General features: G+C 59.2%; 50 protein-coding genes and 2 pseudogenes. 50 read left to right on the forward strand and 2 right to left on the reverse strand.

All coding sequences use genetic code 11. The annotated features are described in order from the left end of the window. The 7 genes from JZ00_RS27685 to JZ00_RS27715 form a co-directional block, all read left to right on the forward strand. Positions 1 to 1,044 (forward strand): baseplate J/gp47 family protein (locus JZ00_RS27685; protein ID WP_152668482.1); only part of this gene is annotated, 1,044 nt, incomplete at its 5' end. 9 nt (positions 1,045 to 1,053) lie between these two features. Continuing rightward, positions 1,054 to 1,644, forward strand: a complete 591-nt coding sequence (locus tag JZ00_RS27690) for a YmfQ family protein (RefSeq protein WP_039594414.1) — start codon at positions 1,054 to 1,056, stop codon at positions 1,642 to 1,644. Positions 1,645 to 1,647: 3 nt separating this feature from the next. Further along, positions 1,648 to 2,280 carry a gp53-like domain-containing protein gene (locus JZ00_RS29795; protein ID WP_052742391.1) on the forward strand — a complete coding sequence of 211 codons (633 nt, stop codon included), beginning with the start codon at positions 1,648 to 1,650 and terminating at the stop codon, positions 2,278 to 2,280. A gap of 13 nt (positions 2,281 to 2,293) precedes the next feature. Continuing rightward, complete coding sequence (locus JZ00_RS27700) at positions 2,294 to 2,665, forward strand: hypothetical protein (protein WP_039594415.1); 372 nt, start codon at positions 2,294 to 2,296, stop codon at positions 2,663 to 2,665. A gap of 87 nt (positions 2,666 to 2,752) precedes the next feature. After that, entirely contained in the window at positions 2,753 to 3,781 is a 1,029-nt protein-coding gene (locus tag JZ00_RS27705; protein WP_039594416.1) for an acyltransferase, read from the forward strand. A 63-nt stretch (positions 3,782 to 3,844) separates the two neighbouring features. After that, positions 3,845 to 4,267: a cell wall hydrolase gene (locus tag JZ00_RS27710; protein ID WP_039594417.1), complete on the forward strand. Its 423-nt coding sequence runs from the start codon at positions 3,845 to 3,847 to the stop codon at positions 4,265 to 4,267. A 29-nt stretch (positions 4,268 to 4,296) separates the two neighbouring features. After that, the gene (locus JZ00_RS27715; protein WP_039594455.1) at positions 4,297 to 4,770 is read left to right on the forward strand and encodes a lysis system i-spanin subunit Rz; all 474 of its coding nucleotides are present in this window, start codon (positions 4,297 to 4,299) and stop codon (positions 4,768 to 4,770) included. On the opposite strand, the gene JZ00_RS27720 is transcribed toward JZ00_RS27715, so the two are convergent. Further along, positions 4,764 to 4,982 carry a hypothetical protein gene (locus JZ00_RS27720; RefSeq protein ID WP_039594418.1) on the reverse strand — a complete coding sequence of 73 codons (219 nt, stop codon included), beginning with the start codon at positions 4,980 to 4,982 and terminating at the stop codon, positions 4,764 to 4,766. The genes JZ00_RS27715 and JZ00_RS27720 overlap by 7 nt on opposite strands. Before the next feature lie 1,138 nt (positions 4,983 to 6,120). Here JZ00_RS27720 and JZ00_RS27725 point away from each other — a divergent pair. The 43 genes and pseudogenes from JZ00_RS27725 to JZ00_RS31310 all read left to right on the forward strand — a co-directional run bounded on the left by JZ00_RS27725 (position 6,121) and on the right by JZ00_RS31310 (position 39,865). Continuing rightward, positions 6,121 to 6,855, forward strand: a complete 735-nt coding sequence (locus JZ00_RS27725; protein WP_039594456.1) for a LexA family transcriptional regulator — start codon at positions 6,121 to 6,123, stop codon at positions 6,853 to 6,855. A gap of 459 nt (positions 6,856 to 7,314) precedes the next feature. Beyond that, positions 7,315 to 7,473 (forward strand): Com family DNA-binding transcriptional regulator, encoded by a 159-nt coding sequence (locus JZ00_RS30590; RefSeq protein WP_080942481.1) that lies wholly within the window; start codon positions 7,315 to 7,317, stop codon positions 7,471 to 7,473. Between the two features lie 38 nt (positions 7,474 to 7,511). Further along, positions 7,512 to 8,093: a DUF642 domain-containing protein gene (locus JZ00_RS27730; protein ID WP_039594419.1), complete on the forward strand. Its 582-nt coding sequence runs from the start codon at positions 7,512 to 7,514 to the stop codon at positions 8,091 to 8,093. 63 nt (positions 8,094 to 8,156) lie between these two features. Continuing rightward, positions 8,157 to 8,507, forward strand: coding sequence for a phage holin family protein (locus tag JZ00_RS27735; protein ID WP_039594420.1), 351 nt, complete (start codon positions 8,157 to 8,159; stop codon positions 8,505 to 8,507). A gap of 45 nt (positions 8,508 to 8,552) precedes the next feature. Further along, positions 8,553 to 9,065, forward strand: a complete 513-nt coding sequence (locus JZ00_RS27740; protein WP_039594421.1) for a hypothetical protein — start codon at positions 8,553 to 8,555, stop codon at positions 9,063 to 9,065. Between the two features lie 3 nt (positions 9,066 to 9,068). Next, positions 9,069 to 9,680, forward strand: a complete 612-nt coding sequence (locus JZ00_RS27745; RefSeq protein ID WP_039594422.1) for a phage baseplate assembly protein V — start codon at positions 9,069 to 9,071, stop codon at positions 9,678 to 9,680. 11 nt (positions 9,681 to 9,691) lie between these two features. Further along, positions 9,692 to 10,024, forward strand: a complete 333-nt coding sequence (locus tag JZ00_RS27750) for a phage baseplate protein (RefSeq protein WP_039594423.1) — start codon at positions 9,692 to 9,694, stop codon at positions 10,022 to 10,024. Then, positions 10,021 to 11,016: pseudogene (locus JZ00_RS27755) on the forward strand (baseplate J/gp47 family protein). The gene JZ00_RS27750 and the pseudogene JZ00_RS27755 overlap by 4 nt, the downstream one beginning before the upstream one ends. Then, complete coding sequence (locus tag JZ00_RS27760; RefSeq protein ID WP_039594424.1) at positions 11,013 to 11,648, forward strand: phage tail protein I; 636 nt, start codon at positions 11,013 to 11,015, stop codon at positions 11,646 to 11,648. Before JZ00_RS27755 ends, JZ00_RS27760 begins: the two are co-directional and overlap by 4 nt. Then, positions 11,649 to 13,169 (forward strand): phage tail protein, encoded by a 1,521-nt coding sequence (locus JZ00_RS30595; RefSeq protein WP_082112141.1) that lies wholly within the window; start codon positions 11,649 to 11,651, stop codon positions 13,167 to 13,169. 11 nt (positions 13,170 to 13,180) lie between these two features. Continuing rightward, entirely contained in the window at positions 13,181 to 13,606 is a 426-nt protein-coding gene (locus JZ00_RS27770) for a phage tail assembly chaperone (protein WP_039594425.1), read from the forward strand. An 88-nt stretch (positions 13,607 to 13,694) separates the two neighbouring features. Beyond that, entirely contained in the window at positions 13,695 to 13,904 is a 210-nt protein-coding gene (locus tag JZ00_RS27775; RefSeq protein WP_039594426.1) for a hypothetical protein, read from the forward strand. A 2-nt stretch (positions 13,905 to 13,906) separates the two neighbouring features. Beyond that, complete coding sequence (locus JZ00_RS27780) at positions 13,907 to 15,073, forward strand: phage tail sheath protein (RefSeq protein ID WP_039594427.1); 1,167 nt, start codon at positions 13,907 to 13,909, stop codon at positions 15,071 to 15,073. Beyond that, complete coding sequence (locus JZ00_RS27785) at positions 15,073 to 15,579, forward strand: phage major tail tube protein (protein WP_039594428.1); 507 nt, start codon at positions 15,073 to 15,075, stop codon at positions 15,577 to 15,579. The genes JZ00_RS27780 and JZ00_RS27785 overlap by 1 nt, the downstream gene beginning before the upstream one ends. Positions 15,580 to 15,666: 87 nt before the next feature. After that, positions 15,667 to 16,233, forward strand: a complete 567-nt coding sequence (locus JZ00_RS27790) for a phage tail assembly protein (RefSeq protein WP_039594429.1) — start codon at positions 15,667 to 15,669, stop codon at positions 16,231 to 16,233. A gap of 128 nt (positions 16,234 to 16,361) precedes the next feature. Further along, on the forward strand, positions 16,362 to 18,425 hold the full coding sequence (locus JZ00_RS27800) for a phage tail tape measure protein (protein ID WP_039594430.1): 2,064 nt from the start codon (positions 16,362 to 16,364) through the stop codon (positions 18,423 to 18,425). After that, positions 18,425 to 18,808, forward strand: a complete 384-nt coding sequence (locus tag JZ00_RS27805; protein WP_039594431.1) for a phage tail protein — start codon at positions 18,425 to 18,427, stop codon at positions 18,806 to 18,808. Before JZ00_RS27800 ends, JZ00_RS27805 begins: the two co-directional genes overlap by 1 nt. After that, on the forward strand, positions 18,801 to 19,013 hold the full coding sequence (locus tag JZ00_RS27810; protein ID WP_039594432.1) for a tail protein X: 213 nt from the start codon (positions 18,801 to 18,803) through the stop codon (positions 19,011 to 19,013). Before JZ00_RS27805 ends, JZ00_RS27810 begins: the two co-directional genes overlap by 8 nt. A gap of 9 nt (positions 19,014 to 19,022) precedes the next feature. Beyond that, the gene (locus JZ00_RS27815; RefSeq protein ID WP_039594433.1) at positions 19,023 to 20,039 is read left to right on the forward strand and encodes a contractile injection system protein, VgrG/Pvc8 family; all 1,017 of its coding nucleotides are present in this window, start codon (positions 19,023 to 19,025) and stop codon (positions 20,037 to 20,039) included. Between the two features lie 128 nt (positions 20,040 to 20,167). Next, positions 20,168 to 20,752: a phage tail terminator protein gene (locus JZ00_RS27820; protein ID WP_039594434.1), complete on the forward strand. Its 585-nt coding sequence runs from the start codon at positions 20,168 to 20,170 to the stop codon at positions 20,750 to 20,752. Next, positions 20,749 to 20,931 (forward strand): DUF2635 domain-containing protein, encoded by a 183-nt coding sequence (locus JZ00_RS27825; protein ID WP_039594435.1) that lies wholly within the window; start codon positions 20,749 to 20,751, stop codon positions 20,929 to 20,931. Before JZ00_RS27820 ends, JZ00_RS27825 begins: the two co-directional genes overlap by 4 nt. After that, a complete protein-coding gene (locus JZ00_RS27830; RefSeq protein ID WP_039594436.1) occupies positions 20,931 to 22,427 on the forward strand; it encodes a phage tail sheath subtilisin-like domain-containing protein in 1,497 nt (498 codons plus the stop codon). The genes JZ00_RS27825 and JZ00_RS27830 overlap by 1 nt, the downstream gene beginning before the upstream one ends. Positions 22,428 to 22,494: 67 nt before the next feature. Continuing rightward, complete coding sequence (locus JZ00_RS27835) at positions 22,495 to 22,842, forward strand: phage tail tube protein (protein WP_003198314.1); 348 nt, start codon at positions 22,495 to 22,497, stop codon at positions 22,840 to 22,842. After that, positions 22,839 to 23,135 carry a phage tail assembly protein gene (locus tag JZ00_RS27840; protein WP_039594437.1) on the forward strand — a complete coding sequence of 99 codons (297 nt, stop codon included), beginning with the start codon at positions 22,839 to 22,841 and terminating at the stop codon, positions 23,133 to 23,135. Before JZ00_RS27835 ends, JZ00_RS27840 begins: the two co-directional genes overlap by 4 nt. A gap of 130 nt (positions 23,136 to 23,265) precedes the next feature. Then, positions 23,266 to 24,810 (forward strand): phage tail tape measure protein, encoded by a 1,545-nt coding sequence (locus tag JZ00_RS27845; protein WP_039594438.1) that lies wholly within the window; start codon positions 23,266 to 23,268, stop codon positions 24,808 to 24,810. Beyond that, a complete protein-coding gene (locus JZ00_RS27850; RefSeq protein ID WP_039594439.1) occupies positions 24,797 to 26,035 on the forward strand; it encodes a DNA circularization protein in 1,239 nt (412 codons plus the stop codon). The genes JZ00_RS27845 and JZ00_RS27850 overlap by 14 nt, the downstream gene beginning before the upstream one ends. A gap of 3 nt (positions 26,036 to 26,038) precedes the next feature. Continuing rightward, on the forward strand, positions 26,039 to 27,079 hold the full coding sequence (locus tag JZ00_RS27855) for a phage baseplate assembly protein (RefSeq protein ID WP_039594440.1): 1,041 nt from the start codon (positions 26,039 to 26,041) through the stop codon (positions 27,077 to 27,079). Between the two features lie 52 nt (positions 27,080 to 27,131). Then, entirely contained in the window at positions 27,132 to 27,641 is a 510-nt protein-coding gene (locus JZ00_RS27860; protein ID WP_039594441.1) for a phage baseplate assembly protein V, read from the forward strand. Further along, positions 27,641 to 28,039 (forward strand): phage GP46 family protein, encoded by a 399-nt coding sequence (locus tag JZ00_RS27865; protein WP_039594442.1) that lies wholly within the window; start codon positions 27,641 to 27,643, stop codon positions 28,037 to 28,039. Before JZ00_RS27860 ends, JZ00_RS27865 begins: the two co-directional genes overlap by 1 nt. Beyond that, the gene (locus JZ00_RS27870) at positions 28,029 to 29,069 is read left to right on the forward strand and encodes a baseplate J/gp47 family protein (protein ID WP_039594443.1); all 1,041 of its coding nucleotides are present in this window, start codon (positions 28,029 to 28,031) and stop codon (positions 29,067 to 29,069) included. The genes JZ00_RS27865 and JZ00_RS27870 overlap by 11 nt, the downstream gene beginning before the upstream one ends. Then, entirely contained in the window at positions 29,057 to 29,656 is a 600-nt protein-coding gene (locus JZ00_RS27875) for a YmfQ family protein (RefSeq protein WP_024617650.1), read from the forward strand. Before JZ00_RS27870 ends, JZ00_RS27875 begins: the two co-directional genes overlap by 13 nt. Before the next feature lie 11 nt (positions 29,657 to 29,667). After that, on the forward strand, positions 29,668 to 30,837 hold the full coding sequence (locus JZ00_RS27880) for a hypothetical protein (RefSeq protein ID WP_039594444.1): 1,170 nt from the start codon (positions 29,668 to 29,670) through the stop codon (positions 30,835 to 30,837). Then, the gene (locus JZ00_RS27885; RefSeq protein WP_039594445.1) at positions 30,834 to 31,343 is read left to right on the forward strand and encodes a hypothetical protein; all 510 of its coding nucleotides are present in this window, start codon (positions 30,834 to 30,836) and stop codon (positions 31,341 to 31,343) included. Before JZ00_RS27880 ends, JZ00_RS27885 begins: the two co-directional genes overlap by 4 nt. Before the next feature lie 27 nt (positions 31,344 to 31,370). After that, complete coding sequence (locus JZ00_RS27890; protein WP_039594446.1) at positions 31,371 to 32,471, forward strand: phage tail protein; 1,101 nt, start codon at positions 31,371 to 31,373, stop codon at positions 32,469 to 32,471. A 7-nt stretch (positions 32,472 to 32,478) separates the two neighbouring features. Next, positions 32,479 to 33,039 carry a tail fiber assembly protein gene (locus JZ00_RS27895; protein ID WP_039594458.1) on the forward strand — a complete coding sequence of 187 codons (561 nt, stop codon included), beginning with the start codon at positions 32,479 to 32,481 and terminating at the stop codon, positions 33,037 to 33,039. Between the two features lie 111 nt (positions 33,040 to 33,150). Beyond that, on the forward strand, positions 33,151 to 34,047 hold the full coding sequence (locus tag JZ00_RS27900) for a gp53-like domain-containing protein (RefSeq protein ID WP_039594447.1): 897 nt from the start codon (positions 33,151 to 33,153) through the stop codon (positions 34,045 to 34,047). Then, complete coding sequence (locus JZ00_RS27905) at positions 34,048 to 34,494, forward strand: phage tail assembly chaperone (RefSeq protein WP_039594448.1); 447 nt, start codon at positions 34,048 to 34,050, stop codon at positions 34,492 to 34,494. It begins immediately after the preceding gene. A 24-nt stretch (positions 34,495 to 34,518) separates the two neighbouring features. Further along, positions 34,519 to 35,082: a glycoside hydrolase family 19 protein gene (locus tag JZ00_RS27910; RefSeq protein ID WP_039594449.1), complete on the forward strand. Its 564-nt coding sequence runs from the start codon at positions 34,519 to 34,521 to the stop codon at positions 35,080 to 35,082. Further along, positions 35,064 to 35,600: a lysis system i-spanin subunit Rz gene (locus JZ00_RS32185; RefSeq protein WP_039594450.1), complete on the forward strand. Its 537-nt coding sequence runs from the start codon at positions 35,064 to 35,066 to the stop codon at positions 35,598 to 35,600. The genes JZ00_RS27910 and JZ00_RS32185 overlap by 19 nt, the downstream gene beginning before the upstream one ends. A 71-nt stretch (positions 35,601 to 35,671) precedes the next feature. Then, positions 35,672 to 36,172, forward strand: a complete 501-nt coding sequence (locus JZ00_RS27920) for a CinA family protein (RefSeq protein WP_039594451.1) — start codon at positions 35,672 to 35,674, stop codon at positions 36,170 to 36,172. A gap of 83 nt (positions 36,173 to 36,255) precedes the next feature. Further along, positions 36,256 to 36,753 (forward strand): annotated as a pseudogene (locus tag JZ00_RS27925) (ATPase domain-containing protein); the annotation flags it as partial. A 124-nt stretch (positions 36,754 to 36,877) separates the two neighbouring features. Continuing rightward, positions 36,878 to 37,924, forward strand: coding sequence for a recombinase RecA (gene recA, locus JZ00_RS27930; RefSeq protein ID WP_034048552.1), 1,047 nt, complete (start codon positions 36,878 to 36,880; stop codon positions 37,922 to 37,924). 279 nt (positions 37,925 to 38,203) lie between these two features. Beyond that, positions 38,204 to 39,865 (forward strand): NACHT domain-containing protein, encoded by a 1,662-nt coding sequence (locus tag JZ00_RS31310; RefSeq protein ID WP_200900502.1) that lies wholly within the window; start codon positions 38,204 to 38,206, stop codon positions 39,863 to 39,865. Here JZ00_RS31310 and JZ00_RS27940 read toward each other — a convergent pair. Continuing rightward, positions 39,831 to 40,859 carry an IS30 family transposase gene (locus JZ00_RS27940; protein ID WP_039594452.1) on the reverse strand — a complete coding sequence of 343 codons (1,029 nt, stop codon included), beginning with the start codon at positions 40,857 to 40,859 and terminating at the stop codon, positions 39,831 to 39,833. The genes JZ00_RS31310 and JZ00_RS27940 overlap by 35 nt on opposite strands. Positions 40,860 to 41,102 lie beyond the last annotated feature (243 nt).

Below are 41,102 nucleotides of genomic sequence, written 5' to 3' on the forward strand. Positions count from 1 at the left end.
CCCACACTCCCGGAGCTAATCGACCGGGTCACCACCGATATCAGCGGGCGGGTGACCGGCGTTCAAAGCGCCGTGCTTCGCCGCTCACTGCTCGGCGTCCTGGCTCGCTCAGAGGCCGGCGCCGTACATATGCTGTACGGTTTTCTTGAGTGGGCAGCCAGGCAGGCGATCATTGATACATCCGAGAAGGAGTACCTCGAGCGCTGGGCCGCCATCTGGAAGGTGTTTCGCAAGGCCGCCGATTATGCGACGGGCGCGGCACTGCTCAATGGTGCCGTGGGCTCTACGGTGCTGGCCGGGACTATTCTTCAGCGACAGGACGGCGTTCAGTACCGCGTCTTGGCTGATGGGATTTTCGCCGGTTCGACGCTGCAGCCCACAGTTGTTGCCATTGAGGCTGGTGCAGCCGGCGATGCGCCGGCGGGTACCCCACTCTTTCTGCTGTCGCCGGTGGCTGGCGTGCAATCGACGGGATCTGCCGCAACAGATATAGAGGGTGGGCTCGATGTTGAAACTGATCCTCAACTGCTCAGTCGTCTGCTGAAGCGAATTCGACAACCACCGCATGGTGGCGCCGCCGCAGACTACGAGCTCTGGGCGCTCGAGGTACCTGGTGTAACGCGTGTCTGGGTGTATCCGCTGCAGATGGGCGCTGGTACGGTCACCGTGCTGTTTGTGTGCGACGGCGAGTCCAACATCATCCCGACCCCGGCCAAGGTTGCTGAGGTCCAGGACTACATCGATGCGAGGTGCCCTGTGACTGCCGAGGTATACGTAGTCGCTCCGGTAGCGGACCCGCTAAACATGACCGTGAAGCTTTCGCCGAACACTGCCGCCGTACAGGCTGCAGTTCGAGCCGAAGTCGCCGACCTGATCGTTCGAGATGCGAAGCCCGGTGATCCGATCCTTATCAGTCGCCTGCGTGAAGCTGTTTCCATTGCAGCTGGCGAATCGGACAACGCCATCGTGACCCCGACAGCTGACGTTTCGCACGCAGCTGGCCACATGGCGGTCCCTGGAACCATAACCTTCTCCAGCTTTTAAGGAGGCGTAATGCCGACAGCTGCCGACTATCTGGAGCAGCTGAAAACGCTGCTACCCCCCGGTCAGGCATTCCCTAGGGATGCCGGCACCACGCTGCATGACCTGCTGGATGGAATGTCGATCGAACTTGCCAGGGTTGATGCCCGCGGCGAGACACTCCCGATCGAGGCGAACCCAGCAACGACCGATGAGTTATTGAGCGATTGGGAGCGGGTTGCCGGCCTGCCAGACAAATGCTCTGGCGCTCTCGAAGAGACACAGCAGGGCCGTAAGAACGCGCTTCTCACCAAGCTCACAAGCACGGGCGGTCAATCTGTGGCGTACTTCATCGAGTTGGCCAGCGCGCTCGGGTACACCGTAACCATTGAAACGTTCCGACCCTTCCGCGCTGGCGCATCGCGTGCCGGGGATTTGCTCACCAATGGGGCCTGGGTCTTCACCTGGCTCATTCGTGCGCCAGAAACCTCAGTGATTTCGTTCAGAGCCGGTCGATCTACCGCAGGTGAGCGCCTGCGGACATGGGGTAACGACACCCTAGAATGCAAAATTAATCAATTGAAACCGGCGCACACGATCGCGCTCTTCGCCTACGGAGATTGAAGCATGCACAGAATTGACGGGCCTGGCGCCACGCTCGACAACAAGTTCACTGATGGCGATCCAGTGGGAGGCGTTCAGGCGACGCTTGTCACTGAAGATTGGCTGAATGACGTTCAGGAGGAAATAATTAGCGTTCTCGCCGATCAGTCGATCGCTCCGCTCAAAGGGGTTCAAACTCAGCTTCTTGCTGCAATTAAGTCAATTGCAGCAAATATTGTGCAAGCGACCGAGAGTATTCTGGGCGGCGCCAAGGTTTCAACGCAGTCGCAAATCAATGCCGGCACGGACGACGCGACTTTCGTAACCCCCAAGAAGCTTCGTGCAGGGTTTGCCAGCAACTTGGCGGCAACGGGATACATTGCTTTTCCTACCTGGCTGGGCGGATTTATAATTCAGTGGGGCGGGGCAACATTTCAGGTTGGAACGTCCATTACCCAAAGTAGTGGGATGCTTCCGATCGCTTTTCCCAATGCGCCATTTAGAATTTTTGGATATAGAACGTCCGAATTGCAGGCTTCAAATAGCCCCACGACAGATCACTATTTCACCGTAAATGGTACGTCATGGTTTGTAAACCACGTTCGAGCAGCCGGAAGTGTGTCGGTTCCTTTCGCTTATATTGCCATTGGTTGGTGAGGAGATTTCATCTATGATGTATTTCAATAATGGAACTGGTGGTTTTTACAATGATAAATTGGGAGGCGTTCCAGTTGGTTCCGTGAAGTTAACTGATGATGACTATCAGGAACTACTGTTGCTGGTAGAGGCAGGTAAGAAAATCACAATTGATAGTAATGGCTCGATCATTGGTGTTGACCCAGAACCGCCAGCGCCTCCTACGAGAGAAGAGGTCGAAGCTATGCGGCTCCGCGCATATGCCGATGCTGTAACTGGTTCCGATCGTTACTTTTCCGAGGCAGCGAGGATGCAAATAATGGGGGACGAGGGGTGGGAGCAGGTTCGTGACCAAGGCATTAGTCGGTACGCTGAGATCCAAAATGATCTCGCATGGCCGCAATAGATACTTAGGCTAAATATCGGTTGCTAGACAAGACAAATTCTCTTTATGTCGATAGGATGCGGAACAAAAATTTTTGAAGGGCAAGGAATGACCGTTAAAGAGAGAGATTTTTCCGTTGGAATCGACGTCGCAAGAGCGCTAGCGTGCCTCCTAGTGGTAGTGGTTCACATTTCTGCTACGGATTTTTACGCTTTCGGGCCTAGATGGTGGCCTGCTAATTTCTTCGATTCAATCGCTAGGATCGCGGTACCAGTCTTTTTCCTCATATCTGGTGCGCTAGTTCTCGTACCTGAGGAGCCTATTGGAACGTTCTATAAAAAGCGAATCGGTAGGGTGCTCCCGCCGTTGATTGTGTGGTCGGTTGTTTACGCAGCAGTGTATCGAACCCCAGGTGTCACTCCGATTGACTCGTTGCTCAACATAATTAAAGGGCTTTCCTCCGGACATCTCTGGTATTTTTACGCAATCATAGGGTTGTATTTGAGTGCGCCTTTCTTGGGGAAAATTTATAGGGCTTCCAGTCTTCTTGAAAAGCGACTGTTTTTGTTGTTCTGGGTTTTTGTGAATTGCGGTGTTCCATTGTTTCGCCCATTGCTGGACTCTTATTATGATCCGAGAGCGCCTTACCATCTTCAGATGTTTATAGGGTATTTTGGGTTTTTGTTTATGGGTGCCTATTTGTCTGAGAGGTCCGTTCAAAAGTCGTCGAGTTTAGAGGTTGCTAGTTATTTGTTCTTGTTTGTGTTTGGTTGTGCTATGACAATGTGGCTAACCTATACGTTTTCATTTAGGGTAGGTCAGCCTGTTCAAACTTTCTATGGGTACTTGTCATTGTTCGTTGTTGTTGCAGCGGCGGCATTCTTCAAGTTGTCTCTCATGATAATGGCACTTCCAAAAAATATTGGCAAGATTATAGCCTTGGTGTCAAGTTGCTCGTTAGGCGTATACTGTATCCATCCGCTTGTAATTGACGGTATTGAGAGCTTATTTGCGCTAGAGCATAGAATTAGTTCTACTTGGTTCAAGATACCAATTGTTGCGTTTATTGTGTTTGTGGTTTCAGTTGTAATAGTGTATTTCGCTAGGAAGATGGCGTTCATGCGGCGAATTATTTGAAGTCACAATTTGTTTTTTAAGACCCCGGATATCCGGGGTTTTTTTTGTCCTGGAGAAAAGCACATGCCTGTAACTGAAAAAGATCGCGACATTCTCGCGCGCACTATTTGGGGTGAGGCACGGGGCGAGGGAACAGCAGGGCAGATTGCTGTGGCCTGGACCATCCGCAACCGCGTGTTTGATGGAAAGGAAAAGTCGTGGTGGGGAGAGGGCTACGCCGGCGTCTGCCAGAAGCCTTACCAGTTCAGCTGCTGGAACAAGACCGATCCGAACTATCAGTTCCTGATCGGCGTGAAGCAGATCCCGTTCCGCGAACTGGCTCAATGCCGTATCGCTGCTGACCAGGTGATCGACGGAAAGGTGCCAGACCCGACTGGTGGTGCCACGCATTACTACGCGACCAGCATCAAGGCGCCGGCCTGGGCGTCGAAGGCCAAGCAGACACTGAAGCTCGGGCACCACGTATTCTTCAAGGACGTCCCGTGACAATCGCCGCGTGGCGCTTGATTGGCGTGATGGCGTTGGCGCTCGCCGGCTTCGGCAGCGCCTGGCAGTTTCAGGACTGGCGCTACGGCCGGCAGTTGGCCGAGCAGGCCAGACTGCACGGCGAGACGCTGAACCGACTTGCAATGGCCGGCGCAAACGCGCAGAAGGCCGAGCAGGACAAGCGCCTGGCGCTCGAGCAGAGGCTGGCGGCCAGTGAGAAAACCCACTTCGAGAAAATGACCAATGCACAAAAAGATCAGGCTCGTTTGCGCGATCGCCTTGCCACTGCTGATCTGCGGCTGTCAGTCCTCATCGACGCGGATTCAGCCGGTAGCTGTGACGTGCCAAAAGCCACCGGCGCCGGCGGCGTGGATCATGCAGCCGTACGAGCCCGACTTGACCCGGCGCATGCTCAACGAATTATCGCCATCACCGACACCGGTGACCGTGGACTGATCGCGCTGCAGGCGTGTCAGGCGTATGTGAAAGCGCTGGCTCAATGACGAGCAGCTGATCCTTCAATGATGATGAAGAGGGCTTCAATCGTGGCAGGGGTTAAGCAGCGAGCAGCTTCCAGTCCCTCCACAAAGCCTTCTGCTCGCTCGACCGCCAAGCGGATATCGACCTCGCTTTGAGCAGCCGAAACCCTTTGAACATGAGCGGTGAGCTTGCTGTGGAATGAGGGTGGAAGTGCCAGGTCTTCAAGTTTCTTCATCAAGGGGGATCCATACATCTGTGTTACAGAAATGAGGGTTTTACCGCGTTCGGCAGGACGCCGTAGATGGGCTGGACATCTGTCTAAAACTACCGAGCATTAACGCGGTTTCATTGATGCGAAGACGCGTCTTCTCGTGCTTGGGTTTTAGACAGGAGCCAATGCAGGCCCTTGCAACACAAGGCCTGCACGCCGTTTCCATCCATACTGCTGCATCATCGGCGTGTGGGAGGACAGGTCGTTCACGGCTGTATTCATGGGTGTCAGGCAAAGCTCGTTGGAAGGTGTGGGGCAAAAGGAGGGGCATCGGCCCGGCTTTTCCGCGATGGGCGCAAGGTTAACATGGGTGGTCGGGGGGGACCCAGTTTGGGATTGGGTGTATATCCGTTGCCGCGGTAACGGCTACTTATGGTTCCGCCCTGACGGCGGGTCACTTTCGAAAAGCGCGAAAGTAACCAAAGCGCTTTTGCCCCACCACTCGGTGCCTCGCCCAGGCTCGGCATGCCTGAACGAAGGCATTGCTCCGTGGGCCGCCGCGAAGGGCCATCCATGGCCCAGCGCGGCTAACCCGGCATCCATGCCGGGTTGCCCACTGCGCAATACCTTCGTTCAGCCAGCGTGGTTAACGGGGCGCCCCAGATCAAAAACAAAACCGAGGCGGCCTGATAGCCGACCTGGCTCTCCCGGTCGTACACCCATCATATCTGTGGGAGCAAAGCTTGCTCGCGATGACGGCAACCAATATAACTTAGTTGTCACTGAACTACCGCTATCGCGAGCAAGCAAGCTCCCACAGTGATGACTCGGGCTTCTCTAGGCGATGTAGCCTTGTTTTGCGCTTTTGAAGGATGGGTTTGGAGTCTTTTCTTAGAAGCCTGTAGGGCGAATTCCCGATGTGTTCAGTAGGGACATCAGATAGGGAGCCAGCCTCCTGTGGCGAGGGGATTTATCCTCGTTGGGCTGCGTAGCAGCCCCTGAGTAGCTAGCGCACCTGGCGTGGACTTTAGGGCCGCTTCGCGCCCCAGCGGGGATGAATCCCCTCGCCACAGTGAATCAAATGAGGCTTAAGTGAGGCGTATTGCATATTTATGCAAAACAGCATTTGTCTTCTGCGAAAAGAACAAGCACTATGCGCGTTATGCAAAAACGCAACGTTTCTACCGTATTAAGAGCATTGCTCGATCAGCACGGGATCTCCCCCACGGAGCTTCACCGGCGTACCGGCGTGCCTCAGTCCACCCTCTCGCGGATCCTCAGCGGCAAGATCGTCGACCCTTCGGATAAGCACATCTCGAAGATCGCCGAATATTTTGCCGTGAGCACCGACCAGTTGCGCGGGCGCGCGGACGTTGTGCCTGCCGGCAATGTCCGCCGCGACGAGCCGCATTCCGAACTCAAGGACATTAGCCTGTGGGACGACGAAACACCCGTCGAAGAAGACGAGGTGTCGGTCCCTTTTCTGCGTGAGGTTGAATTGGCTGCTGGATCAGGAAGATTCGTCATCGAGGAAAGCGAGCGCTCCAGCCTGCGCTTCGGCAAGCGCAGCCTGCGCCACAACGGCGTGCAGTTCGACCAGGCCAAATGCGTGACGGTACGCGGCAACAGCATGTTGCCAGTGCTGCGCGACGGCGCCACGGTTGGGGTGAATGCCGGTAAATGCGGGATCGGCGACATCGTCGACGGTGACCTCTACGCCATCAACCACAACGGCCAACTGCGGGTGAAGCAGCTTTATCGCCTGCCCACCGGCATCCGCCTGCGCAGCTTCAACCGCGATGAGCATCCGGATGAGGACTACACCTTCCAGGAAATGCAGGACGAGCAGATCGTCATCCTCGGTCACGTCTTCTGGTGGGGCATGTACGCCCGCTAACCCTTCCGCTGTCAGATAAAACCCGCCGTCGTGCGGGTTTTTTTTCGCCTCGTGAAAACTCACACCCCCGCATTTACAAGGGTTTCATGCATTTGCGCATTCGCAACGCATAAATAAATGCATTTACGCATTGACTGTATATGCATCCATGCATATTCTGTGTCCAAGCCGCTCGACAAAGCGGCTGGCAACAAAGCTCTTTAGTTCCACCAACAGGCAGCGATGAACCGGCCTTAACGGTTCAGAGGGTTGGCAACTGGCCCGGGTGTGCAGCGTAAAGCACCAGAAGCAGTTATCCGGCGGGCAGGGACCGCGGCCGGAGGAACAATTTGAATGGATCCGTACCGCGCCAGTCGCGCCGAAAGATCAAGCGCATTACTGAAAAGCCTGGGTAACCGGGCTTTTTGGAATGCCTGTGCCGTGAGGTGCTTCAAACCGCCGCCAATGGGAGGGCTTTCGATGCTGAAGGATTTCAGATGCGGTCACTGCAAAAAACTGCTGGCCCGCATGGGCGAGCACACCGAACTCCAGATCAAGTGTTCCCGGTGCGGGACGTTGAATCATGTGAAGGCCGTTGAGCCTCGAGTGAACGCCAGCGAGCGAGATGAGCGCTGTTGATCAACCGCGCGATCAATCGATAACTCAAGAGGTGAATCATGAATCGTTTCAAGAAATATATCGCCCCGCTGTTGCTGTCCATTGCGCTGCCCGGTGTCGGGAGCAACGCCAGCGCCGCCAACCTTCTGGTCAACGGTAGCTTCGAACAGCCGGGCTGCAGCGCGAGTTGCATATTGAATACTCCGGCGAAAGCCAACTTTATTACGGGTTGGACGACGTTTCTGTCTGGAGCCGAGTACTTCAATATGCCGGCCTCGATCGGTGGTTCTGTGGCGGCGGATGGCGTCGTAATTGTCGACTTGGCTAACTATGTCTATAGCAACGGCGGTGGCATTCAGCAGAACTTCGCCACCGCAGTCGGCGCCAAGTACCGCTTGACCTTCAGCGCGGGTAATTCGCGCTACGCCAGCCGCTCCGGCGACGGCACCATCCAAGTCAAGGTGGCGGGGCAGAGTGTCACCTTCAACACGCCATCGGCGAAAGGTACCGCCGTGGAGTGGAGCACCATCACGTATGACTTCACGGCCACTTCGGCTCAAACGACTTTGGCCTTCTCCAACGAACAGAATCCTTACGTCAACTTCGCTTTCATTGACAACGTCATCGTTGAGCGACTGTAGAGCGTCGCCCGTCTTCAATGACCCCGCCCCAAACGCTCATCACTCACCCCCAGGAAGCCTGACATGACAAACGAGCAACAAGCGTTGCTGGACATGCCGATCTGGCTGGTCATCATGCTCGCCCTGGTGGGCGGGGTGACTGGCGAGATGTGGCGTGCCGATAAGGAGGGCGCCCGTGGCTGGTCGCTGCTGCGTCGCCTGGCGCTGCGTTCCGGTGCCTGCATGGTCTGCGGCGTCTCGGCGATCATGCTGCTGTACGCCATGGGCTTCTCGATCTGGGCCGCGGGCGCCTTCGGATGCCTGACCGCAATGGCCGGGGCGGACGTGGCCATCGGGCTTTACGAACGCTGGGCCGCCAAGCGGATGGGCGTCAGTGCGCCACCGCCGCGTGATTCCCGTTCCGACCAACATTGATCACTCGCTAATGATCTTTGTGCCGCCATAAAAAAGGAGGCCTGGATGCCTGCCGTCCTCGAAAAACCGTCGCAGTTGTTCTCGGCCATCGCCCAGACGCTGCGCACCACTTATCCCACCTTGAAAGTCGGCAGCCCCCAGGATTTCGATGGGACCGACGACCAACCCTGGGTGCTGATTGCCATCGAGCGTGATGCCCCCGGCCACCGCGCCAACGACGGGCGTATTGCTCATGTCCTGACGGTTTCCCTGCAAGTCGTCATGGCCGTTCCAGGATGGGAGGCCTGCGACTTGGCCGCGGAACTCAAGCATTTGGTCATGGATAACCGCTGGGGGCTGTCGGGCGATCAATGCGACATGCCCACGGAACTCGATGGCCTGCCGTCCGAGTTCATCAACCCGGCACGGCAATACACCGCCTGGACCCTTTCCTTCACCCAAACCCTGTACCTCGGCCCGACGCTGCTGGATGACCCGCTGGGCATTCCGTTGTTTGCCCGCACCTGGGAAGTCTCGAACATCGACGACCCGGACCAATACACCGCACTCGAGGGCTGAGCCATGTTTGATGCGCTGTTACGGATGCATCTGGGGCCGATCATCGAGCGTCTGGCGCAGATGGAAACCGAGCTGGAAGACTTGCATCGACGTGCGGAAAGTTTCTGCCGCATCGGCGTTTGTCAGGAAGTCGACGCGGCCAGCAACACCTGCAAAGTCAGCCATGGCGGACTGCTGACCCCGGCGATCCGCTTTTTCAACCCGAGCGCCGGCGCCCAGAGCGAGTCGCGGATTCCGTCCGTGGGCGAGCAATGCCTGTTGCTCAACCATGGCGGCGGCGAGAGCGGCGGGCAGGCGGTGGCGTTGTTTGGCCTCAACGGTGGTCAGTTCCCGCCCGTCTCGACCCAGGCCTCGCTGACGCGGCGCCTCTATCAGGACGGTACGGAAAACGGCTACGACCACGCCAGCCATATCCTGCACTGGCAAAACGGCCCGGCGGCGTTCAGCGGCTCCCGTGAAGCCCTGCAGTTGAACATCGGCCCGTCCCGGCTGGCGATGACGCCCGAGGCCATCGAACTGCAAGTCGGCGCCGTCGGCATTCGCCTCGACGCCTCCGGTGTGCACTTGAGCGGCCCGGTGGTGGATCACCAGGGGCGCGTCATCAGTACCGCATAAGAGATTTCCTCATGATTGGACTCGATCGAAACACCGGCGCCACGGTGGACGACTGGCTGCAGTTCGTTCAGCGCGCCACCCGGGCGCTGACCACGCCGTTGGGCACTCGCCAGAAGCGCCCGTTGTATGGCTGCGCACTCACCCAATTGCTGGGGCAGAACCTCGGCGACGACCTGTTGATCCTCGCCCAGAGTCACGCGGCCCAAGCGTTCTACAACCCGCACAACGGTATCGATGATTTCGAGCCCCAGGTCATCGTTGCCAGCCGGCACGGTGCCGGGTTGCTGCTGCGTTTCGCCGGTATCTGGAAAAACCGCAAACAGACTTTCGAGGTGATGACATGAGCATGTTGATACCCGGCCAGAACCAACTGGCCGAACCGGCGATCGTCACCGTCGACGCGTTCGAGGACTTGCTCGCCGAGTTCAAGACCTTTGTGGTCGAGTACGTCGCCGCACGCTCTCCGACGAGCGCCGCCAAGTTGGTGGACAGCCTCGAGAACGAAAGCGAACTGCTGACCCTGGCCCTCGAGGCGTTCTGCGTCCGGCTGCAAACTCACGAACGTAAATACAACGCCCGTATCAAGCAGATGTTGGCGTGGTGGGCCACCGGCACCAACCTCGACGCTCGCCTCGCGGACATGGGCCTTGAGCGCCAATTGCTCGACCCGGGCGACCCGACCGCGTTCCCGCCCGTTCCACCGGTCTACGAGAGTGATGACGATGCGCGGTTGCGCTATTACCTGGCGCCCCACGCCCCGGCGGCCGGCTCGCGCATGCAGTATCGACGGGAGGTTTTCACCCTGGGGCAACGTCCGACGGTGAAAGTCGAAAATGCCTCGGCGGGTGTGGTGACGGTCACCTACACCTTCGACCCGGATAGCTACGCTGCCTAGATCAAGGACGGCAACGGACGCCGTACCGCGCCCGGCGAAGTCACGGTCACGGTGCTGTCCCGCGACGGCGATGGAACGCCGTCCGAAGCGCTGCTCGACGGCGTTCGCGAGCACTTCGCCCGACCGGATGTACGACCCGAGACGGACTTGGTCATCGTGCAGGCCGCGCAAATCAAACCTTACAAGATCCGCGTCGTGGCGAAGATCAATCCTGGGCCTGACTCAGGCCTGACCCAGATTGCCGCACAGCAGCAATTGCAGGAATACGCCGAGGCCTGCCATCGCCTGGAAGGGCGGGTGGACCCCAGCTGGATCGACTACACGCTGCACAGCGCTGGCGCAGTTCAACTGCAGATTCTCGAACCGCTTGCGCCGGTTGTGACGACGGCTTTCCAAGCGCCGTACTGCACGGGCGTCGAGGTCGAGGTGGATACGTTATGACTGACGACACATCTCGGCCGAGCCTGCTACCGGTCAACAGCTCACCGCTGGAGCGGGCGCTGGATCTCGGGTTTGCCCGGCTGCTGGAACGCATCGATCCGCCGTTTCCCGAACTGATGAACCCGACGGCCACGCCTTTGGCGTTTTTGCCGTATCTCGGGGCCGACCGCGGTGTCAGTGAATGGAGTTCCAAGGCGCCCGAAGCTGAAAAGCGCCTGACCGTTGAACTCGCCTGGCCCACCGCCCGGCAGGCCGGGACACGAAAGGCGCTGGAAAATGCGGCCAAGGGTTTGCAACTGATGCCTGAAGTGCGCGCCTGGTATGAGCAAACGCCACCCGGCCCGCCCTACAGTTTTTCCGTCAGGGCGTTTACCGAGCAGCCCTACAGCGAAGCCATCGACGCCCGTCTCGACCGTCGCCTGGCCGATGCCAAGAGCGAGCGTGACACCTTGAAGGTGTCTGTCGGCTTGAGCGCATTCGGCCGGTACGTCATCGGTGCCGCCACGCTGTGCGGCGAACTGACCACGGTTTATCCGATTGTCATCGAAGGGCTGCAAGCCTCGGGCCGGGTCTTCATGGCCGCCGGGCTCTACACCGTCGAAACCTCCATTATTTATCCACAGGGGTCCTAAATGGCCGACTACTACACCCTGCTCACCGATGCGGGGATCGCCTACGAAACTGCCTGCAAGGCGGCGGGCACACCGATCAAGCTGTCGCAGATTTCCGTCGGTGACGGTGGCGGTGCCGTCTACAACCCTGCGGCAACCGCTACTGCACTCAAGCGCGAAGTCTGGCGCGGGCCGCTCAATGCGCTGTTCCAGGATGAGAAAAATCCGAGTTGGTTGCTCGCTGAAGTCACCATTCCGCCTGAGGTGGGCGGCTGGTATGTGCGTGAGGCCGGGATCTGGACCGATACCGGGATCCTGTATGCGATCGTCAAGTATCCGGAGTCGTTCAAGCCGGTATTGGCGACGTCCGGCTCGGGGAAAGAGTTTTACATCCGGTCGATTTTCGAGACGAGTAACGCTGAGCTGGTGACGCTATTGATTGACGATACGGTGGTCAAGGCGACGCGGGCTTGGGTTGCAAGTTACGTCGCTGATGAGCTGGCCAAGCTCGACAGGAAACAATCTGTGCGGGTGGCCACGACAGCCAACGTCGGGCTGAACGGTGCGCAGACAGTCGACGGTATTGCTGTGGTTGCTGGGGACCGGGTTCTTGTTAAGTCTCAGACCTTGGCGAAAGATAATGGCATCTATGTGGTTGCTAACGGTGCTTGGATCCGGGCTAAGGATGCTGATTCAAATGCCGATGTCACTTCGGCACTTATCGTTTCCGTGGAAGCTGGGGCTACGCTTGCCGATACGATCTGGCAACTCATTACTGATGGCCTAATTGTATTGGGAACTACGTCGCTGACGTTCCAGGACATCACGGCAGGGTATGCCCGTTTGTTGTCGCCAGCATTTGGAGGCAATCCTACGGCACCGACACCACCGCAGTTCGACAGCTCGCTCAGGTTGGCAAGCACTGCCTTTGCAAAACGGATGGGTGTCGAGTATTCGGTTTTTGTCCCGCTTCCTGTCAGTACCGCACTGGGGGCGTCGTACATAGGCGGGATTGCATCCGTCTCATCCGCTACGCCGATCAATATTACATTGCCTCCGACCACTGGGGTGGCGGAGGGCGCTACTGTCGAGGTGGTGAACGCTGGGGCTTCTAGCGTTACTGTCCTGGCGGCCGGCACCGACGTTTTGGCTTCCCCGGTCATGGCAGGGACTACAGTCGTTCTGGGTACAGGGGACAACGCCGAGTTCGTGAAGGTTTCGGGGACGTGGCGTTTGCGTGGTGGGACCGCGGCGCTTAAATACGCTGCTGTTTTCGCGGCAGGACTGACAGCTAATGGATACCAAAAGCTTCCAAGCGGCTTGATTCTCCAATGGGGCTCTGTGGATATATCAACCTCGGCTAAGGTCGTAACGTTCCCGATTGCCTTTCCAGCGCTTTGCAGCGCTGTAACTTTGAGTATGTCGGCGACGGGCGTTCCCACTTCGCAATTCTGCTCAATTACGACAAAAAACAATTCCAGCTTCACGGTGGTGGCAAATGCAGGAAACCCCGCTTGTTTCTGGCATGCCATCGGTTACTAGGGGAGAAGTTTATGTTTGCTTCAAAATCAACCCGCGGTTTCTATGATTCTGCAATCCATGACTCTATGCCATCTGACGTAGTCCAGATTAGTTCTACATTGCATGCTGAGCTGCTGCTTGCGGAGAGCGGGGGTAAGATTATCGAGTGGAATGATGACGGGTATCCGATAGCCGTGGATCCACCGCCAGCCAGTAGGGAGGAGTTGGCTGTTGTCGAGCGAATCTGGCGTGATCAGCAACTATCTGAGACGGATGGGGTTGTGGCGCGTCATCGTGATGAGCAAGAGAGCGGAATGGAGACTTCATTGGGCTCAACGAAGTACAGCGAGCTTCAGGCCTACCGACAGGCTCTTCGCAATTGGCCGGAAGTGAGTGAGTTTCCATTGATTGAACACCGACCTGCTGCCCCGTCATGGTTGGAAGAGCAAATCCACTGAGCGCCCCGCACCGACGGGGCGTTTTTTTACCCATCCAACACCCAAAGCCCCTCCCCGAAGGGGCTTTTTCATATCCGGAGAAACCCAAATGGCACCACGCCAAACCTATACCGTGCTCCTCCCATTTCCCACCGGAGGCGGGCACTGGTCGAGCGTCGGCCAGGAACTCGATCTGCTCGACGTCGAGGCCAGCGCGTTGTTCAGCGCCGGTCGCCTGGAACTGAAAAAAACCGAGGCCGGCGAATCGGCTTCCGCATCCATCCCGGCCAAAAAGGCCACCACCAAAAAGGCTGAATAACCATGGCTGAGGTTTTGAACTTCGAGCACAACGGCATCACCGTCAATGCCACCGAATCTCCCGAGGCCATGGGTGGCCTGGGGGATAACGTCATCGGGCTGGTCGGCACCGCGCCGAATGCCAATCCGTTGATTCCGAAAAACACCCCGTTCCGCATCAACAGCTTCACCACCCAGGCCCAGCTGGACCCGACCGGTGCCGAGGCAGGTACGTTGTTCCACGCCGTCTACCAGATTCTCAAAGTGGTCAAGGTGCCGGTGTATGTGGTCATCGTCGAAGAGGGCGCCACCCTGGCCGACACGCAGAACAACGTGATCGGCGGCATCGAGGCGCAGACCGGGCGCAAGTTGGGCCTGGCGGCGTTGAGCGGCGTCGCTGAAGACCTGACCATCATCGGCGCGCCAGGCTTCACCGGCACCAAGGCCGTGGCCGGCGAGTTCGCTTCGTTTGGCAAGCGCATCAAGGCCCGTGTGGTGCTCGACGGCAAGGATGCCTCGGTCGCCGATCAAGTGACCTACAGCCAGGAACTGGGCGGCGCGGACCTCGGTTTCGACCGTTGCCTGGTGGTGCACAACATGCCGGCGGTGTACTCCAAGGCGGCGAAGAAAAACGTCTTCCTGGCCCCGTCGAGCCTGGCGATTGCCGCGCTTGCCAAGGTCAAGCAATGGGAGAGTCCGGGTAACCAGGTGACGTTCGCCGAAGACGTTTCCCGCACCGTGGAATACAACATTCTCGACACCTCCACCGAAGGCGATCTGCTCAACCGCTACGGCGTCAGCTACTACGCCCGGACCATCCTCGGCGGCTTCTCGCTGCTGGGCAACCGCTCCATCACCGGCAAGTTCATCAGCTACGTCGGCCTGGAAGATGCCATTAGCCGCAAGCTGGTGAAGGCCGGCCAGAAAGCCATGGCCAAGAACCTGACCAAGTCGTTCATGGACCAGGAGGTCAAGCGCATCAACGACTGGCTGCAAACCCTGGTCGCCGACGAAACCATTCCTGGCGGCAGCGTTTACCTGCACCCGGAATTGAACAGCGTCGAGAAGTACAAGAACGGCACCTGGTACGTGGTCATCGACTACGGCCGTTACGCGCCGAATGAACACATGATTTATCAACTCAATGCCCGCGATGAAATCATCGAGCAGTTCCTGGAGGACGTTCTCTAATGTTTACCAACCGCGTGAGACAGGCCATCGCGGCCACCCTGCAAGGCCTGCCGTTGTCGGCGACTGTGGAAGATTTCACCCCGCCGAAGATCGAATTCGACATGGAAGAGATGCGTGGCGGCCGCTTCATTGGCGAGGAAATGGCCAAGGGCGGCAAGGTGCTGACGGCCAAGCTGACCCTGCAAGGTCTCGGCCCTGAAGTCATGCTGGCGCTGGGCGTGAGTGTTGGTGACGACATTCTGCTGAACGTGCGCGAGGCCGGCCAGGACCAGGACGGCAATACCTGGTTCACCTACCACACGGTGGGCGGCAAGTTGAAATCCCTTGAGGAAACCGCGCTGAAAATGGGCGAGAAGCCCAAGACCAATCTTGAGCTGTCCTGCCGCACTTACAACCGCCTGGAAAACGGCGTGCCGGTGATCGACATCGACGTGCGCACCCAGAAGTTCGTGCTCAACGGCGTCGACATTCTTGGCGATGCCCGTCGTGCGGTGTTGCTGCCTTAAGCCTTTGCCAGCCGGCAGATGCAGTCCCCTGTGGGAGCAGGCTCGCTCCCCGCAGGTTGTCCGCTGAATCACCAAGGAATTGATTTCATGTCCTGGATACCTCCTACCCATGAACTGTTGTCGCCGATCACCGGTGACGACGGTTCGCAGATCGAGCAGCTCACACTCAAACCGCTGTTCTACGCCGCGCAAAAAGACGCCCTGGCTCGCGCTGGCGATGACGAAGACGAGCAGTTCTTCGAGCTGGCCAAGTTGGCCACCGGCCTGTCGGGCAAGGAACTCGACCAGCTCAAACGCCCGGACTACGTGAGCATTGCCCAGTACGTGCACGAAATGTCCACGCGCCCGGCGTCGTATTTTCTGGATGACCCACAGGCCGATCCTGACCAGGTGCAGCTGCTGCAACCGCTCGACGTCGCGGGCCGCAGCCTGACCTCGTTGACCCTGGAAATGCCGGTGCTGCGTGCGACCAAGGCCATGAAAAAGCTGAAGACGGCCAAGGAGCGCGCCGAGTTCATCACCGCCCATTGCACCGGCCTGATGATTCCCGATCTCGATCTTTTAAGCGTGCCCGACTGGACCCAGTTGCAGGTACGCATCGACGATTTTTTAAACAAACCGGCGGACTTCTTTCGGAGCGCGACATCGAAGTGATCCTCGATGTGGTGCCGCTCATTTACTCGGTAAGTGAGGCGGAAATCCTGGAGTGGGACGCCGGCAAGGCCTTGCGCCGCTACGACATCGCGATCACTCGCCTTGGCGTGAAACAGGAGTAGAACAGGATGGCAGACAATACGTTTTCGCTGTCCGGCGTGGCGAGCATAGGCAGCGTATCCGAAACATCGGGGCTGAACCTGGCATTGACCACGGCCAGTCTCGACATCCGCCTGCTGGTGTCGGAACAGGTCAAATTGCGGGAAACGCTGACATTGCTGAACGTTGCCTTGTCACAGCAGCAGTCGTTGCTCAAGGCAAGCGGATCGACGGCCGCTTCAAGCAGCGAGCCGAAATCCAAGCTAAAGGCCGAGGTTGAACAAAGCGCACCACCCGATCGACGCAAGTCTTCCATTGCCTTGGAGTTGGCGATGGTTGAGCTCAATCTGGTGGCGAAACTGAGCAAGGACCAGCTCTCTGGCATGGCGATCGCCAACCTGAAGATGGCCAGCGAAAAACAGGTGGCTCCCAGCGGGGCGACAGCGGTGCAACTCGCGCAGGTCGAACAGGTAGCGGCGAAAGCAGGTATCGGCAGTGGCCTCGAACCAGCCAGGAAGCAGGACGAGTTGCTGAATTTCACTCGCGACAGTGCGGTCATGGCGTCGGCGTTCGGGCTTGATGTCAAGGCTGCCAGCGAAATGTTGCTGGCCTGGCGCACAGCGCTGGATCTGGACCGGGGACAAAGCCTGGGCCTGGCGGATGCGACCAATCACCTTGGCAACAGCGGCCTGAATGTCAAAGCGGCCGATATCGGCTCGGTCGTACAACGCGGTGGCGAGGCTGGCATCGCCGCGGGCATGACCCCGCAGCAAGTGGCGGCCCTCGCGGCAGCGTTCCTGAACAGCGGCGTGGACAAGGCAGGCGCCGGTGAGGCTTTGAACGTATTCACCACGGTGCTGGCCAAGGGGAATGCAGCTTCACCGCAGCAGCGTCAGGCCTGGACCGAGCTGGACCCCAGGTTCAATTCGGCGATGGTGGCCGACGGTTTGCGTACGGACGCATCGGGAACCATCACCCTGGTGCTTGAAGCTCTGAAGAAAAAACCTGCCGAAGAACAACAGTCGCTTGCCAAGATTCTGTTTGGCGATAACACGGCGATCCTTGAGCTGCTGAAAAAACCGCAAGACACGCAGAAAGCGTTTGCGCTGGTGTCCGAGCGGACCACTGACGGAGCGTTGCCGAAGTACGACGGCTCCGTTGCCAAGGCCGCCGAAACGCTTGGGGATACGTCACAAGGACGATGGAACGCTCATCAGGCGAATCAGACGCGCCTGTCCTCGGCGGTTGGCAATGCGCTGATGCCGGTGGATGACGGTTTGACGGCCTCCCTCGATACAGTGACGGGCGGTTTGAGTTCGCTGGCAGAAGCGTCGCCGAAGGCTGCAGCAGGCGTTGCGCTTGCAGTCGCGGCCGTAGCCTCTCTGGTGGCGCTGCTTGGCAACGCTGTGTTGTCGGAGGGGCTTTCGAGGGTGGGCAAAAAGGTCCTGGACCAGACCGCCGCTCGCCTGCCAGAAAGCGTGGGGGACGTAATCGCCGACGCTGGTGACGGTACCCGCAAGGGCAAGGGCGGCAAAAAAGGAGCGCCCCGCGTGACCAGGACCAGGCCTGCCGGCAGGGCGAGCCGTTTGATGGGGGCCGTGGCCAAGGCCCAACCCCTGGTCAGCAAAGCAGCGGCACCGCTAATGGTGGTCAGTGCCGGATACGATGCCTACAAAGGATTGCGCGACGGCGACGACAAGGCCGTTGGAGGTGCCGTCGGCCAGATGACCGGAACGGTCGTTGGGGCGGCGATCGGGTCGTTCCTTCTGCCTGGAATCGGCACCGCAATCGGCGGTTTCGTGGGCGGTATGGCCGGTTCATGGCTAGGCGAGCAACTGGCGTCGCCCAGTGATCGGCTCAAGGCGCCAGAGGCGGTGACCCAAGACTTGATCAGCGCCCAGACCACAGCCCAGACCACCACTCAACAGAACAACATGACCGCCAACATCTACATCAACGGCCAGGATCAGGCCAGTGCAAGTCAGTTGGCGAACCTGGTCGTGCAACAGATCAGTGGCCAGTTCGGCCTGACATCCATGCCCAACACACTGGCCATGCGCAGTGACGCTGCCCTGACCGACGGAGGTACGTGATGCGTCAACAAATGGCCCTCGGCAGTTTCATCTTTGGCCTGTCGAGAAATTTTGCTTACCACCAATTGGTACACACGTCGGATGGCGGCTGGAAAAACATCGACATCCTCACCAGCAAGCCCAAGTCCAGCCAGATCGGCCAAGGCCTGCAAGGGCTGACGATCACCGGCAAATCGATGTACGCGACCGCCATGGATCGCCTCGATGAGTTGCGCGCTTTGCAGGCGCTGCGCGTCCCGTTGCCGTTGGTCGACGGCATCGGTCGCAACTGGGGTCTGTGGCGGATCAATAATGTCACGGAAACCCAGACCGCAATCATTGATGACGGCACGGCGATGGTGGTCGGTTGGGTGGTTGATTTGACGGAGTTCGCCAATGCGTAGGGTTCGAAGTATCGCCGGTGATTCGGTGAATCTGCTGCTGTATCGCGAGCTGGAGCGTTGTGACGACGTCGTCGAGGAGGCGCTCTGGCAGCTCAATCCGGGGTTGGCTGAATGGGGTCCGGTATTGCCTGCGGGCATATGGGTGGTCTTGCCGGAAGTGGAGCTCAAGCCCGTGGCAACCCCACCGGTTTCGGCCTGGGATTAAGGAGGCGACATGTCATTGGGTTTTACGCCTGCGGTGGAAATTTATGGCGCGAATGCCGCGCTGCTCAACGAGCGCCTGCTCAAGTGGGAGCATGTCGACGCGGCGGGGATCGAGTCCGATCAACTGACGCTCACCATCAGCCTGGACGGGCTCGAAGGGTTGCCCAGCCTGGGCGGGAAAATCGGCCTGCGGGTGGGTTATCTGGAGTCGGGACTGGTGGATAAAGGCGAGTTCGTCATCACTCGGCGCACGCCGTTCCTGTTTCCGCTGCAACTCGTTCTGGTGGCCATGGCGGCGCCGTTCAGCGCGGCGGACCAGACGGGCTTCAAGCAACGCCGATCTGTCAGCCATGGCCCGACGACTCTGGGGGCGCTGTTTCGTCAACTGACCTCCAGGCACGGGTTTTCGCCCCGTGTGGCGCCGGACCTGTCGCTGATCAGAATCGAGCACGTCGACCAGTCCAACGAAACCGACATGGGTTTCCTCACGCGCCTTGCCCACCGTTATGACGCCGTCGCCAAACCGGTCAACGAGTTGTATGTACTGGCCCGGCGCGGTCAGGCGAAGTCGTTGTCGGGCAAGGTCCTGCCCGAGATGAAACTGTCAGTGACGACGAACAATCGTCCGGGTGATCACGCTTTCATTTCGGCCAAGCTGGATGAAACCGCGCGGGCAAAGTACGACGGTTGCAAGACCACTTGGTGGGATGCGGCGGCGGGCACGCTTCGGGTCGAGGAGAGCGGAATCGCGCCGTTCAAGACCCTGCGCCAGCGCTTCCAGAGCGCAGAGGAAGCCCGCGCCGCCGGTGAAGGCGAGGTGCGCCGGATGTTACGCGAAGCCTTGAAAGTGAAGATCGAATGCCCCGGCAATCCGGGGTTGTCCGCCGAGGGCATCGTACTGCTGGACCCCACCTGGCCGGATTTCATGCGCGGGCGCTGGTCGATCGACAAGGTCACCGCCAGCGGCGACCGGGAAAAAAGCTACCGCTGCAGCATCGACGCGACCTGCCTGGACGCCAAGGCCTGACCCTACCCCCTGTGGGAACTCGCGATAGCGGTATCCCATTCAACATTTCTGCTGCCTGACCCACCGCCATCGCGAGCAAGCCCGTTCCCACGGGGTTCGCTCGCACCTTCAGATACTGGAGTCCCTCGATGAAGATCACCCCGATCCTCACGCAACTGCGTGAGCAATGCCCCACGCTCGCCCATCGCGTGGCCGCAGGCTTTGACCTCGCCACGCTGCAAGCCGAGGCCCCGCTGCAAACCCCCTGCGCCTATGTCCTGCCCACCGCCGACATCGCCGGCAAGAACGCGGCGCAAAACGTCACGCTGCAAGCGGTGCGTGATCGCTTCGATGCGGTGCTGGTGCTTGACGCCACTGACGCGACAAAAGCGCTGGATCTGTTGCACGACCTGCGGGCCGAACTGTGGCGGGCGCTGGTGGGGTTCAAGCCGGGCGCTGAGTACACCGGCGTCGAGTACGACGGCAGCGAACTGGTTTCCATCAACAGCAGCCGTGTGTCGTACCGGCTGCGCTTTTTCGCCGAGTTCCAGCTGGGCCGCAACCTGGCGAGCCAGCCTGCCGAAAGCTGGCACGAGCGTGAACTGGACGGCTTGTCGTCCTTTACCGGGGCCACCGTGCGGGTCGATGCCATCGATCCGGCGGACCCCAACCTGAAACATCCCGGCCCCGACGGGCGCGTGGAACTGACTTTCTCTGGAGACGTAACCCCATGAGCAAACGCATCACCGTGCTGCCGGCCCCGGGCCGTGCCGTACCGGACCCGGAAGCGGGCGATCTGTTGCCCCTCGAAGGCCGTGAAGTGCCGGACAACGCCTGGTGGCGTCGACGTCTGGCCGATGGCGATATCACTACCAAAACCGTGAAAGCGGCAAAACCACAGGGAGCCAAATAATGGCGATCGGATTCAGCAACATTCCCGCGGACATTCGTGTTCCGCTGTTCTACGCCGAAATGGACAACTCGGCCGCCAATAGCGCGTCATCGGCCATGCGCCGGTTGATCGTCGCCCAGGTCAACGACAACGTTGCGCCGGCCGAGGTCGGCAAGCTGGTGCTGGTGTCCAGCGTCGCGCTGGCCAAGAGCATCGGCGGGCAGGGCTCGATGCTCGCCGCGATGTACGACACCTGGCGCAAGACCGACCCGCTCGGGGATATCTGGTGCCTGCCACTGCACAATGTCGAGGGTTCGATCGCCAAGGGCGTGCTGACCCTCACCGGCGCCGCGACACAAAGCGGCGTGCTCAACTTGTACGTCGGCGGTGTGCGTGTCCAGGCGGCTATCGTCAACGGCGCCACGGCGGCCCAGGCCGCCACTGCGCTGGCGTTGAAAATCAATGCCGCCGCCGATCTGCCGGTGACTGCCGCGGCCGCCGAAGGCGTCGTGACCCTCAGCGCCAAATGGACCGGCGACAGCGGCAACGACATCAGCCTGCAGTTCAATCGCCTGGGCAAGAGCAATGGCGAAGACACCCCGGCGGGGCTGACCACCGCCATCACCGCGATGACCGGCGGCGCCGGTGTGCCGGACCAGACCGCTGCAGTCGCGGCCCTGGGCGATGAGCCGTTCGAGTTCATCGCCATGCCCTGGTCCGATGTATCGAGCCTCAACACCTGGCAAGCGGTCATGGACGACAGCACCGGCCGCTGGTCCTGGGCCAAGCAGTTGTTTGGTCATGTCTACAGCGCCAAGCGCGGCACCCTCGGCACCCTGGTCGCCGCAGGTCAGGCGCGCAACGACCAGCACATGACCATCCAGGCGCTGGAAATGGGCGTCCCGCAACCGTTCTGGGTACAGGCCGCTGCTTTGGCGGCTCGCACTGCGGTATTCATCTCTGCCGACGCCAGCCGTCCAACCCAAAGCGGCAGCCTGCCAGGCCTGGACCCGGCGCCGGCCAGCGAGCGCTTCACCCTGACCGAGCGTCAGTCGCTGCTCAACTACGGCATCGCCACGGCCTATTACGAAGGCGGCTACGTGCGCATCCAGCGTTCCATCACCACGTACCAGAAAAATGCTTTCGGCCAGGCTGACAACTCCTACCTGGACAGTGAAACCATGCACCAGTCGGCATTCATTGTTCGCCGCCTGCAAAGCGTGATTACCAGCAAGTACGGTCGCCACAAACTGGCCTCGGACGGTACCCGTTTCGGCGCCGGCCAGCCCATCGTGACCCCGAGCACCATCCGCGGCGAGTTGATCGCGCAATACGCCAAGCTCGAACTGGAAGGCCATGTGGAAAACGCCGAGCTGTTCGCCGAGCACCTGATCGTCGAGCGTGACAGCCAGGATCCGAGCCGGATCAATGTGCTGTTCCCGCCTGACTACATCAACGGCCTGCGGGTGTTCGCGCTGCTCAACCAATTCCGCCTGCAATACGACGCCGCTGCCTGACAGTGATGCTCAATTGCTTGATTCAGCCCACCTCGCGTGGGCTTTTTTATTTGAAGGGAGAAACACCATGGGTCAACTGATTGCGGGCACCTGCTACGTCAAAGTGGACGGCGCTCAACTGACCATCAATGGCGGCTGCGAAGCGCCACTGATGTTCACCAAACGCGAAACCGTCGTACCGGGTTTCTACAAGGAAACCGACATCGCCCCGTCGTTCAAGGTGACGGCACTGCACACCGCGGACTTCCCGCTCAAGCAACTGGTGGCTGGCACCGACATGACCGTCACCTGCGAATTCAACAACGGCAAGGTCTACGTGCTGGCCGGCGCCTACCTGGTGGAAGAACCGGTATCCAAGGGCGACGACGCCACCATCGAGCTGAAATTCGAAGGCATCAAGGGGACCTGGCAATGACTGACGTCGTGACCTTGAGGGTGGCCATCGAGGCCCACGGCGAGCCGTTGAGCGAGCTGACCCTGCGCCGTCCGACGGTGCAGGAAGTCCGGGCGATCAAGGCGCTGCCGTACAAGATCGACAAGAGCGAGGAGGTGAGCCTGGACATGGACGTCGCGGCCAAATACATCGCGGTGTGCGCCGGTATCCCGCCGTCGTCGGTCAACCAGTTGGACCTGGCTGACCTCAATGCCTTGAGCTGGGCCGTCGCGAGTTTTTTCATGAGTGCGGCGTCGCGGCCATCGGCGACCTGATCGCCGCCGCCTATGACCTGGCCTGGTTCTGGAAGGTTGACCCCGAACAGATGATGGCCAGGCCACTGGACGTGCTCCGGGAATCCTTGGAGCACGCGCAACGGATCAATGCGATGCAGCAGGTGCAGTGATGGCAGACACAGAAAAGGTAGAGAAAAAAGCAGTGCTGCTGACGGGCATCGATGAGCTGTCACCCAAGCTCGCGAGCCTTCGTGCGAAGGTCGCGGGTTTCAAGCAGAACCTCGATGCCACGGGGTTGGGCAGCCAGGACATTTCCGCGCTGCTGCCCAGCGGCGGCCTGGCCCAACCGTTCATGGACGGGCTCAAGTCGGCGCTGGCCTTCAAGGGTGAAGTCGGCGCGGTGAACGCGGCGGCCAGCGCCCTGCAGGCGCCCGAAGCGCCTCGTGTGGCGGCACAAAGCCTGGATGGATTGAAGACTTCCATCAGCAACGTGTCGGTGCAATTCGGTTCGGCGCTGGGGCCTGCGGTGAACACGGTGGCGGTCGCCTTGCAACCGATGGTCAGCAGCGTGGCCCAGGTGCTGCAGGACAACCCTCAACTGGTCCAGGGCCTGGCGACGGGCGTTGTCGCGTTCAACGCGATCCAGACCGCGGTCAGCGGCGCGAGCCAGGCCATGGAAGTGGTCAGCCTGGCCATGAAGATGAACCCCATCAGCTTGATTGCCATGGGCATCGCCTTGGCGGCAGGGATGATCATCGCCCACTGGACGCCGATCTCGGCGTTTTTTGCCGGGCTCTGGCAACGGCTCGCGCCGATCGTGCTGCCGATGGTCGAGTTCTTCAAGACGATGTTCGCCTACACCCCGATGGGGCAGGTGATCAGCAATTGGGGGCCGATCAGCGGTTTTTTCGGCGCGCTCTGGAATGTGATCGTGGCGGCGGCAACGCCGGTCATCGGTTTCATGCAGACGCTGTTCGCCTGGTCACCCTTGGGTTTGATTGTTGCCAATTGGGCGCCCCTGACCGGCTTGTTCGCGGCGATCTGGGATCTGCTCAAAGCCTTGACCGTGCCGGTGATGGACGCCCTTAAAGGCCTGTTCGACTGGACGCCGCTGGGATTGATCATGGCCAACTGGGGCACGATCGGCGAGGTCTTCGCCGGGATCTGGGAAGGCATCCGCAACCAGGTGTCGATCATGCTGGCGGTGTTCAGCGGTCTGTTCGACTGGTCGCCCATCGAGGGCCTGACTCGACAATGGGGGCCGGTGGGCGAGTGGTTCAGCCAGTGGTGGAACGAGTTGCAGGCGGTGATCGCGCCGATCAAGGCGTTTTTCAACGGCGGCTTTGGCGAAATGATCACCTCGTTTACTGGCAAGGTCGAAGGACTGACCGAGGCGCAACGCGCCACCAATGCCGAAGGCAAGGGCGAGTTGGCGCCGGCGTTTTTTGGCGGGGCCGGCGACCAGCCTTCGAGCCTGGCTCCTGTGAAAACGTCATTGGCACCTGGGGCGTTGCCGCAAACTTCCAGCCATCTGGTGCAACAAAGCGCCGCCAACAACCGCACGCAACTCGAAGGCGGCCTGACCGTGCGCTTCGAAAACGCGCCGGCCGGGTTGCGCGCCGATCCCCCGCAGACCAATCAACCGGCCCTGGCGGCGAGTTCGCGCATCGGCTATCGCTCACTTTCCACAGGAGGCTCCAATGAGCTGGCGTGATCGTTTGTTGCCGGCGTCGTTTCGTGGCGTCGGGTTCTGGGTCGACCAGGCGAAAACCCCGGTTGGCCACAAGGGCCAACTGCATGAATACCCACAGCGCGACCAGCCTTTTTTCGAAGGGCTCGGCCAGCAGGCGAAGATTCATGAGCTGACCGCGTTCATCGTCGGCCCCGATTGCCTGGAGCAGCGCGACAAGCTGCTCAAGGCCTTGGAGCAGGGCAGCGGCGAGCTGGTGCACCCGTGGCTGGGACGCCTGCAGGTCAAGGTCGGCGAGTGCGACATGACCCAGACCCGCCAGGACGGCGGGCTGGTGACGTTCGCCCTGAAGTTCTACCCCGACCAACCGCTGCCTTTTCCCTCGGCCACGATCAATAGCCAGAAGTTGTTGCTGGTCTCGGCCGACAGCTTCCTGGGGTCGGCCGTGCGACGCTTCGAAGACGCCATGACCTTGATCAAGGCCGCGCGGATCGGCATTGCGGACCTGCGCAACAGCCTCAAGGACATCTACGGCGTGATCGAGCAGGAGCTCAAGCCGCTGATCGAGACCTATCGGCAACTCAGCGATCTGGTCAAGGCGGTGAAAGAATTGCCCAAGGAAGTGGTGGCCGAGTTCAAGGGGTTGCTGGGCGACATCCGCGAACTGAAGGACTTTGCCCGTGACGGCTATCGCGGCGTGATTGCCAGCGTGTCGCAACAGGTGGAGGCCATTGGCAAGTCCGACGCGCCCAAACTGACCACCGGCAAGGACACCACGGCGGCGGCCCAGGCCGTCGCCAACCTGGTGCAGGACACCTTGCTGGTGCAGGCCGCGCAATGGATTGCGGCGATGCCGGTGGCGGCGCCCGCGGTCAAGTTGGGCGCCACGCCTTCAGTGGCGCAGCAGGCCGTGCAACCGGTCCAGCGCCGGGACGTTCCGGTCGCCGACGACGTACTGGCGCTGCGCGATGCCTTGAACGATGCGATCTGGCAAGCCTCGCTCAAGGCTGACCCGGAGCACTACCAGGCGATGAACAACCTGCGTCAGCAAATGGCCGCGCACCTGACGGCGGTGGCGTCTTCGGGCGTGAGGCTGATCAGCCTGTCGTTCAAGCAAAGCCTGCCGGCGTTGGTGGTGGCCTATCAGCAATTCGCCGATGCCACGCGAGTGACCGAAGTGACCCAGCGTAACGGCGTCGCCCATCCTGGTTTCCTGCCGCCCAATGACCTGAAAGTCTCGGGGGAATAAACCATGGATGAGCTCGATAATGCCGTCTCGCTGACTGTCGGCGGGCTGGATTACGGCGGCTGGAAAAGCGTGGAAATCAGTGCGGACCTGGAGCGCCAATTCCGCACCTTCAAACTGGACATCACCTGGCAGTGGCCGGGGCAGACCCAAGCGGTGCCGATCCGTCCGGGCGATGAATGCCAGGTGCGCATCGGTGCCGACCTGGTCCTCAGCGGCTATGTGTTCAAGGCACCGGTCAGCTATGACGGCCGGCAGATCAGCCTGAGCATTGAAGGTGGCTCGAAAACCCAGGACCTGGTGGACTGCGCGGCCATCAATCGCCCGAGCCAATGGCGCGGGCAAACGCTGCTGAGCATCGTCCAGGCCTTGGCGGCGCAATATGGCGTGGGTGTGGTCAGTGAGATCCCCGAAACCGCGCGGCTGAGCGAACACAGTATCGTGCCGGGGGAAACGGTCTTTCAGTCCATCGACCGATTGCTGACGTTGTTCCGCGTGTTCTCCACCGACGATGCCCAAGGGCGTGTGCTGTTGGCCAAGCCCGGCAGCGGTGGTCGGGCCAGTGATGTGTTGGAGTTGGGCAAGAACATCCTGTCGGGCAACGCACCGATGGATTACAGCCAGGTGTTCTCCGAATACCGAGTCATCGGCCAGCACAAGGGCAACGACGAGCAGAGCGGGGCGGCGGTGAGCGAAGTCGCGGGCACCGCTACCGATCTGGGCTTCAAGCGCAAGCGGGTCACGGTGATCAGCGAAGCAGCGCAATTGACCTTCGAACTCGCCCAGCAACGGGCCGATTGGGAAAGCGCCATCCGCAGCGGCAGGGCCCTGGCCACCACCTATCGCGTGCAAGGCTGGCGCCAGGCCAACGGCGATTTGTGGCGGCACAACACCTTGGTGCGAGTGATCGATCCGGTATTGGGGTTCGATGGCGACATGCTGATTTCCAAAGTGACCTACTCACTGTCGGCACAAGGCTCCGTCACCACCCTGCAAGTTGCGCCGCCCCATACGTTCGACGCGAACCCGGTGCCGCCGAAGGCGTGAGCCTGCGTTCACCGTGTCCTGCTGTTAAACCTGATTCCGAAGGAAAACCCCAATGAGCCTACTGACCCGCCTCCTGGCGCGCGGCACTGTCGTGCTCGCCCACTCGGCCACCAAGTTGCAATCGCTGCAAATGCGCCTCACCGCCGGCGAAGTGAACGACGACATGGAGCACTTCGAACCCTACGGTTTCACCAGCAACCCACTGGCCGGCGCCGAAGGCATCGCCACGTTCCTGGGGGGCGATCGTTCCCATGCCGTGGTCCTGGTGGTCGCCGACCGCCGCTTCCGTCTCCAGGCCCTGGCCCCGGGCGAAGTGGCCCTCTACACCGATGAAGGCGACAAACTCCATTTCAAGCGCGGCCGGGTCATCGACATCCAGACCGCCACCCTGAACATCCGCGCCAGCAGCTCGGTGAACATCGACAGCCCGGTCATCAACCACACCGGCAAGATCGTCTCCCAGGGCGATCAGGTCGCCGGCGGGATCAGCCAGATCAAACACGTGCATGTCGGCGTACAGGCCGGCACCGGCCAGACCGGCGCGCCGGCGGGAGGCCAATGATGTTCATCAGCCAGAACCTGCACGCCGCGCTGACCCGTTCGGTGCTGATCAGCCTGTTCACTTGGCGCCGCGCCGCTGATGACGATGCCGTCGATGACGAGGAGCGTTTCGGCTGGTGGGGCGACACCTTTCCCACCGTTGCCGACGACCGCATCGGCTCGCGACTGTGGCTGTTGCGAAGGGTCAAGTTGACCCGCCAGACCCAACTCGACGCTGAGTTCTACGCCCACGAAGCCCTGCAATGGCTGATCGACGACGGGCATTGCAGCGCTATCGACATCATCAGCGAACGCCTCGACGCCCAGCGCCTGAACCTGCGCACGGTCCTGACCCTGGCTGACGGCGAGCGCCTGGACATCAACCCCGACCACAGTTGGCAGGTGACCTATGCCGTTTGAAACCCCTTCGCTGCCGGTGCTGATCAAACGCGCCCAAAGCGACCTGGCCAGCGATTCGCTGCGCCAGTCCGATGCCCAAGTGCTGGCCCGCACCCTTGGCGGCGCTGCCTATGGCCTGTATGGCTACCTGGATTGGATCGCCGAGCAGATCCTGCCGGACAAGGCCGATAAGTCCACCCTGGAACGCATCGCCGCCCTGCGCCTGAACCAGGCGCGCAAGGCCGCCCAGGTGGCCACGGGCAGTGTCAGCTTCACCGCTACGGCAGGCAGAGTGCTGGACGTCGACACGCTGCTGCAATCGAGCGATGGCCGTACGTATAAAGTGACCACCGCCCGCACCACCAGCGCTGGCCTGAACACCGCCGACATCGCGGCCCTGGACGCCGGTAGCGTGGGCAATGCCGATGCCGGCCTGGTGTTGACGCCCGTGCAGCCGTTGCTGGGCATCGGCAGCAGCTTCACCGTGCTGGCGCCAGGGTTGACCGGCGGTGTTGCCCGGGAAAGTCTTGAATCCCTGCGGGCCAGGGTGATCCGTTCCTATCGCGTCATTCCCCATGGCGGTTCGGCCCAGGACTATGAAACCTGGGCCCTGGAATGCCCGGGCATCACCCGCGCCTGGTGCCGTGGCAGCTACCTGGGGCCGGGCACCGTCGGCCTGTTCGTGATGCGCGACGACGATCCGCAACCGATTCCCAACGCCGAGCAACTGAAAGAGGTGCGGGCCTATATCGAGCCCTTGCGTCCGGTGACCGCCGAGCTCCATGTGCTGGCGCCAACGCAAGTGCCGGTGAACTACCGCCTGCGCATCACCCCTGACACCAGCGCCGTGCGGGCCGCCATCGAAGCCCAACTGCGTGACTTGCATAACCGCGAAGCCGGCCTCGGCGAAACGCTGTTGCTGAGTCATATCGCCGAAGCCATCAGCAGCGCCACTGGCGAAACCGACCACAAACTCAGCGCGCCGGTCGCCGACGTCGTTGCCGCCAGCAACCAGTTGCTGACGTTCGGAGGCTGCACATGGCTGGCATAAGAACCGCCGAACAGTACCAGGCCCAACTGCGCAGCCTGCTGCCCAGCGGCCCGGCCTGGGACCCCGAGCGCGTGCCGGAACTGGACGAAGTGCTGCAAGGCATCGCCCAGGAACTGGCCCGCCTCGACGCCCGAGCCGCCGACTTGCTCAACGAAATGGACCCGGCGGGGGTGAGTGAGCTGGTGCCGGACTGGGAGCGGGTGATGAATCTGCCGGATCCGTGTCTTGGCGCTACGCCGCTGTATGACGATCGTCGCCTGGCGGTGCGTCGGCGGTTGTTGGCGGTGGGCAGCCAGGCCATTGCCTATTACGTGGAAATCGCCAAGAGCCAGGGTTATCCCAACGCAACAATCACCGAACTCAAGGCGCCCCGCATGGGCCGCGCACGTTTCGGCGAGGCGCATTTCGGCACTTGGCAGGCGCAATTCATGTGGACCCTCAACACCGGCGGCCGCCTACTGCTGGGTCGGCGCTTTGGCGCCAGCTACTGGGGCGAACGGTTTGGCGTCAACCCTGGCTCGGCCTTGGAATGCCTGATCCACCGCAGTGCACCGGCGCATACCAAGGTCCACATCAATTATGACTAGGGAGTAGACGGATGGATTATCCAAAGAGTGTGCCCAGCGCCGGGTTGGTGAATGGGAAGTTCGTTGATGAAAACCCATTGACCGGGACGCCGGGATCTTTGATTCCGGCGGATTGGGGAAATGGGGTGACGCAGGAGATCGTGAACGTCATCAAGGCGGGAGACCTGACGCCAGATGAAACCAGAAATGATCAATTGCTCGCGGCGATCCAGTCGGTCACCGCCAAGGGCTGGAACCAGGATCTGGCGCTGCCGATCGCAGCGTTGCCGCTGCCAACGATTGCCACACCCGACGCGCGTATGGCCGTCACACCAACGGCGCTCTCAACCAGCGGCGGGCGTGTCTCGATTCCGGCGGGCGTATATATCAGTATCGGGCAAGAGGTGGTGAGCGGACGCTTGGGCCGATCACGAACCTTCATGACGACGGCTTGGAGCAGCGCCGATTTGTTGCCCAGCGCCAGCTATTTTCTAAGAGCGCAGGTGATCGGTGATGCGCTGACGTTCTATATGCAGCGTGGAAGTTTGTATGACCCGGCACCGGAGTCCATGAAGGGCACCGTCAACGGTGCATCCGGTGGCGGGTTTGCGTCCACGCCGCTGGATATGTGCCTGGCCTGGGTAATAACTGGGGCGCCGGGCTCGTTGCCGACGATTCGTACGATCTATAACCGTGCTCAGTTGAGCTGGACGCAAACGGTGAATGGAACGGGGGTGGTTTATCTGCCGCTGGATCCACATGCGCGTGCGGCGCGGCTGGTAGCGGGTAATCCGACGCCTGTTTCGAACACTGTGACTTCGCTAATCTTTGTTAAAACCGGATGGGTTGGAGGCAACTACACTTGTCTGACGCCCGCCGCGTCAACTCCTGCCAACAATGCCGTGGGGTGGGCAAACCCCGAAGCTGCGATATTGGGAACTTGCATGCTGTTCTCCAGTAACGTTGTCAATGATGTAACAGTTTCCACGGTCACGGCCAGTTTTGACCACACACAACTGCGTTCGCTTTGGCAGTCATACCAGGCCGAGCACACGCTGGGCGCAACCAATGCCGAGAGCGACGAATTGCTATTGAGCATGGGGATCAAAGAGCACCAGGCGTTGACCGATTACAGCGTCGGCATCGGCATCAATTTTACCAACGCAGTCAATGTCCACCTGTCCTGGGAGCTGATCCGATGAAAGTCATTCAAGAGCTGCACCAGTACGAAGATGGACTTCGTCCGCCTGCGCCTTCCTCCGCTCATATCTGGATGGACGATACCTGGGTGCTTTGCGAAGAGAATGCTGCCGAGCAGTTGCATCAGGAAGCCGAACGCCTGTGCACCAGGGTAGATGCCGCTGCCGACCATGCCCGTCGCACGTTGGCCGGTGATCCCCTGCGTGCCTTGGAGTACCAACAAGCCGCCCTGGAGGCGCAGGCCTTCAAGGACCAGGGCTACCCGAAAAAAGCGGTGCCGTTGTCGGTTTCCGCTTGGATCGTCAAAGGGCGTACAGCTAGGCAGGCGGCGGATCAAATCCTCGCCAAGGCCGCTGAATTCGACGCGAACCTGGTGGCGCTTCGCGAGCTGCGCCTTAAAGCCAAGGCACAGATTCGTGCGCACATGGCCAAGGGCAAGGCCGATCTTGCGGCTCAAGTCGCTGATGATGTGCTTGCGACCATCCGAGCATTTCCCCTTCAGATTTAAGCACAGTCTCATAGAGAGAAACAAAACATGGATTATCCGAAAAGTGTTCCCAGCGTCGGGCTGGTGAACGGGCGGTTCGTGGATGAAAATCCGCTGGCGGGCACGCCCGGATCGCTGATTCCGGCGGTCTGGGGCAATAGCGTCACCCAGGAGATCCTGGGCGTGATCTCCGCCGCTGGCATCACACCGTCTGAAGCGGACACCGGCCAGTTGATCAAGGCGTTGCAGGCTATTCTCGGGCGTAGCAGCCCGATGCGGTCGGTGGTGACGCGGTTAACGGCTTCTAAATCGTTGGCGCCCGACGAGCTGGGGCTTGTGCTGATTGATGCCAGTGCTGGTGCGAACACAGTGACGCTTCCTGCGGCCAATGCGGCACTTGGCATTCGTGATGTGATTGTGCGGCGTGTGGATAACAGCGGTAACCGTTTGACAGTACGGGCCTCCGGTAGCGACAGAATTCGCTTTCATACCCATTTGGCGGCCAATGGCTATCCGTTTCTGGTGCTGATGGGCGGGGGTGACTGGTGGCATCTGCGCAGTGATGAAGCTGGGGTTTGGTGGCCGGTGGGGCGGTTCGATGCGACGGCCTTGGGGCGTATTTCCTTTGAGTGCACGCGTCAGGTCATTCCCGGTGGGTATGCGGTGCTGAATGGAAATTTGCTGGTGCGTAGTGATTGGCCGTGGTTGTGGGATTACGCGCAATTGTCCGGTGCGTTAGTGAACGAAGCCAGCAGGTCGGGAAATGAAGGCGCGTGGACGAGCGGTGATGGCGCCACCACGTTCCGGATTCCTGATATTCGCGGCGAGTTCTTGCGCGTGTTGGACGAAGCCCGAGGCGTAGATATTGACCGTTCGGCGGGCAGCAGACAGATGTATGCCCTTGAAAGCCACAACCATTATTTGCCCACCAGCTCGGGCAGTGCTAACCGCCCTGGTCCTGCTATTGCTGATGCGTCTTGGGACGTCACCCGTGACGTCAATGCCGCGCCTGCAACAGGGATAGTCGGTACGACTTATCCCAATCCATTGTTCTTTTCCGGCCCGGAGATGGTAGGCAATATCGGGAGTTTCGGCACTGAAACCCGTCCCAGGAATATCGCCTATCCCGCCCGAATCAAATTGATCTGAGGTGACCATGTTTATTTATCTGTTTGACGCAGCCGGTGTGCTATCGGGGCCGGTAGAGCTTTCCGTGACCCCTGGGATGGGCATTCAGATCCCCGGCAACGGCATTCAACTTTCCTTTGAACTACCCCCGGCCCAAGAGCATCATTCCTGGGTCATGGTGAACGGAGTTCCGAGAGAAATGGTGGACTGGCGTGGCTTGGTGTATCGCAAGGACAACGGCGCTCTTCTGGAGTGGACCGAGTTCGGTGAGTTGCCAGATACCTACACAGCCGAACCCTGGCCGGGTAGTTACCATGTGTGGCGAGAGAATATGTGGGTATTTGATGAGGCGCAACAGCGGGCTGATCTCAAACGGGAAGCCTTGGCAAAACGCGATAAATTACTGCGTGAGGCCGTTCAAAGGATTGCTCCTTTGCAATACGCCGAAGACATCGGCGACGCCAGCGACCAGGAACAACTGGCGCTCATGGAGTGGAAACTCTATAGCGTTGAATTGAATCGCATCCAGCATCAGGCCGGTTTTCCTACCGATATCATCTGGCCTGTCATGCCCGAGCCGGCCGCTTAAGCAACCCACGGCAGAACATCAAAACTTTCTTAATTTATCGTGCCACTGCGCATTAACGGTGAGGCTCTATATCGCCTTCATTTTGATCGCCGGCCAATATGGAAATAAAAATTGGATTACCCAAAAAGCATACCCAGTGCGGGTTTGTCTAACGGCAGGTTCGTGGACGAAGATCCCAGGGCAGGTACGCCAGGCTCCCTGATTCCCGCCAGTTGGGGCAATGGTGTGACGCAGGAGTTGCTGAGTGTCATTCAAGCAGCAGGACTAACGCCGTCGGAACAATTGGATAACCAGCTGTTGACGGCTTTGCGTAGCAGCGGATTATTCACCACCGCTCCCCAGTTTGATAATGATAGATCCGTGGCTACCACGGAGTTTGTAAAACGCAGTGGCGTTCAGTATTCCGGCTTTTTTGCTTATGCGGTCAGTACGGCGCTGACACAAACCCATATTGGCGCAGCCGTCAGTTTTGCCAGCACTACGGCAATCAACGTCACGCTGCCCAGTACAGCGGGAATCCTGCATGGGGCGACACTTACATTGATCAACGTAGGGGCTGTTGTGAACGTATCGGCAGCCTCGCCTACCGATACGCTAGGGCCCTCGTCCTCAGCGCTCGGCCCCATTGAGTTGGGCCGTGGTGAAACGGCGGAATTCGTCAAACTGGACAATCAATGGCGGTTGATAGGCGGCACCGTCCTTTTGAAATACACCTCAATGTTTTCAGGCCAGTTGGGCAATCCGGGTTACCAAAGGTACGCAAGTGGAAACATCGATCAGTGGGGTTACGGCGTAACAGATGCCAATGGGGAAGTGTTCGTTACTTTTCCTATTTCATTTCCCAACGCCTTTGTGTCGGTTGTCGCGAACCATGTAGGCGGTGATATAGCCACGGTGATAATGGTGGGTGGAACCGCAACCCGGCAAGGCGTGCGCCTGAAGGCCCGAGACCATCTGGGACACCTGGGAGCAGGTTGGGGCATTACATACTTTGCGAAGGGTTATTAAATGAATGAACTTACCTTATTGTTCAGTCCAAGCACTTGCGGAGCGTATGTTCCCAGCATCAATCATTCCGATATTCCCGGTGATGTGATTGAAATTCCCAAGGCTTACTGGCTCTCGCTTCTTCAGCAACTCGCAGTTTCGCCCAAGCGTGTTGCAGCCAACCCCGACAATGGTTATCCGATTCTCGTCGATCCTCCCGCTCTGACACAGGCCCATGCATCGGAAAACGAATATGCGTGGCGTAACGCCCAGCTCACAGCAACCGACCGCCTCATCGCAAGGGATCGCGACGAAATGGACGACGGCGGCGGTACGACGCTGGATCAGACGCAGTACACGCAACTCCAGGCTTATCGCCGGGCGCTGAGGGACTGGCCCCAAGATGAGCATTTTCCAACCATTGAATATCGTCCGGTCACGCCGCCCTGGCTGGTCGGACAGCTTTGATCATGTACCTGCGATGACCTGAACATGGACCTTACCCAACAGCAACTCATCAACATCATGCCCAACGCCCGCGCCCAAGCGGGCGTTTTTATTCCTGCGTTGAACACCGCCATGTCGCGCCATCGCATCGACACACCCAAGCGCATGGCTGCATTCCTCGCCCAGGTCGGTCATGAGTCCGGGCAATTGCGCTATGTGCGGGAGTTGGGCAGCGAGCAATACCTGAGCAAATACGACACCGGAACCTTGGCCGTTCGCCTGGGCAACTCGCCCGAGGCCGACGGTGACGGCCAAAGGTATCGCGGTCGGGGATTGATCCAGATTACCGGCCGCGACAATTACCTGCGTTGCAGTCAGGGGTTGTTCGGTGACGAACGCCTGCTGGCGTTGCCGCAGCTGCTGGAGCAACCGCAATGGGCCACCGAGTCTGCCGCCTGGTTCTGGGAGCAGGGTGGCTTGAACGAACTGGCCGACCGTGACCAGTTCAACAGCATCACCCGCCGTATCAACGGCGGCTTGAACGGCTTGGAGGATCGCCTGCAACTCTGGGCGCGGGCGAAGGCGGTGTTATGCCAACCTTCGGCATGATGCCTTTTTCGTCACGTGCCGTGGGCGTTGTCGTGTTGCTCGGGCTGCTGGCCGGCGGTCCGGCGCTGCTTGCGTGGCGGTTCCAGGACTGGCGTTACGCTCAGCAAATGGCCCGGCTCGCACAGGCCCAGGCCGAAACCCTGAATCAAATCACCCAGGCGGCTGCGGTGCAGCAGAAGGTCGAGCAGGACAAACGCCTGGTCCTGGAAAAACAACTCTCCAGCAGTGAACAAACCCATTACCGAGCCCTGAGCGATGCCCAACGTGACCAGGATCGCCTGCGCGATCGCCTTGCTACTGCCGATGTCCGGCTGTCAGTCCTCCTCGACGCCGACGATGTTGCCGCCGGTTGTGCAGTGCCTGCCGCCCCCCGCACCGGCGGCGTGGATCATGGCGCCCCACGCGCCCGACTTGACCCGGCGCATGCTCAACGAATTATCGCCATCACCGACGAGGGTGACCGCGGACTGATCGCCTTGCAGGCCTGCCAGGCCTATGTGAGGGCCCTACGCCAGTAATCCGCCGAGCCTTGCATGCTTCGAATGCTCGTGTACGGTAGGCGCCAGTCGCGTCGAATCAGGAGAGCATCATGGACGACATTACCGAGTTGGCCGCTGAACTGGGCAGGCGCTTGCAATTGCTCAATGCCCATGTCACCACCGCCGAGTCCTGCACCGGTGGCGGAATTGCCGAGGCGATCACCCGGATACCGGGGAGTTCGGCCTGGTTCGAGGCCGGTTTCGTCACGTATTCCAATCGCCAGAAGACCCAGCAGTTGGGTGTGCCCGGCGAGCTGTTCGAAAAAGTCGGTGCGGTCAGTCGCGAGGTGGTGGAGGCCATGGTGCGGGGCGCCCAGCGACAAAGCCTGGCGCGCTTTGCCGTGGCGGTCAGCGGCGTGGCCGGGCCGGACGGGGGCTCGCCGACCAAGCCGGTGGGCACCGTGTGGCTCGCCTGGGGCGTTGGCGAGGCGGTATTTAGTGAGCAGCGATTCTTTCCGGGCAACCGCGACGAGGTCCGCCGACAAACGGTGAAGGCCGCGCTAGACGGGCTGTTACAACATGCCACCGCAGAAATCTCAAATCAGGGGTAGGCGATCCCTGATCGCTGTGGAATAATACTGGCTACTTATACAGGTGTTGGCCGCCAGGCCTTATTGATTACGTGAGGACTTTAATGGACGACAACAAGAAGAAAGCCTTGGCTGCGGCCTTGGGTCAGATCGAACGTCAATTCGGCAAGGGTGCCGTAATGCGTATGGGCGATCAGGACCGCCAGGCTATTCCTTCCATCTCCACCGGCTCCCTGGGCCTGGACATCGCGCTTGGCATCGGCGGCTTGCCAAAAGGTCGTATTGTTGAAATCTACGGTCCTGAATCCTCCGGTAAAACCACGCTGACCCTGTCCGTGATCGCCCAGGCCCAGAAAGCCGGCGCGACCTGCGCCTTCGTCGACGCTGAACACGCCCTGGACCCGGAATACGCCGGCAAACTGGGTGTCAACGTCGACGACCTGCTGGTTTCCCAGCCGGACACCGGCGAACAAGCCCTGGAAATCACCGACATGCTGGTGCGTTCCAACGCGGTTGACGTGATCATCGTCGACTCCGTGGCGGCATTGGTGCCGAAGGCTGAAATCGAAGGTGAAATGGGCGACATGCACGTGGGCCTCCAGTATGCAGTATTCGGAATCGCAGCATAGTTTTGGTTCACTTAGGAGGTATCCCTTCCCTCACAAGGGATACGCCCTAAGCTAATCAGCAATATTCGATTAATCCTAATTTGAGTGGTCGACGAGAATGGATCAGGCAAAAAACAAAGCGTTGGAAATGGCTCTTTCTCAGATCGAGAAGCAGTTTGGTAAGGGTGCCATCATGCGGCTCGGCTCCGACCGCACAATGGATATCGATGTTGTCTCGACCGGTTCTCTGGGCCTTGACATCGCTCTGGGCGTGGGCGGTCTGCCGCGTGGTCGTATTGTTGAAATCTACGGCCCAGAGTCTTCCGGTAAAACTACCCTGACTCTTTCCGTCATTGCTGAAGCTCAGCGTCAAGGTTTGACCTGTGCATTCGTCGATGCTGAGCACGCCCTTGATCCAATCTATGCCGCCAAACTTGGTGTGAATATCGATGATCTTCTGTGCTCGCAGCCTGACACTGGCGAACAGGCACTTGAGATCGTAGACATTCTGACTCGTTCGGGTGCGGTCAACGTTATTGTCGTCGACTCCGTAGCTGCTCTTGTTCCGAAAGCTGAAATTGAAGGTGAGATCGGGGACTCCCATGTTGGCCTTGCCGCCCGAATGATGTCGCAGGCGATGAGGAAGATCACTGGTAACCTGAAGAACTCCAACACTATGTGTATCTTCATTAACCAGATCCGTATGAAGATCGGCGTGATGTTCGGCAGCCCGGAAACCACCACCGGTGGTAACGCCCTGAAGTTCTACGCTTCGGTACGTCTGGACATCCGCCGTACCGGTGCGGTCAAGGAAGGCGACGAGGTGGTTGGTAGCGAAACCCGCGTTAAAGTGGTCAAGAACAAAGTTGCTGCTCCATTCAGGCAAGCCGAGTTCCAGATCGTTTACGGCCAAGGTATCAGCAAAGCCGGCGAGATCGTTGACCTGGCAGTTTCCAATAACTTCGTTGAAAAGTCTGGCGCCTGGTACTCCTTCGAAGGCAACAAGATTGGTCAAGGTAAGGCCAATACCATGAAGTGGCTGCTGGAAAACAAGCCTACCATGGACAAGCTGGAAGGTATGATTCGCGACAAGTTGATGTCTAAGCCTCAGACTGAAACCTCTGCCAATCTCGCAGCTCTGGAAGAGCCAGCTGACGACTATTGATACCTCACAGCACCTCCAGGTCGCTGCAGGTAGTCGCTAGTTAAGTTGCTGTTCCCCATAAAGCCTAGCTCCCCAGCTAGGCTTTTTATTTCGTGTAAAACTCAATATCTCCCCCTTCAAGGTGAACTACCGTTCGCCTCTCGCCCAGCTTGACTCTAAAAAATCCCCATCGAATTCTTTTGTGATCAAAACAGCTTTCCCCCACCACAATCCAAAACGGATACACTCGTCCTAGGCGATCTGCCATCACCATAATCGGCTTTCGTAACGGACACATCCATGGACTACGCACGCATCAGGGGCAAGGACTCAGGTAAGCATCTGGCCTTTGAGGAACTCGTTTGCCAGTTAGCTCGGCGTGAGCCTCAGGCCGCTGGCGCTGAGTTCAGACGAGTGCACGGTTCAGGTGGGGATGGTGGGATTGAAGCCTATTGGGTGCTTCCAGGCGGTTCTGAGATTGGCTATCAAGCCAAATACTATCTAAAGTCGAGCGAGATCAACTGGGCCAACTTGGATGACTCTGTGCAGCAGGCGCTTAAGACTCATCCCAATCTGACAGAGTACGTAGTGGCCTTGCCATGTGACTTGACCGACAGGACTGGTAAGCAAGTCAACGGTAAAACTGGCTGGGATAACTGGACAGCTAGAAAGGCCAAATGGGAGGCGCTCGTACCGGAGGGCCGATTTGTGCAATTCGTGCCCTGGACGGCATTTGAGTTGAGTGATCGGCTGATTCAACCTTCTGCTGACGGGCTAAGAAGATATTGGTTCGGGGATGTTGAATTTTCCGCCCAATGGTTCGCTGATAACTTGGAGATCGCGGTCACATCGCTCGAAGAAAGGTATCATTCCGATGATCATGTTGAAGTCTCATCGGAGCGGCTGTTCAAGGTAAAACTTCGAAGTGCCGAAATAATTCAAGAGGTCAGCGACATTTTCGGTGCTATCTCGGCTGTAGGTGGCATTGGTGACGTGCAAGTCAAGGTGGGCGAGACCGATCAAGAATCTATTGATTTTATTGAAAGCGGTATAGGGAGATTACTTCAGCTTCAGTCGCGCTTTGATGATGATCCATGGCGTGTATGGCCTGTTAGAGATACGCTTGAAGTAACAGATCAAGTCCTCGATGCAGTGAACCAACTCAATATTCGTTTATGGCGCACCAGTCGAGATGGCTCACAAAATGAATCGAAGCTTGAGGCCTTAGCAAGCGCCATCAGAGCATTGAGAGGTTTCCTCAGGAGGCGAGATGTCGCGTCCGAGACAAGAAAAAGCATACTCTTGTACGGGAAAGCCGGAAGTGGCAAGTCGCATTTATTAGGCCGTATTGCTGAGGAAGCAATTAACACTGGTACTTCTGCTATTTTGATTCTTGGGCAACAGCTCACTAAAGATGATATATGGAATCAAATAATGCGGCGGGTTGGTGTCACAGGCGCGATTCCTGATACGTTCCTTCAGGCGCTCAGCGCGTCCGCTGAAGCCTCGAAGCGTCGCGGCTTGATTTTGATCGACGCTATAAATGAAGGGCCAGGATATAAACTGTGGCGGCATGAGCTAGCCGGCTTTATCGCAAGGGTGGAAAAATTTCCAAACTTGGTCGTTGTCTTCAGCTGCAGGACGGAATACAAGGCCTATGTTGTACCTGGGTCGGTCGAGCAATGGGTTGCAGCAGTCGAAGTGCGCGGGTTTGTAACATCTTACGAGCAGGCTAGAGCAGCAAGGATGTACCTCGGTAAGCGAGGGATTTCGCAGTCAGATACTCCATGGCTAGCAGTAGAGTTCGTCAATCCGTTGTTTCTGAGGAGTGCATGTATAGCGCTCAAGAAAGCAAATCAAAAGTGGTTCCCGAAAGGTCTAGTCGGAACTAGAAAGTTGGCGGTTGCAGAAGCTGAGTGCAACACGGTTATTGATTTGAAGCTGGAGCATGATGCCGCATAGCCATGGCTTCCTGCATCACCTCGCCCATGACTTCGATCGGGCACTTGAAATCGAAGCGTTTACGGGGGCGCATATTCAGCTCCAAGGCGATGGCATTCAATTGCTCTTGACTGTGTACCGACAAGTCAGTCCCCTTGGGCAGGTACTGGCGGATCAGGCCGTTGATGTTTTCGTTGCTACCGCGCTGCCAGGGGCTGTGCGGGTCGCAGAAGTAAATAGCGACCCCTGTCTGCTGGGTGATTTCAGCATGCCGCGCCATCTCCCGGCCCTGGTCGTAGGTCATGCTCTTGCGCATCGCCAGCGGCATGCTGTTGAGCGCTGCACTGAAGCCCTCCATCGCCGAGGTCGCCGTTGCGTCGTTCATCTTCATCAGCATCAGGTAGCCACTGGTGCGCTCCACCAACGTGCCTACCGACGAGGCGTTGGCCTTACCCTTGATCAGGTCGCCCTCCCAATGCCCCGGCATCAGCCGGTCTTCGATCTCTGGCGGGCGAACATGAATGCTGACCATCTCAGGGATCTGGCCGCGCCGATCCACGCCACCAGAGCGCGGCCGGCGCGTCGTCTTGCCTTGGCGCAGGCAGACGATCAGCTCCTTGCGCAACTCGCCGACCGGCAAGGCATAGATCGCGTTATAGATCGTCTCACGACAGACGTAGGCATCTCTGAGGTTGGGTATGGTCATGCTGCGCAGCTTGCCGGCAATCTGCTCGGGAGACAAACGCTTACGCAGCATGTGGGCCACCAGTTCGAAGCGCTCGCTGCCCGGCACAAGCTTGCGCTTGGGGCGACAAACCTGGCGCCGAATGTTCATCTGTTGCTGGGCGCAGCGGGCCGAGTAAGCACCACTACTGCCTCGATTGCGCTTCAGCTCTCGGCTGACGGTCGAGGGCGACCTGTCAATCAGGCGAGCAATGCCGCGCAGGCTGAAGCCTTGAGCTTGACTGAGTTGAATGATGGCGCGCTCTTCGACGCTGAGTTCGGAATAGGACATAGGGGCAGCACCGTACCGGAAAGGTCAGGTGTTGCACTCAGTTTTCGCGGCCGCCGTTCATACCTGAGCAAAGAAGCTCCAATACGCTTTCGACCGCCCATACCCTTGAAACAAAAAAAGCCCGCTTGAAGGCGGGCTTAAAACGAAGAGGGTAATTCAGCTGGCATCATTGCCAACGTTGATGGCTCAGACCTTCAGCTCATCAAGGACGCTCAGCACAGCTTCGTGTGCGATGCTGATGAT

The organism is Pseudomonas frederiksbergensis (assembly GCF_000802155.2).
Lineage (GTDB): Bacteria > Pseudomonadota > Gammaproteobacteria > Pseudomonadales > Pseudomonadaceae > Aquipseudomonas > Aquipseudomonas frederiksbergensis_A.

What these genes read in the sequence shown, in the direction of transcription:
- JZ00_RS27690 (WP_039594414.1), top strand. Translation starts at nt 1,054, where the DNA reads ATGCCGACAGCTGCCGACTATCTGGAGCAGCTGAAAACGCTGCTACCC.
- JZ00_RS29795 (WP_052742391.1), top strand. Translation starts at nt 1,648, where the DNA reads ATGCACAGAATTGACGGGCCTGGCGCCACGCTCGACAACAAGTTCACT.
- JZ00_RS27700 (WP_039594415.1), top strand. Translation starts at nt 2,294, where the DNA reads ATGATGTATTTCAATAATGGAACTGGTGGTTTTTACAATGATAAATTG.
- JZ00_RS27705 (WP_039594416.1), top strand. Translation starts at nt 2,753, where the DNA reads ATGACCGTTAAAGAGAGAGATTTTTCCGTTGGAATCGACGTCGCAAGA.
- JZ00_RS27710 (WP_039594417.1), top strand. Translation starts at nt 3,845, where the DNA reads ATGCCTGTAACTGAAAAAGATCGCGACATTCTCGCGCGCACTATTTGG.
- JZ00_RS27715 (WP_039594455.1), top strand. Translation starts at nt 4,297, where the DNA reads ATGGCGTTGGCGCTCGCCGGCTTCGGCAGCGCCTGGCAGTTTCAGGAC.
- JZ00_RS27720 (WP_039594418.1), bottom strand. Translation starts at nt 4,982, where the DNA reads ATGAAGAAACTTGAAGACCTGGCACTTCCACCCTCATTCCACAGCAAG.
- JZ00_RS27725 (WP_039594456.1), top strand. Translation starts at nt 6,121, where the DNA reads ATGCAAAAACGCAACGTTTCTACCGTATTAAGAGCATTGCTCGATCAG.
- JZ00_RS30590 (WP_080942481.1), top strand. Translation starts at nt 7,315, where the DNA reads ATGCTGAAGGATTTCAGATGCGGTCACTGCAAAAAACTGCTGGCCCGC.
- JZ00_RS27730 (WP_039594419.1), top strand. Translation starts at nt 7,512, where the DNA reads ATGAATCGTTTCAAGAAATATATCGCCCCGCTGTTGCTGTCCATTGCG.
- JZ00_RS27735 (WP_039594420.1), top strand. Translation starts at nt 8,157, where the DNA reads ATGACAAACGAGCAACAAGCGTTGCTGGACATGCCGATCTGGCTGGTC.
- JZ00_RS27740 (WP_039594421.1), top strand. Translation starts at nt 8,553, where the DNA reads ATGCCTGCCGTCCTCGAAAAACCGTCGCAGTTGTTCTCGGCCATCGCC.
- JZ00_RS27745 (WP_039594422.1), top strand. Translation starts at nt 9,069, where the DNA reads ATGTTTGATGCGCTGTTACGGATGCATCTGGGGCCGATCATCGAGCGT.
- JZ00_RS27750 (WP_039594423.1), top strand. Translation starts at nt 9,692, where the DNA reads ATGATTGGACTCGATCGAAACACCGGCGCCACGGTGGACGACTGGCTG.
- JZ00_RS27760 (WP_039594424.1), top strand. Translation starts at nt 11,013, where the DNA reads ATGACTGACGACACATCTCGGCCGAGCCTGCTACCGGTCAACAGCTCA.
- JZ00_RS30595 (WP_082112141.1), top strand. Translation starts at nt 11,649, where the DNA reads ATGGCCGACTACTACACCCTGCTCACCGATGCGGGGATCGCCTACGAA.
- JZ00_RS27770 (WP_039594425.1), top strand. Translation starts at nt 13,181, where the DNA reads ATGTTTGCTTCAAAATCAACCCGCGGTTTCTATGATTCTGCAATCCAT.
- JZ00_RS27775 (WP_039594426.1), top strand. Translation starts at nt 13,695, where the DNA reads ATGGCACCACGCCAAACCTATACCGTGCTCCTCCCATTTCCCACCGGA.
- JZ00_RS27780 (WP_039594427.1), top strand. Translation starts at nt 13,907, where the DNA reads ATGGCTGAGGTTTTGAACTTCGAGCACAACGGCATCACCGTCAATGCC.
- JZ00_RS27785 (WP_039594428.1), top strand. Translation starts at nt 15,073, where the DNA reads ATGTTTACCAACCGCGTGAGACAGGCCATCGCGGCCACCCTGCAAGGC.
- JZ00_RS27790 (WP_039594429.1), top strand. Translation starts at nt 15,667, where the DNA reads ATGTCCTGGATACCTCCTACCCATGAACTGTTGTCGCCGATCACCGGT.
- JZ00_RS27800 (WP_039594430.1), top strand. Translation starts at nt 16,362, where the DNA reads ATGGCAGACAATACGTTTTCGCTGTCCGGCGTGGCGAGCATAGGCAGC.
- JZ00_RS27805 (WP_039594431.1), top strand. Translation starts at nt 18,425, where the DNA reads ATGCGTCAACAAATGGCCCTCGGCAGTTTCATCTTTGGCCTGTCGAGA.
- JZ00_RS27810 (WP_039594432.1), top strand. Translation starts at nt 18,801, where the DNA reads ATGCGTAGGGTTCGAAGTATCGCCGGTGATTCGGTGAATCTGCTGCTG.
- JZ00_RS27815 (WP_039594433.1), top strand. Translation starts at nt 19,023, where the DNA reads ATGTCATTGGGTTTTACGCCTGCGGTGGAAATTTATGGCGCGAATGCC.
- JZ00_RS27820 (WP_039594434.1), top strand. Translation starts at nt 20,168, where the DNA reads ATGAAGATCACCCCGATCCTCACGCAACTGCGTGAGCAATGCCCCACG.
- JZ00_RS27825 (WP_039594435.1), top strand. Translation starts at nt 20,749, where the DNA reads ATGAGCAAACGCATCACCGTGCTGCCGGCCCCGGGCCGTGCCGTACCG.
- JZ00_RS27830 (WP_039594436.1), top strand. Translation starts at nt 20,931, where the DNA reads ATGGCGATCGGATTCAGCAACATTCCCGCGGACATTCGTGTTCCGCTG.
- JZ00_RS27835 (WP_003198314.1), top strand. Translation starts at nt 22,495, where the DNA reads ATGGGTCAACTGATTGCGGGCACCTGCTACGTCAAAGTGGACGGCGCT.
- JZ00_RS27840 (WP_039594437.1), top strand. Translation starts at nt 22,839, where the DNA reads ATGACTGACGTCGTGACCTTGAGGGTGGCCATCGAGGCCCACGGCGAG.
- JZ00_RS27845 (WP_039594438.1), top strand. Translation starts at nt 23,266, where the DNA reads ATGGCAGACACAGAAAAGGTAGAGAAAAAAGCAGTGCTGCTGACGGGC.
- JZ00_RS27850 (WP_039594439.1), top strand. Translation starts at nt 24,797, where the DNA reads ATGAGCTGGCGTGATCGTTTGTTGCCGGCGTCGTTTCGTGGCGTCGGG.
- JZ00_RS27855 (WP_039594440.1), top strand. Translation starts at nt 26,039, where the DNA reads ATGGATGAGCTCGATAATGCCGTCTCGCTGACTGTCGGCGGGCTGGAT.
- JZ00_RS27860 (WP_039594441.1), top strand. Translation starts at nt 27,132, where the DNA reads ATGAGCCTACTGACCCGCCTCCTGGCGCGCGGCACTGTCGTGCTCGCC.
- JZ00_RS27865 (WP_039594442.1), top strand. Translation starts at nt 27,641, where the DNA reads ATGTTCATCAGCCAGAACCTGCACGCCGCGCTGACCCGTTCGGTGCTG.
- JZ00_RS27870 (WP_039594443.1), top strand. Translation starts at nt 28,029, where the DNA reads ATGCCGTTTGAAACCCCTTCGCTGCCGGTGCTGATCAAACGCGCCCAA.
- JZ00_RS27875 (WP_024617650.1), top strand. Translation starts at nt 29,057, where the DNA reads ATGGCTGGCATAAGAACCGCCGAACAGTACCAGGCCCAACTGCGCAGC.
- JZ00_RS27880 (WP_039594444.1), top strand. Translation starts at nt 29,668, where the DNA reads ATGGATTATCCAAAGAGTGTGCCCAGCGCCGGGTTGGTGAATGGGAAG.
- JZ00_RS27885 (WP_039594445.1), top strand. Translation starts at nt 30,834, where the DNA reads ATGAAAGTCATTCAAGAGCTGCACCAGTACGAAGATGGACTTCGTCCG.
- JZ00_RS27890 (WP_039594446.1), top strand. Translation starts at nt 31,371, where the DNA reads ATGGATTATCCGAAAAGTGTTCCCAGCGTCGGGCTGGTGAACGGGCGG.
- JZ00_RS27895 (WP_039594458.1), top strand. Translation starts at nt 32,479, where the DNA reads ATGTTTATTTATCTGTTTGACGCAGCCGGTGTGCTATCGGGGCCGGTA.
- JZ00_RS27905 (WP_039594448.1), top strand. Translation starts at nt 34,048, where the DNA reads ATGAATGAACTTACCTTATTGTTCAGTCCAAGCACTTGCGGAGCGTAT.
- JZ00_RS27910 (WP_039594449.1), top strand. Translation starts at nt 34,519, where the DNA reads ATGGACCTTACCCAACAGCAACTCATCAACATCATGCCCAACGCCCGC.
- JZ00_RS32185 (WP_039594450.1), top strand. Translation starts at nt 35,064, where the DNA reads ATGCCAACCTTCGGCATGATGCCTTTTTCGTCACGTGCCGTGGGCGTT.
- JZ00_RS27920 (WP_039594451.1), top strand. Translation starts at nt 35,672, where the DNA reads ATGGACGACATTACCGAGTTGGCCGCTGAACTGGGCAGGCGCTTGCAA.
- recA (WP_034048552.1), top strand. Translation starts at nt 36,878, where the DNA reads ATGGATCAGGCAAAAAACAAAGCGTTGGAAATGGCTCTTTCTCAGATC.
- JZ00_RS31310 (WP_200900502.1), top strand. Translation starts at nt 38,204, where the DNA reads ATGGACTACGCACGCATCAGGGGCAAGGACTCAGGTAAGCATCTGGCC.
- JZ00_RS27940 (WP_039594452.1), bottom strand. Translation starts at nt 40,859, where the DNA reads ATGTCCTATTCCGAACTCAGCGTCGAAGAGCGCGCCATCATTCAACTC.